This is a genomic window from Eubacterium aggregans (assembly GCF_900107815.1).
Classification (GTDB): domain Bacteria; phylum Bacillota; class Clostridia; order Eubacteriales; family Eubacteriaceae; genus Eubacterium_O; species Eubacterium_O aggregans.
Window position 1 is genome coordinate 57,384 of sequence record NZ_FNRK01000010.1, and the last position, 45,581, is coordinate 102,964.

The 45,581-nt window shown below is 49.7% G+C and carries 39 protein-coding genes and 1 riboswitch (1 of these 40 only partly in view); of the genes, 30 read left to right on the forward strand and 9 right to left on the reverse strand.

Going from position 1 to position 45,581, the window contains the following annotated elements; genetic code table 11:
- From BLW33_RS07255 to hcp, 8 genes are all read left to right on the forward strand, one after another.
- Nucleotides 1-51: the end of a Uma2 family endonuclease gene (locus BLW33_RS07255; RefSeq protein ID WP_090306995.1), read on the forward strand. It extends 483 nt beyond the left edge of the window; the window shows 51 of its 534 coding nt (coding positions 484-534); its start codon lies beyond the left edge, outside the window; the stop codon is at nucleotides 49-51.
- Nucleotides 52-222: 171 nt separating this feature from the next.
- The gene (locus BLW33_RS07260) at nucleotides 223-1,425 is read left to right on the forward strand and encodes a S41 family peptidase (protein ID WP_090306997.1); all 1,203 of its coding nucleotides are present in this window, start codon (nucleotides 223-225) and stop codon (nucleotides 1,423-1,425) included.
- Between the two features lie 29 nt (nucleotides 1,426-1,454).
- Nucleotides 1,455-3,422 (forward strand): excinuclease ABC subunit UvrB, encoded by a 1,968-nt coding sequence (gene uvrB, locus BLW33_RS07265; RefSeq protein WP_090307092.1) that lies wholly within the window; start codon nucleotides 1,455-1,457, stop codon nucleotides 3,420-3,422.
- Between the two features lie 39 nt (nucleotides 3,423-3,461).
- Nucleotides 3,462-6,266, forward strand: a complete 2,805-nt coding sequence (gene uvrA / locus BLW33_RS07270) for an excinuclease ABC subunit UvrA (protein WP_090307000.1) — start codon at nucleotides 3,462-3,464, stop codon at nucleotides 6,264-6,266.
- Between the two features lie 117 nt (nucleotides 6,267-6,383).
- Entirely contained in the window at nucleotides 6,384-6,608 is a 225-nt protein-coding gene (locus BLW33_RS07275; protein ID WP_090242882.1) for a FeoA family protein, read from the forward strand.
- A gap of 9 nt (nucleotides 6,609-6,617) precedes the next feature.
- Nucleotides 6,618-8,642: a ferrous iron transport protein B gene (gene feoB, locus BLW33_RS07280; RefSeq protein WP_090307004.1), complete on the forward strand. Its 2,025-nt coding sequence runs from the start codon at nucleotides 6,618-6,620 to the stop codon at nucleotides 8,640-8,642.
- A gap of 296 nt (nucleotides 8,643-8,938) precedes the next feature.
- The gene (locus tag BLW33_RS07285; protein WP_090307007.1) at nucleotides 8,939-9,130 is read left to right on the forward strand and encodes a ferredoxin; all 192 of its coding nucleotides are present in this window, start codon (nucleotides 8,939-8,941) and stop codon (nucleotides 9,128-9,130) included.
- A gap of 3 nt (nucleotides 9,131-9,133) precedes the next feature.
- A complete protein-coding gene (gene hcp, locus BLW33_RS07290) occupies nucleotides 9,134-10,699 on the forward strand; it encodes a hydroxylamine reductase (protein WP_242911623.1) in 1,566 nt (521 codons plus the stop codon).
- A gap of 13 nt (nucleotides 10,700-10,712) precedes the next feature.
- Here hcp and BLW33_RS14570 read toward each other — a convergent pair whose 3' ends face one another.
- From BLW33_RS14570 to BLW33_RS07300, 3 genes are read right to left on the reverse strand one after another with little or no spacing between them, the layout of a single operon-like run.
- Entirely contained in the window at nucleotides 10,713-11,009 is a 297-nt protein-coding gene (locus BLW33_RS14570; protein ID WP_410173255.1) for a DUF6179 domain-containing protein, read from the reverse strand.
- Nucleotides 11,000-11,563, reverse strand: a complete 564-nt coding sequence (locus tag BLW33_RS07295; protein ID WP_090307009.1) for a GNAT family N-acetyltransferase — start codon at nucleotides 11,561-11,563, stop codon at nucleotides 11,000-11,002. The genes BLW33_RS14570 and BLW33_RS07295 overlap by 10 nt, the downstream gene beginning before the upstream one ends.
- Nucleotides 11,560-12,639 carry an alanine/ornithine racemase family PLP-dependent enzyme gene (locus tag BLW33_RS07300; RefSeq protein ID WP_090307012.1) on the reverse strand — a complete coding sequence of 360 codons (1,080 nt, stop codon included), beginning with the start codon at nucleotides 12,637-12,639 and terminating at the stop codon, nucleotides 11,560-11,562. Before BLW33_RS07300 ends, BLW33_RS07295 begins: the two co-directional genes overlap by 4 nt.
- A 184-nt stretch (nucleotides 12,640-12,823) precedes the next feature.
- Between BLW33_RS07300 and leuS the strand changes: the two genes are divergently transcribed.
- The 3 genes from leuS (at nucleotide 12,824) to gdhA (ending at nucleotide 17,238) form a co-directional block, all read left to right on the forward strand.
- Complete coding sequence (leuS, locus tag BLW33_RS07305; RefSeq protein ID WP_090307014.1) at nucleotides 12,824-15,235, forward strand: leucine--tRNA ligase; 2,412 nt, start codon at nucleotides 12,824-12,826, stop codon at nucleotides 15,233-15,235.
- Nucleotides 15,236-15,258: 23 nt separating this feature from the next.
- A complete protein-coding gene (gene rnhA, locus BLW33_RS07310; RefSeq protein ID WP_090307018.1) occupies nucleotides 15,259-15,741 on the forward strand; it encodes a ribonuclease HI in 483 nt (160 codons plus the stop codon).
- A gap of 162 nt (nucleotides 15,742-15,903) precedes the next feature.
- Nucleotides 15,904-17,238, forward strand: a complete 1,335-nt coding sequence (gene gdhA / locus BLW33_RS07315; RefSeq protein ID WP_090307020.1) for an NADP-specific glutamate dehydrogenase — start codon at nucleotides 15,904-15,906, stop codon at nucleotides 17,236-17,238.
- 69 nt (nucleotides 17,239-17,307) lie between these two features.
- Here gdhA and BLW33_RS07320 read toward each other — a convergent pair whose 3' ends face one another.
- Nucleotides 17,308-18,663 carry a M20/M25/M40 family metallo-hydrolase gene (locus BLW33_RS07320; RefSeq protein ID WP_176966658.1) on the reverse strand — a complete coding sequence of 452 codons (1,356 nt, stop codon included), beginning with the start codon at nucleotides 18,661-18,663 and terminating at the stop codon, nucleotides 17,308-17,310.
- Between the two features lie 116 nt (nucleotides 18,664-18,779).
- Here BLW33_RS07320 and BLW33_RS07325 point away from each other — a divergent pair, with 116 nt between their 5' ends.
- On the forward strand, nucleotides 18,780-21,158 hold the full coding sequence (locus BLW33_RS07325) for an ATP-dependent DNA helicase (protein WP_242911624.1): 2,379 nt from the start codon (nucleotides 18,780-18,782) through the stop codon (nucleotides 21,156-21,158).
- 19 nt (nucleotides 21,159-21,177) lie between these two features.
- Nucleotides 21,178-21,283: riboswitch (TPP riboswitch) on the forward strand.
- A 54-nt stretch (nucleotides 21,284-21,337) separates the two neighbouring features.
- Nucleotides 21,338-22,645, forward strand: coding sequence for a phosphomethylpyrimidine synthase ThiC (gene thiC, locus BLW33_RS07330; protein WP_090307026.1), 1,308 nt, complete (start codon nucleotides 21,338-21,340; stop codon nucleotides 22,643-22,645).
- 132 nt (nucleotides 22,646-22,777) lie between these two features.
- Here thiC and BLW33_RS07335 read toward each other — a convergent pair whose 3' ends face one another.
- Together BLW33_RS07335 and BLW33_RS07340 are read right to left on the reverse strand one after the other, a co-directional pair.
- Entirely contained in the window at nucleotides 22,778-23,536 is a 759-nt protein-coding gene (locus tag BLW33_RS07335) for a peptidylprolyl isomerase (RefSeq protein ID WP_090307029.1), read from the reverse strand.
- Nucleotides 23,537-23,620: 84 nt separating this feature from the next.
- Nucleotides 23,621-24,562, reverse strand: coding sequence for a sugar-binding transcriptional regulator (locus BLW33_RS07340; protein WP_090307031.1), 942 nt, complete (start codon nucleotides 24,560-24,562; stop codon nucleotides 23,621-23,623).
- A gap of 256 nt (nucleotides 24,563-24,818) precedes the next feature.
- Here BLW33_RS07340 and BLW33_RS07345 point away from each other — a divergent pair, with 256 nt between their 5' ends.
- From BLW33_RS07345 to BLW33_RS07375, 7 genes are all read left to right on the forward strand, one after another.
- Nucleotides 24,819-25,862 (forward strand): glycerol-3-phosphate dehydrogenase, encoded by a 1,044-nt coding sequence (locus BLW33_RS07345; protein WP_090307034.1) that lies wholly within the window; start codon nucleotides 24,819-24,821, stop codon nucleotides 25,860-25,862.
- Nucleotides 25,863-25,956: 94 nt separating this feature from the next.
- On the forward strand, nucleotides 25,957-26,604 hold the full coding sequence (locus tag BLW33_RS07350; RefSeq protein WP_090307037.1) for an HAD family hydrolase: 648 nt from the start codon (nucleotides 25,957-25,959) through the stop codon (nucleotides 26,602-26,604).
- Nucleotides 26,605-26,747: 143 nt separating this feature from the next.
- Entirely contained in the window at nucleotides 26,748-29,693 is a 2,946-nt protein-coding gene (locus tag BLW33_RS07355; RefSeq protein ID WP_090307039.1) for a vitamin B12-dependent ribonucleotide reductase, read from the forward strand.
- Between the two features lie 70 nt (nucleotides 29,694-29,763).
- On the forward strand, nucleotides 29,764-30,177 hold the full coding sequence (locus tag BLW33_RS07360; protein WP_090307043.1) for a metallopeptidase family protein: 414 nt from the start codon (nucleotides 29,764-29,766) through the stop codon (nucleotides 30,175-30,177).
- Nucleotides 30,152-31,588 carry a MocR-like pyridoxine biosynthesis transcription factor PdxR gene (pdxR, locus tag BLW33_RS07365; protein ID WP_090307046.1) on the forward strand — a complete coding sequence of 479 codons (1,437 nt, stop codon included), beginning with the start codon at nucleotides 30,152-30,154 and terminating at the stop codon, nucleotides 31,586-31,588. The genes BLW33_RS07360 and pdxR overlap by 26 nt, the downstream gene beginning before the upstream one ends.
- A 65-nt stretch (nucleotides 31,589-31,653) precedes the next feature.
- The gene (locus BLW33_RS07370; RefSeq protein ID WP_090307100.1) at nucleotides 31,654-32,028 is read left to right on the forward strand and encodes a DUF134 domain-containing protein; all 375 of its coding nucleotides are present in this window, start codon (nucleotides 31,654-31,656) and stop codon (nucleotides 32,026-32,028) included.
- A complete protein-coding gene (locus tag BLW33_RS07375) occupies nucleotides 32,028-32,423 on the forward strand; it encodes a NifB/NifX family molybdenum-iron cluster-binding protein (RefSeq protein WP_090307048.1) in 396 nt (131 codons plus the stop codon). The genes BLW33_RS07370 and BLW33_RS07375 overlap by 1 nt, the downstream gene beginning before the upstream one ends.
- A 100-nt stretch (nucleotides 32,424-32,523) precedes the next feature.
- Here BLW33_RS07375 and BLW33_RS07380 read toward each other — a convergent pair whose 3' ends face one another.
- Nucleotides 32,524-33,303, reverse strand: coding sequence for a DeoR/GlpR family DNA-binding transcription regulator (locus tag BLW33_RS07380; protein WP_090307051.1), 780 nt, complete (start codon nucleotides 33,301-33,303; stop codon nucleotides 32,524-32,526).
- A 232-nt stretch (nucleotides 33,304-33,535) separates the two neighbouring features.
- Between BLW33_RS07380 and BLW33_RS07385 the strand changes: the two genes are divergently transcribed.
- Both BLW33_RS07385 and BLW33_RS07390 read left to right on the forward strand, forming a co-directional pair.
- The gene (locus BLW33_RS07385; protein WP_090307054.1) at nucleotides 33,536-35,209 is read left to right on the forward strand and encodes a ribulokinase; all 1,674 of its coding nucleotides are present in this window, start codon (nucleotides 33,536-33,538) and stop codon (nucleotides 35,207-35,209) included.
- A gap of 33 nt (nucleotides 35,210-35,242) precedes the next feature.
- Nucleotides 35,243-36,631 carry a sn-glycerol-1-phosphate dehydrogenase gene (locus BLW33_RS07390; RefSeq protein WP_090307057.1) on the forward strand — a complete coding sequence of 463 codons (1,389 nt, stop codon included), beginning with the start codon at nucleotides 35,243-35,245 and terminating at the stop codon, nucleotides 36,629-36,631.
- A 67-nt stretch (nucleotides 36,632-36,698) separates the two neighbouring features.
- On the opposite strand, the gene BLW33_RS07395 is transcribed toward BLW33_RS07390, so the two are convergent.
- Together BLW33_RS07395 and BLW33_RS07400 are read right to left on the reverse strand one after the other, a co-directional pair.
- Nucleotides 36,699-37,832 carry an aminotransferase class III-fold pyridoxal phosphate-dependent enzyme gene (locus BLW33_RS07395; RefSeq protein ID WP_090307060.1) on the reverse strand — a complete coding sequence of 378 codons (1,134 nt, stop codon included), beginning with the start codon at nucleotides 37,830-37,832 and terminating at the stop codon, nucleotides 36,699-36,701.
- Nucleotides 37,833-37,915: 83 nt separating this feature from the next.
- A complete protein-coding gene (locus tag BLW33_RS07400; protein WP_090307063.1) occupies nucleotides 37,916-38,128 on the reverse strand; it encodes a DUF1858 domain-containing protein in 213 nt (70 codons plus the stop codon).
- Nucleotides 38,129-38,342: 214 nt separating this feature from the next.
- On the opposite strand from BLW33_RS07400, the gene BLW33_RS07405 reads away from it, so the two are divergent.
- The 8 genes from BLW33_RS07405 to BLW33_RS07435 all read left to right on the forward strand — a co-directional run.
- Nucleotides 38,343-38,555 (forward strand): HPr family phosphocarrier protein, encoded by a 213-nt coding sequence (locus BLW33_RS07405; protein WP_242911625.1) that lies wholly within the window; start codon nucleotides 38,343-38,345, stop codon nucleotides 38,553-38,555.
- Between the two features lie 114 nt (nucleotides 38,556-38,669).
- Nucleotides 38,670-39,437: an adenosylcobinamide-GDP ribazoletransferase gene (gene cobS, locus BLW33_RS07410; protein ID WP_090307070.1), complete on the forward strand. Its 768-nt coding sequence runs from the start codon at nucleotides 38,670-38,672 to the stop codon at nucleotides 39,435-39,437.
- Nucleotides 39,434-41,278, forward strand: a complete 1,845-nt coding sequence (locus tag BLW33_RS07415) for a YgiQ family radical SAM protein (protein ID WP_090307073.1) — start codon at nucleotides 39,434-39,436, stop codon at nucleotides 41,276-41,278. Before cobS ends, BLW33_RS07415 begins: the two co-directional genes overlap by 4 nt.
- A gap of 4 nt (nucleotides 41,279-41,282) precedes the next feature.
- A complete protein-coding gene (locus tag BLW33_RS07420) occupies nucleotides 41,283-41,660 on the forward strand; it encodes a metal-dependent transcriptional regulator (RefSeq protein ID WP_090307076.1) in 378 nt (125 codons plus the stop codon).
- Nucleotides 41,650-43,011 carry a 23S rRNA (uracil(1939)-C(5))-methyltransferase RlmD gene (gene rlmD, locus BLW33_RS07425; protein ID WP_090307079.1) on the forward strand — a complete coding sequence of 454 codons (1,362 nt, stop codon included), beginning with the start codon at nucleotides 41,650-41,652 and terminating at the stop codon, nucleotides 43,009-43,011. Before BLW33_RS07420 ends, rlmD begins: the two co-directional genes overlap by 11 nt.
- A gap of 248 nt (nucleotides 43,012-43,259) precedes the next feature.
- Nucleotides 43,260-43,394: a hypothetical protein gene (locus BLW33_RS14470; protein WP_278286194.1), complete on the forward strand. Its 135-nt coding sequence runs from the start codon at nucleotides 43,260-43,262 to the stop codon at nucleotides 43,392-43,394.
- 58 nt (nucleotides 43,395-43,452) lie between these two features.
- Entirely contained in the window at nucleotides 43,453-45,234 is a 1,782-nt protein-coding gene (locus tag BLW33_RS07430) for an AAA family ATPase (protein WP_176966659.1), read from the forward strand.
- A gap of 73 nt (nucleotides 45,235-45,307) precedes the next feature.
- Nucleotides 45,308-45,581 (forward strand): transposase (locus tag BLW33_RS07435; protein ID WP_090307083.1); only part of this gene is annotated, 274 nt, incomplete at its 3' end.

Consider the following 45,581-nt stretch of genomic DNA (forward strand, 5'->3'; position numbering starts at 1 on the left):
TTCTTCTTATCTTATTCGGATTTCTTTAAATACCGGGGAGAACGGAAATAATATGAAAACTTCTGGGAAGCAGGCCGACATCACCAATGGTGGTCGACCTGCTTTTTCAATGAAATGCATCATTTTCACCACATTATGTAAATAGTGCTTTCTTTGGGATGATTTTAAGATATAATAGTTATGCTACTAGGGCAACGAGTGCCTTTGAAAGGATAAGAATCGATGAAGAAACGAAAGATAAACCTGACGGTTGTTTTTGTGTTAGTGCTGATTTTAAGCAATCTGGGGACCTATTTTTTAGCAGTGAATGGGGTTTTTAATGGAAAAAACAGTGTTACGGTTAAAACCGACAGTCAGACGATTTCCAGCGGATTGCAAAAAATTGCCTCTCTGGAGAAAAAAATTCAATCAGATTATTACAAGGACGTCGATGAACAGGCCCTGATGGATGGTGCCGTTAAAGGGATGTTTGATGCCATTGGGGATGAATACAGTGCATACTACACCAAGGATGAGTACACCAAACTCATGGAAAGCACCACCGGGAGCTTTGAAGGAATCGGTGTCGTTGTGACGGAGGATGGAAATAAAAATACCATCGTTGTAACCCCCTATAAAGATACACCGGCGGGTAATGCCGGAATCCAGACTGGAGACACCATCATCAAGGTAGACGATGAAGATGTCACAGGGAAGGGCATGGATTATGCGGTATCTAAAATGCGTGGGACAGCGGGAACACCGGTCAAGGTAACGGTGTCCAGGGATGGCCAGGAAATCGATTTTAATTTAACCCGGGATACCATTGATACCAAAACCGTGGATTCCAAGGTGCTGGGCAATAATATTGGATACATTGAAATATCCCAGTTTACAGAAACCACAGGAGAAGAGTTCAAAGAGCAAATGGATAATTTAATGGCCCAAGGGATTCAGGGGCTGGTTATTGATCTGCGCTACAATGGCGGTGGACTGGTGGATCAGTCTGTGGAAGTGGCTGATCGCCTCTTAGGTCAGACGGAAGTGGTATACACCGTGGATAAGCAAGGGAACCGAAAGGATTATCGTGCGACTAGCGAGGATCAGGTGACCGTACCCGTCACCGTTTTAGTCAATGAAGGGACGGCCAGTGCATCGGAAATCTTAGCGGGTGCCATCCAGGATACCCAGGCGGGGACTTTAATTGGAACAAAAACCTTTGGGAAGGGAATCGTTCAGGAAGTGATCTCACTCATGGATGGAACGGGGTACAAGCTAACCAATGCGGAATACTTTACACCCAATGGCCGAAATATTCACAGCGTCGGCTTGACACCAGATGTTGAAATCAATCAAAATGAAAATTATAAGGATACCCTAGTGGTTCCAGAGGAGCAGGATACCCAGCTGCAAAAAGCCTTGGAAGTGCTGCAATCCAAAATGTAATGGATGAGAAAATCAGAAAGGAGCCGATTATGATACCATTTGAAGTCGTCTCGGAATATGAACCGAAGGGGGACCAGGGGAAGGCCATTGCTGAACTGACCAAAGGCGTCGAGGATGGCCTGAAATACCAGACCCTCCTCGGGGTAACCGGGTCAGGAAAAACCTATACTATGGCCAAGCTCATTGAAGCCGTTCAGAAGCCAACCTTGGTCATTGCCCATAATAAAACCTTGGCTGCCCAACTCGCTGATGAGTTTCGTAGCTTTTTTCCGAATAATGCTGTAGAATACTTCGTTTCGTACTATGATTACTATCAGCCAGAGGCTTATGTCCCCCATTCTGATTTGTTTATTGAGAAGGATTCCTCCATTAATGATGAGATCGATAAGCTGAGACATTCCGCCACAGCGGCCCTGTTTGAGCGTCAGGATGTCATTATCGTCGCCTCGGTTTCCTGTATTTATGGCTTGGGGAGCCCCATCGATTATGAAAATTTGGTGCTTTCCCTGCGGCCAGGGATGGAAAAGGATCGGGATGAAATCATCCGTAAATTAGTGGATATCCAATACACCCGCAATGATATTGCCTTTGAGCGAAATAATTTTCGGGTGCGGGGGGATGTTTTAGAAATCTACCCGGCGGCTTCCACGGATAAGGCGGTTCGCGTGGAGTTCTTCGGAGATGAGATTGATCGTCTTACGGAGATTCACACCATTACCGGAGAAATTACAGGGGAGCTTTCCCATGTGAGTATTTTTCCAGCGTCTCACTATACGACCACTCCAGAGAAGTTGGAGGATGCCATCGTCGGCATTCGAAGGGAGCTTTCGGAGCAGTACCAGTTTTTTACGGACCACAATCAATTGGTGGAGGCCCAGCGTATTCTCCAACGGACGAATTACGACTTAGAAATGCTCCAGGAGATGGGCTATTGCACCGGGATAGAGAACTATACCCGCTATATTAACGGGCTGCCGGCAGGGAGTCCGCCCTATACACTCATTGATTATTTCCCCAAGGATTTCTTAATCATTGCTGATGAGTCCCACGTGTCCATTCCCCAAATCGGGGGCATGAGTGCCGGGGATCGAGCCAGAAAGAAAAACCTGGTGGACTACGGCTTTCGACTGCCCTCTGCCTACGATAACCGCCCCCTGACCTTTGATGAATTTGAGGGGAAGATTAATCAAATTATATTTACCACGGCGACGCCTAGCAAATACGAAAAAGCCCATGCCCAAAAGGTAGTGGAGCAAATTATTCGGCCGACAGGATTAGTGGATCCCGAAATCTTCGTGCGCCCCATTAAGGGGCAGATCGATGATTTAACTGGAGAGATTAACGATACGGTGTCCAAGGGAAACCGCGTATTAGTGACGACGTTGACCAAGAAGATGGCCGAGGATTTAACGGATTATTTTAAAGAAAATGGCGTGAGCGTCCGTTATTTGCATTCGGATATTGACACCATCGAGCGGATGGAAATCCTCCGGGATTTACGACTGGGAGAATTTGATGTGCTGGTGGGGATCAACCTCCTAAGAGAGGGGCTGGACCTCCCAGAGGTCGGTTTGGTTGCCATTTTAGACGCTGATAAGGAGGGTTATCTCCGTTCGGAAACCTCTTTAGTCCAGACCATTGGCCGGGCGGCAAGAAATGTGGACGGCAAGGTTATCATGTACGCGGATAAAATTACGAAATCCATGAATTACGCCATTACGGAAACCTATAGGCGGCGTGAAATCCAACAGGCCTATAATAAAGAGCATGGTATTACACCGCAGTCTGTTAAAAAAGAGATTCGGAATATTATCGAGGTTACGAAGGTGGCAGAGGATGGACTTCCTTATGAAGTGGCTGATCTGGAAATGGAAGAAGAAATCCTTGATATTGGGGAGCTGGAAGCTCAAATGAAGCAGGCTGCATCCGATTTGGATTTCGAACGTGCAGCACAGCTACGGGATAAAATAAAAGCATTAAAAATACAGAGCGAATAATGAATTGAGGGTGGACACCCTTGGATAGAAAGGATAAACATGAAATATATTGACATCAAGGGAGCCCGGGAACATAATCTCAAAGGCGTAAATGTCAAAATTCCCCGGGACCAAATGGTGGTCCTGACAGGTGTTTCCGGATCAGGCAAGACGAGCCTGGCCTTTGACACCATTTATGCAGAGGGCCAGCGCCGGTATGTGGAGTCCCTATCGGCCTATGCAAGGCAATTTTTAGGCCAATCCCAAAAACCCGATGTGGACAGTATTGAGGGATTAAGCCCAGCCATTTCCATCGACCAGAAAACGACGAATCGGAATCCAAGATCGACGGTTGGGACGGTAACGGAGATTTACGATTATTTCCGATTACTTTACGCGCGGATTGGCATTCCCCATTGTCCTAAATGTGGGAAAGTCATTTCCTCCCAAAGTGTGGATCAAATCGTGGATAAGGTCATGAATTTGCCCGAGGGGACGAAGTTTTTAATTGTGGCCCCTATCGTTCGGGGAGAAAAGGGACAGCATAAAAAGCTCCTTGCTCATTTACGAAAAGAAGGTTATGTCCGACTCATGGTGGATGGCGAGGAACGGGAATCCAGCGAAGAAATCGAGCTGGATAAGAATAAAAAGCATACCATCGATGTCGTGATTGACCGACTGAAGCGCAAGGATGGTATGGAGAAGCGGTTGACGGATTCCTTGGAGACGGCATTGCACTTGGCCCATGGCATGGCAGTGTGCGAGGTTGTCGGTGGGGAACGGCATCTCTTTAGTGAGAAGCTGTCCTGTCCGGATTGCGGCATTTCCATGGATGTTTTAGAACCACGGACCTTTTCCTTCAACAATCCCTTTGGGATGTGCCCGGCCTGTAATGGACTGGGATTCCATAAGGAAATCGACCCGGATTTGCTGATACCGGATCGGTCCCTATCCATTGGGGAGGGGGCCATTAAATTCTTCGGCCTGAAAAACGACTCTAAAATCCTAGTGAATATGATTCGCGCACTCCTTTTAAAGCATGGCTTTGATATGGATACCCCCGTGGAGGATCTGTCCGAGGCCTGTCTGGATGAGCTGCTTTATGGCTCGGATGATGCCATGGAAATTGAGTATGAGGGTAAATTTTCCGGCACCTATTCTACGACTTTCGAAGGGCTGATCAATAATATGGAACGGCGATTCAAGGATACTAAATCGGAAACTATGCGTGGCTTTATCGAACGTTATATGTCGGATATCCCGTGTCCGGTGTGCCACGGAAAGCGTTTGAATCCCACCAGCCTGGCGGTAACCGTCGGTGAGAGTAATATTATCGATTTAACGGATCAATCGGTTAAAAGCTTGATTGTTTTTTTTGCAAACCTTCAGCTGACCGAAACGGAGTCCATGATCGCTAAGCTTATTTTAGTGGAGATCAATGCACGTCTTAAATTCCTTCGGGATGTGGGACTGGAATACCTTACCCTTTCCCGAAGTGCAGGAACCCTATCCGGGGGGGAATCCCAGCGGATCAGGCTGGCCACGCAAATTGGATCCGGGTTGACCGGAGTGCTTTATGTTCTGGACGAACCCAGCATTGGCCTGCATCAAAGAGATAACCGGAAGCTTTTAACCGCCCTGCGCAATCTGACAGCCCTGGGGAATACCCTGGTGGTGGTTGAGCATGACGACGATACGATGATGGAAGCTGATTGGATTGTGGATATTGGCCCGGGGGCAGGAGTCCACGGTGGAGAGCTGGTGGCGGAGGGCGATGCCCAGGCTATTATGGATAATCCCCGGTCCATCACTGGGCAGTATCTTAGTGGGGCTAAAAAAATTCCGGTCCCCCAGGATCGCCGTACCCCCCGGGGTGAATTCATCCGGGTGGTTGGGGCCAAGCAAAATAATTTAAAGAACATCACGGTGGACTTTCCCCTTGGGGAGTTCATCTGTGTCACCGGGGTATCGGGTTCTGGGAAAAGTACCCTGGTCAACGAGATTTTATACAAGGGGGCAGCACAAAAGCTTTACAACAGCACCCGAAAACCGGGAAAACACCGAAAAATCGAAGGTCTGGACCAAATTGATAAGGTCATTGCCATCGATCAGAGTCCCATTGGGAGGACGCCACGTTCAAACCCGGCCACCTATACCGGCGTTTTTGATATGATTCGGGACCTTTTTGCAAAGACCAACGAGGCGAAGACCCGGGGATATCAGAAGGGTCGCTTCAGCTTCAATGTGAAGGGAGGGCGCTGCGAAACCTGTTCTGGGGATGGGATATTAAAGATCGAGATGCATTTTTTGCCGGATGTTTATGTTCCCTGTGAGGTCTGCCATGGGAAACGCTATAACCGTGAAACCCTAGAGGTTAAATACAAGGGCAAAAACATTGCCGACGTATTGGATATGACGGTTGAGGAATCCCTTGATTTCTTTGAGCATATTCCGTCCATTAAAAACAAACTGCAAACCCTGCACGATGTGGGTTTGGGGTATGTCAAGCTCGGCCAGCCCTCCACCCAGCTCTCCGGAGGAGAAGCTCAGCGGATCAAGCTGGCCACGGAACTGAGTAAACGGAATACCGGACGCACCTTGTATATTCTGGATGAACCGACCACAGGCCTTCACATGGCCGATGTAGACCGCCTCATTGAGGTGCTCCAGCGGTTGGCGGATACCGGTAGCACCGTGGTGGTCATCGAGCATCAGCTGGATGTCATTAAAGTTGCGGACCACGTCATCGATTTAGGCCCCGAGGGGGGAGATGGCGGTGGCGAAGTAGTGGCTATTGGAACGCCGGAGGCCATTGCCCAAATTGAAGACAGCTATACCGGGAATTTCCTGAAACCTTTGTTGTAAATACCTCTGTTCGCATGGAAAAGGAAGAATACCTTGGAAATCGAGACTTTGTCCCATTGACAAGGATTCTATGCTTAAGTATAATTGAACTAACATAAAAGAGGGAGTGACGGGCACATGGCAAAAAATCTGAGTGAACTCAAACCGGGACAACGGGGCGTAGTATCCTCCATTGACTTAAAGGGATTGATGCGGCGAAAACTGTTGGACATGGGGGTGACCCCCGGGGTAGAGGTTTATGTGGATAAGGTGGCGCCCTTCGGTGACCCCATTGAAATACATTTGAGGGGCTACGCCCTTAGCCTTCGAAAAAAAGATGCAGAAAAAATCCGTATCGTTTAGGGGGGCTTTATGACATATCGAGTAGCTTTAGTGGGGAATCCCAATTGCGGGAAGACGACATTGTTTAATTGCCTGACAGGTAGTAATCTTTACGTGGGGAACTGGCCAGGTGTGACCATTGAAAAAAAAGAAGGGGTAATGAAGGGGACTGGGGATGAGATTATTCTCATCGATCTTCCGGGGATTTACTCCCTGGCACCCTACTCCATGGATGAAATTGTCAGCCGTGATTTTTTGATTAACGAAGCCCCGGATCTCATTATTAATATTATCGACGCTTCTAATATCGAGCGGAATCTCTATTTAACCACTCAGCTCATGGAAATGGGGATCCCCATGGTTGGGGCCCTTAACATGATGGATGTTTTGGAGCGAAAGGGGATTATTATTGATTGCGAGGCCCTTTCGAAGGCCTTTGGATTTCCCTTTATCCAAATTTCTGCCCAGCAGGAATTGGGGATTCAGGAGCTCATTGCCTTGACCGATGCCAATTTAGGGCGGACCCATGGGAAGTGGACTTATCCAAGGGTGTTCCCATCCAAGATTCAGGATGTGTTTGATGCCTTTGGAAAGAAAATCGAAGGACAATATTCAGATATGCTGCCCAATTACCCTGGGATCTTTCGCAGCATCAAGCTCATCGAACAGGATGAGGTCCTTGCCAAACAGGAGCAGCACGATATTGTTCGCTTAGATGCTGAAATTAGTGAAGCTCGGCGGGAAATTCGGGAAATTAGTGGTCAGGATGTGGATGGGGCCATCGCCGATTATCGGTATCGCTTTATTACCGCCGGTGTAGAGGCGGCAAGACGCCAGGATGGTAAGGATACCCTGGCCATTGAAGACCGGATCGATAAGGTGCTGATGAATCGTTTCGCAGCACTGCCCATCTTTTTCGTGTTCATGTTCATTATTTATTTTATCTCCATCAATGTGGTGGGGGATTTGACATCCAGCTGGATCGATGGATTTATTGCCGATGGCTTGATTCCCTGGGTAAGCTCTGGCCTTGGTGCCGTTGGAACGGCACCGTGGCTCATTGCCCTCATTACCAATGGCGCCATTACCGGGGTTGGTGCAGTACTGACTTTTATCCCGCAAATTACAGTGCTTTTCATTTTTATCTCAGTCCTGGAGGATAGTGGTTACATGGCCCGGGTGGCGTTTATGATGGACCGGGCCTTTAGACGCTTTGGGCTTTCCGGAAAAAGCTTTATTCCCATGGTCGTTGGGTTGGGCTGCTCGGTCCCAGCCATCATGGCAACCCGGACGCTGGAAAATGAACGGGACCGCAAGCTGACCATTATTCTAACGCCTTTTATTTCATGCGGGGCAAAGATGCCCTTGTATGTTTTGCTGGCTTCCGCCTTTTTTGCAGAGCAGCAGAGTATAATGGTCTTTAGTCTATATCTGGTGAGCCTCTTGGTGGTGTTTTTATCAGGAATTCTTCTGAGCAAGACAAAATTTAAGGGAGCCAGCTCAGACTATTTGCTGGAGCTTCCCCCTTATCGTGTCCCTAGCCTGAAAAACACCCTATCCCAGGTGTGGCTGCGGGTGAAGGAATTTATTGTCCGGGCAGGAACGATTATCTTTTTAGCCTCGGTGGTGCTCTGGTTTCTTCAGGCCTTTGGAACGAATTTTCAAATGACGGCGGACCCGGATAATAGCATTTTGGCCGCCTTTGGAAAAATCATTGCGCCGGCCTTCATTCCACTGGGCTTTGGAAACTGGGTGGCTAGTGTGTCCTTGCTTTCAGGAATCGCCGCAAAGGAAATGATTATTTCCACCATGAGCGTTCTGCTTTCGGGTGTGGATGGGGGCTTTACCATGGCCTTAAGCCAGATATTCACTCCCCTTTCAGCCTATGCGTATATTTTGTTTGTTTTGCTCTGCTCACCCTGTATTGCAGCCTTAACGACCATGAAACGGGAGCTTGGCAACTGGCGGGATTTCCTCTTTGCCATCCTTTACCAGGTGGGTACCGCCTATTTGGTATCCATGGCCGTTTTCCAAATTGGGTCACTCATCTTCTAATGTTAAATATTAAACATGAAGCCTTCACCCACGTGTTTGTGGACGGAGGCTTTTTTTACGCGGAAGCTAACAAAAGTATAGAAATTGAAACAGCGAGTCCTGTTAAAAACTTGCTTTTAAAAAGGACACGGTGATTCTATTTCTACACGGCGCAGCCTTGAATGAGTGTAGCGAAGCGGAATGAGTTGTCCTTTAAAGTTTTCATAAGCTTTGCTTAAATCCATTTGGAATGTTGTCGATACAACAGACGAATTAAGGAAAACCCTCTACAATGGTTGTAAAAGGAGGTAGTTTCCATGAGAGTAACCATTAATGATGAATGTATCGGGTGTGGCTTATGTGTAGCAGAATGCCCAGAGGTTTTTGATATGGGGGATGAAGGTGTCGCCTGTGTGTTAACCGATGATATTGCTCCGGATTTAGAAGAAAAAGTTCGTGAGGCAGCCGAAGGGTGCCCTGTGGCCGCTATTGAAATAGAGGAGGATTAAAAAATGGCAAATCAAATGTTTTGTTTCCAATGTGAACAGACAGCAAAAAGTATGGGGTGTACCGGTGGAGCAGGTGTCTGTGGTAAGAAAGCGGACACGGCGAACCTACAGGATGAACTGACGGATTCCCTCATCGCCCTGGCGAGGACCATGGACGGAAAAGACCGACCGGAAAAGGCTGACCACCTGATGGTGGATGGCTTATTTACCACAGTGACCAACGTCAGCTTTGATAATGAATCCTTAAAGGGTTTAGAGGAAGAGATTCTCAGGCTGGTGGATGAATTCAATCCAGTTGTTGAATCCTTTGATATCCATGGGATGTGGTTGACCGAGCACGAAGATATCCGCTCCTTAAAATCCCTGATTCTGTTTGGCCTGCGTGGAATGGCGGCCTATGCCCATCATGCCAGGGTTTTGGGTTATGTAGATCCCAAGGTGAATGATTTCTTCTTCGAAGGAATGCGCGCAGTGGGGAGCAACCTCGATGCCGATGCACTGTTGACACTGGTTCTAAAGCTTGGGGAAATCAATCTGGCTTGTATGGCCCTCTTAGATCAGGCCAACACCGAAACCTACGGAACCCCTGTCCCAACAACCGTGGATTTGACCATTGAAAAGGGACCATTTATTGTGATTACAGGCCATGACCTCCACGATCTCAAGCTTCTGTTGGAACAAACCCAGGGGAAGGGCATCAATATTTATACCCATGGGGAAATGTTGCCGGCTCATGCTTATCCCCAGCTTAAGGCGTATCCCCACTTAAAGGGGAACTTTGGGACGGCCTGGCAAAATCAGCAGAAGGAATTTGCAGAGATTCCAGGGCCCGTTTTGTTTACCACCAATTGCCTGATGCCAGTACGGCCTTCTTATGCAGACCGGGTTTTCACAACTTCGGTGGTGGCCTATCCGGAAATGGTCCACATTGGCGAAGCCAAGGATTTCACCCCGGTTATTGAAAAAGCCCTGGAGCTGGGTGGTTATTCCGAGGATCAGTCTTTGACGGGTATTAATGGTGGGACCCAGGTTACCACTGGCTTTGGCCATGGGACGGTTCTCTCCGTTGCCGATACGGTGATTGACGCCGTAAAGGGTGGGGATATCAGCCACTTCTTCCTGGTTGGCGGCTGCGATGGCGCCCGTCCGGGTCGGAATTACTACACGGATTTTGTGAAGCAAACACCTGCGGATTCCATTATCCTGACCCTGGCATGTGGGAAATATCGCTTTAATGACCTGGATCTGGGGACCATCGGTGGTTTGCCCCGGATTATGGATATGGGTCAATGTAACGATGCCTACAGTGCCATTCAGGTAGCGGTGGCCCTGGCGGATGCCTTTGGCTGTGGGGTGAATGAACTCCCCCTTTCCATGGTATTATCCTGGTATGAGCAAAAAGCAGTCTGCATTCTCTTGACCCTGCTTTATTTAGGCATCAAAAACATTTATTTAGGACCAACACTCCCTGCTTTTATTTCTCCAGGGGTTCTGGATCTTTTAGTTAAAAATTACAATATCCATCCGACGACGACTCCAGAAGAGGATTTACAGGTGATCCTGGGTTAATAATCCACAGGTTTTATCCTAAAGCATTAAAACGATAAAACAGGCCTTCCAGGGAATGGGGAACCGCCCCGTGGTGGAGCCGTGCCGCAAAAGAAGGTAGAATCGAAAAGAGATACGGTGGCAAATCCTGTACCCTTGGGAAGACCTGAAGACAAAGAACCTCTGTCAAATGATGGAGGTTCTTTTTAATCGCGCTCTGACTCAAGGGGGAGAGGATTTCCGTTAAACGATGGATCTGCCCTGCGTTCAGGGAAAGGGACGCCCCATTGCCACAAACCTTAGCGGACGAACAACCCTTTCTCAGAGTGATGGTGAATCAAAAACACTGGGCTGGAAATAGGATGGCAGTGGGATTGTGGGGAGCATGGTCAGGACCGCAGAGACCTCCTCCTTGGTGATTTGGCACTCATAGGACAGGAGGTCATAGCAATGGCCCCGTTCCTCGTAGCTGACGCCGGTGGGGGTCAGGTCATTGCGGAGATAAAAAACCAAGCGCTTGTGCCGCTGCTCGGGGTTGTAGGCACCGGACTGCCAGGGGGCTTCAATGCATAAAAACAGCCGTTTATGCTGATGGACCGCCTTTAAATGGTCCAGGATTTTGGACCCATATCCCTGGCCATGGAAGGCCTCATCGGTTGCAAAGTAAGCAATATACAAAAGATCCCCATGGTAAATGAGGAAGGTGAAGCCCACCAATTGGTTATCATCCATGTAAGCCACCCATTTGCCCCTGCCCAGGCGAATTAATTGGTCAAACAAAAAAGCCGGCATCCGTTCAACGGGGGGGAATCCTTGGTAATAAAGGGCTTTGACCTGCGCATAAAGATGGGACCCCTTGGGGACGGGAAGGGCGTGTATGGTCATAAGCCCTCCGATCCATCGACGATTATTTTTTCAATATAAGGTGAGGTGTTGGCGTGGAGGCCGGCACCATAATTGCATCGGAAGGCGATGATGCTGCCCGGCAACACCTTCCGGGGGCAATCGGTAATATCAAGGATGAGATGGTCCGAGCTGGCGGCAATGATTTCGATGTCCGGATCCAGGGGAGTGAGGCCCTCGGGGTCGGTATCCTGTTGTCCCAGGGCACAGATGGCCCGGTGGCGGATGCCCTTGTCCTCAAAGACCGGTTCATTCCCAAAGGCATCCTTTCCCACCTTCCCAATGGGGACGGAGGGCTTGTCCTTCACCTCAATGACCTCGGTCTCTAAAATAAAGGTATGGTGGTGGAGCTCGGGGTACCAAAGGTGGTTGGAAACATCGGTCCCGTAGAGAATCAGCTCGCCCACCCGCAGGTTATTGATACATTGGGGGAGAATGCCATCCTTAATCATATAAAAGGTGCTGCTGGCACCGCCGGAGGTAATGGGACAGCTTACCCCGAAGCGTTCCTTCAGGGCCTCCTGCATTAAAGCGAATTTCTCATAGGTTTCTACTGTAGGGACGATGGCACCGGTGCAGGAGAGATTAACCCCAATCCCCATGAAGGTAATATGCGTAAGGGTGAGGATGGTCTCCATGGATTGACAGAAATCCTCAATATCAAAATAGCCCTCCCGCAAATCTCCAAGATCGACCATCACGATGATTTGATGGTTTTTTTTATGCCTGGCCGCGGCAGCATCCAGCGCCTGGATTACAGAGACCTCAGAATTAACGGAAAGATCGGCATATTTTACCACATTCTCCACCTCGGAGGGCATGGGAATACGAATGAGCCATTTTTCGCAATCTAGGGTTTGAATCTTTTTTAGATTTTCAATGCGGGCATCTCCGATGGCATCGACGCCCCCACGCAGAAGGGCCTGGGCCACATCCGGATTTTGACAGGTATTTTTGTTTATACCAGTTACGGTGAGTCCGAGGGCTCTGGCCTGGCCAACCACCCACTGGGCATTTTCTTCGATTTTTTTTGTATGGATTAAAAGTCTGGGATACATAACTACCTCTTTTTCAATTATCATGAAGCCTAGTATACCAAAGGGCTGGGGAAAGGTAAAGTGTAACCAGGGGAAACAAGGAAAAGACAAGCAAAATGGTGAAAAGATTGACAGTTAATCACCCCTTGTTTATAATAAAAGATATGTCTAAAACACAATCGAGAGATTACTTTGGGAGGAACCAATGGAAAGATATAATCATACCGCAATTGAAAAGAAATGGCAGAAGGAGTGGGAAGAAGACCGCGTTTTCGCCATCGAAGAAAAGAGTGACAAGCCCAAATTTTATGGCCTTGTAGAATATCCCTATCCTTCAGGGGTTGGGCTGCATGTCGGGCACGTCCGGGCATACACCTCCTTAGAGGTTATTTCCAGAAAAAGACGGATGCAGGGCTACAATGTCTTGTTTCCCATCGGATGGGATGCCTTTGGTCTGCCCACAGAAAACTATGCCATTAAGACAGGGCGCCATCCCCGGGATGTAACGGATGAAAATATCAAGGTTTTTACCCAACAGCTCAAGGCCATCGGCTATTCCTTCGACTGGGATTGCGAAATTGATACCACAGACCCCAATTATTACAAATGGACCCAATGGATTTTTCTCCAGTTATTTAAGCATGGCCTGGCCTATCGCAATCGGACCTACGTTAATTTTTGCAGTGGCTGTAAGGTTGTTCTGGCCAACGAAGATTTTAGGGATGGTAAATGTGATCGCTGCGGCAGTGAAGTGGTCCAGCTGGAAAAAGATGTCTGGTTCCTTAAAATTCGGGAATATGCAGAAAAACTATTAAAGGGATTGGACGATGTCGATTATTTACCCCGTATCCGATTAGAACAGGAAAACTGGATTGGTAAGTCGACAGGCGCTGAGGTAGACTTTGATATTGCAGGGTATGATAAAAAGCTGAGGGTCTTTACCACCCGGCCGGACACTCTCTTTGGAGCCACCTTCATGGTGATCGCCCCGGAACATCCCCTTATTGAGGAGCTAGCCGGCGATATTACCAATATGGATGCGGTGACGGATTATCAGGAGGCCGCCAAACGGAAAACCGAATTTGAACGGGTTCAGCTGGCTAAGGATAAAACCGGGGTCCGCATTGAAGGCATTACGGCCATCAATCCAGCCACGGAAAAGGAAATTCCGATCTTCATTGCCGATTATGTCATGATGGGCTACGGCACCGGAGCCATTATGGCGGTTCCAGCCCACGATACCCGGGACTGGGATTTTGCAAAGAAATTCGATCTTCCCATTATCGAAGTCATCCGGGGTGGCAATATTGAGGAAGCGGCCTACACGGATACCAGCAGCGGGGAAATGGTGAATTCCGGCTTTTTAGATGGAATGGAAGTTAAGTCCGCCATTACCGCAATGATTTCCCATCTTGAAAAAGGAGGCCGCGGCAAAAAGACCATCAACTATAAAATGAAGGATTGGGCCTTTAATCGCCAACGCTATTGGGGAGAACCCATTCCCATTATCCACTGCCCCCACTGCGGCATGGTGCCGGTACCGGAAGAGGAACTGCCCTTAGAACTCCCCATGGTAGAAAGCTACGAGCCCACCGATACCGGGGAATCACCCCTGGCCGCCATGACGGACTGGGTGAACACTACCTGTCCGGTTTGTGGCGGGCCTGCCAAGCGCGAAACGGATACCATGCCCCAATGGGCAGGTTCCAGCTGGTATTTCCTGCGCTATTTTGATAACAAGAACGCCGATGCCCTGGCGGATCCTGAAAAGATGAAGTATTGGCTGCCGGTGGATTGGTACAATGGCGGGATGGAACACGTCACTAGACATTTGCTCTATTCTCGGTTCTGGCATCAATTCCTCTACGATATAGGGGTTGTTCCCACCAAGGAGCCCTATAAAAAACGGACGGCCCAGGGCCTCATCCTTGGCAGCGATGGCGAAAAGATGTCGAAGTCCAAGGGGAACGTGGTAAATCCCAATGATATCATCGATGAATTTGGGGCGGATACCCTGAGGACCTATGTCATGTTCATCGGGGATTATGAAAAAGCCGCACCCTGGTCTGAAAATGGTACCAAGGGCTGTCGGCGTTTCCTGGAACGGGTCTGGAAGCTCCAGGAAATCCTGGTGGATGGTGAGGAATACAGCCCCGCATTGGAAACGGCCATGCACAAGACCATCAAAAAGGTGGATGGCGACTATGAAGAAATGAAGTACAACACCGCCATTGCCGCTTTAATGTCCCTTCTCAATGATTTTAACAAGGAAGGCAAGGTCACCAAGGCTGAATTTAGAACCTATCTCCAGCTACTCTATCCGGTAGCGCCCCATATGACGGAAGAGCTTTGGGAAATGGCTGGATTTGAAGGTTATCTTCACGCCTCAGAGTGGCCAGTCTACGACGACGCTAAAACCGTGGATGCGGTCATTGAGATGGCCGTACAGATTAATGGGAAGGTCCGGGGGAAGATTACCCTCCCCGTTGCCGCTGATGCCGAGGAGGCAAAAGCCATTGCCCTGGCCAATGAAAATATCCAGAACTATGTTGAAGGTAAGAACATTGTCAAAGAAATCTATATTCCAGGAAAGATTTTCAATATCGTTGTAAAATAGTGATTGAGAATGAGGGTGCATTCATGAAACAGATTGAACTCTACACCGATGGCGGATGCCGGGGGAATGGAAAATCCGATAAAAATATCGGGGCCATCGGCGGGATACTCCTATATCCGGAAAAAAATGCCAGGAAGGAGTATAACCGGGCCTATCCAAACACTACCAATAATCAGATGGAGCTGTTGGCCGTTATCGAAGGGCTGAAAATGTTAAAGGAACCCTGTGAGGTGGTCATCCATAGCGATTCGGCCTATGTGGTCAACGCCTATTTACAGAATTGGGTAGGGGGCTGGAAAGCCAAGGATTGGAGCCGTGGTAAGGCTGGTCCCCTTAAGAATCGAGAACTTTGGATGGAGCTGGATTCCCTGGTGGAACGCCACAAAACCACTTTCAAAAAGGTCAAAGGTCATGCTGATAACCCCCTGAATAATCGGGCAGATGAATTGGTCAATACGGCCATGGACGCCTATTTAAAAGCAAAAAAAGAGAGCGAATTTCTCTAGGAAGGTGCATTAAAATTCACAGTAGTTGGATTTTAATGCGCCTTTTGTTTTTGAAAAAGTACACAGTTAGATGATTTTTTTCTGGTAATCCAGAGGGTGTAATGATAAAATTACCGATGGATAATGTATACAGATTTGTGGAAAACAGGAGGAAGCAGTTTTATGTCATATGTTAATGAGATTTATGAAAAAGTTGTTGCTAAAAATCCCAGCGAACCAGAGTTTCACCAAGCCATTAAGGAAGTGTTAGACTCCATCGCTGTTGTTATCGAAGCCAATGAAGAAGAATATCGGAAGCTCGGTTTACTCGAACGGTTGGTCGAACCAGAAAGACTGATCGCTTTCCGTGTGCCGTGGGTTGATGATAATGGTCAGGTACAAGTCAACAAGGGGTTCCGGGTACAGTTTAACAGCGCCATTGGACCTTATAAGGGCGGCCTTCGTTTCCACCCTTCGGTCAATCAGGGGATTCTTAAGTTTTTAGGATTTGAACAGATTTTTAAAAACAGTCTCACCGGCTTACCCATTGGTGGGGGCAAGGGTGGTTCCGACTTTGACCCTAAGGGCAAATCTGAAATGGAAGTGATGCGTTTCTGTCAAAGCTTCATGACAGAACTGTACAAATATATCGGTGCTGACCAAGATGTCCCTGCAGGCGACATCGGTGTCGGCGGACGTGAAATCGGGTATTTGTTTGGTCAATACAAGCGAATCACCGGCTTATACGAAGGAGTCCTCACCGGTAAGGGCTTAACCTGGGGTGGCTCTTTAGTCCGTACCCAGGCAACTGGCTATGGCGCCATCTATATCTTGGATGAAATGTTAAAGCAGAACGGCAAGGAGCTTGCTGGAAAGACTGTCTTGATTTCCGGTTCTGGGAATGTGGCCATCTACGCCACCGAAAAATGCCAGCAGCTGGGAGCCAAGGTTGTGGCCATGAACGATTCCAACGGCTATATCTACGATCCCAATGGCATTCAGCTTGATATCATCAAGGACATCAAGGAAGTCCGTCGTGGACGGATTAAGGAATATGTGGAAGCGGTTCCCACAGCCACCTATACTGAAGGTAAAGGCATCTGGACCATTCCTTGCAATATCGCCGTTCCCTGTGCAACCCAGAATGAAATTGATCTGGAAGATGCCAAGACCCTCGTGGCTGGCGGTGTCATGGCGGTGGTGGAAGGCTCCAATATGCCGACAACCTTGGAAGCCACTGAATACTTCCAGGAAAATGGAATTCTCTTTATGCCAGGTAAGGCAGCCAATGCCGGAGGGGTTGCAACCTCTGCCTTGGAAATGTCCCAGAATAGCCAACGTCTGAGCTGGACATTTGAAGAAGTGGATGAAATGCTCCAAAATATCATGGTTGATATCTATCGGAAAACGGCAGATGCAGCAGAACGCTATGATTTGGCGGGCAATTTTGTTGCTGGTGCCAACATCGCCGGCTTTGAAAAAGTGGTGGATGCGATGATGAGTCAGGGTATTGTATAATACGTAGCATAAAATAATTTAAAACCACCTTCCGAGTGTGATTCTTACCCTTGGAAGGTGGTTTTTAGTTTAATCAACGGTTCCAAAATCGATGATGAAGTCGGTTAAAAAATCGATGGCCTGTCCAAGGCCGGTGATAGAAAGACGTTCGTCAATTCCGTGGATGCCCGCCCGCTCAGCCGGGCTGGTGAGGACAGGGACAAAGCGGAATACCGCGTCACTGAGGTCTTGGTAATGCCGGGCATCGGTCCCACCGAGGGTGAGGTAGGGGACAACGACGGTATCGGGGAAGTCCATTTCGATACAGGTGGCCAAATAGTCAAAGGTTTTAGCGGAATAGTCTGAAAGGGGTGTGGCAACTTGCTCCAGAAGGACCTCGAATTCTAAAGTGTATTCCCCGGAAAACTCCTGGAGGTACCCTATGATGTCCTCTGAGGTGTCCCCGGGCAGGGTCCGGCAATTGAAAATCACACTGGCAGCGTTTGGAAGAGCGCCCACTGTTTGTCCGCACTCCAAAATCGTGGGGACTACTGTTGTCCTTACCATAGCGGCAGTAAAGGGGGTTTTACTGAATGCGCGATGAATTAGAGGGGCTGCCAGTTCAGGACGACTGAATATTTGTGCCTTTCCCATTTTGTAAAATGGAGCGATGGTCTGTAACAAATCGCCAATGGGTGGGGCAATCCGTGGGGGCATGGGATGCGCTGCCAAACGGGCGAGGACTTCCACAAGGCCGTTCACCGCCGTTTGGCTCGGGGGGACGGCGGCATGGCCACCGGGACCGCGGACGGTCATCTTCAGATTGATATGCCCCTTTTCTCCAACGCCCACAAAGGCGATGGGATTGTGGCATTCCGGAAAGAAGCCCTCAAGGCACATGCCCCCTTCGTCCAGGATACACTCAAACCTGAGATTCTGATCCTTGAAAAACCGGGCGATGCGGGGGGCCCCCAGATGCCCGCCAAGCTCTTCATCAAAGCCAATGGCCACATAAATATCCCGTTCCGGCTGCTGCCCTTTTTCAAGAATACCCTCCAGGGTTTCATACAGGGCGATGACCATGGATTTATCATCGTAGGCACCACGTCCCCAAATGTATCCATCGGCAACGGTTCCAGAGAAGGGGGGATACCGCCACGCCTCCATGGCCTGGTCTTCCACAGGAACGACATCGTAATGGGCAAGGAAAAGAAGGGGAAGGGCGTCCCGGTTCATACCCTTCATATGGAGGACTAAGCCATAGCCGTTAATCCGGGTGTGCTCTAACTCGGAATGGCATAGCGGATAAGTCCGGGTCAGAAATTCAATAAATCCATCAAAGGGAGCGAAATCCCAGGCGGTGGATTGATGGGTTGATATGGTTTTATAGGTAATGGCTTCAGATAAATGGGCCGTTGCCTGTTCTAATTGCCTTTTTCGAATCATAGATGCTCCTAAAAAGATGTTCTGTTTTCTTAAGAATACTGCATAAGCCATGTAATTGCAAGATTTACAGGATGGTTTATGCTAGAATATTAAGGATTATGAAAGGTGGGTTGGGTGTGGATGATGTTGTATTATCGGTTCGGGATTTAGTGGAATTCATCCTACGTTCGGGAAGCATTGATAACCGATTTTCAGGATTTGACCGTGCACAAATGGGGGCTCGAATCCACAGGCAGCTGCAAAAAAATGCAGGGCCGGATTATTCAGCCGAGGTTACCTTAAAGGATACTACCACCATAGACGAGATTACTTTTTATGTCCAGGGCCGGGCGGATGGCATTATCCGAAATGCCCTGGGGGTCACCATTGATGAAATCAAAACCACGGCTATGGACTTGGCGCTTTTAGAGGAAGAGGACCGGCCCGTTCATTGGGCCCAGGCCAAGTGCTACGCCTGGTTTGTGGCGAAAGAAGAGGGTCTGTCATCCATCTCGGTACGGCTAACTTACTGCCAGATTGAAACCCGGGAGACCCGTTTTTTTATAAAGGTTTTTCGGTATGAGGAGCTTGAAGCCTTTTATTTAGAGCTTTTGGGGGAATACCTGCACTGGGCCCGGATGAAAGAGGCCTGGGGGAAAAAGCGGAACCAAAGCGCTGTGGACCTGGAATTTCCATACCCAAAGTACCGCAGGGGGCAGCGGGAGATGGCGGTGGCCGTCTATAACACCATTCGCCGCCAGGAGCGGTTATTCTGCCAGGCTCCAACGGGGATTGGAAAGACCCTTTCGGTGCTCTTTCCCTCCATGAAAGCCCTGGCCCAGGGCTTCGGCCATCGGGTGTTCTATCTAACGGCGAAAACCATCACCCGTCAGGTTGCCGAGGAGACGGTGGCCCTTTTACGGCAAAAAGGGCTGAGGGCTAAAGGTGTGACCCTGACGGCGAAGGATAAAATTTGTTTTTTAGAGGAACGCAGCTGTAATCCTGAGGATTGTCCCTATGCCCGGGATTATTTTTCAAAGGTCAATGGGGTGGTCTACGCCATGCTGGCCGAAGAAGAAGCCTTCACCCGGCCGGTCATCGAGAAATGGGCCAGGGATGCCATGCTCTGCCCCTTTGAGCTATCCCTTGATCTTGCGGGATGGGTGGATATTATCATTGGGGACTATAATTATCTCTTTGATCCCGTGGTTGCCCTCCAGCGCTTGTTTAACACGGGAGAAAGGGATTCGTTGTTTTTGGTGGACGAGGGACATAATCTGGTGGATCGGGCCCGGGGAATGTACTCCGCCAGCCTGCGAAAGTCAAGCTTTTTAGCCTTAAAGCGCAGCCTGGGCGGGAAGAAGGACAGCTTTTATAAAGCCGTGGATAAGGCAAACCAGGCCTTTATTCTTTTGCGTAAGCAAAATGAGGGGTGTCGGGACCAGACCTATAAGGAGTCTCGGACGCCCTTTAACGAAGCCATCATGACCTTTGGCTTTGCCTATGAAGCCTTTTCCAAAAAGCATCCCGAGCATCCCGCCCTCCAAGACAGCTTAGAGCTTTACTTTGCCGTTCGGAATTATCTTATGGTGTCGGAGTATTACGATGAGGCCTACATCACCAGTGTCACCTGTTTTGGCAGTGAGGTCATCATCACCCAGCATTGTCTTGACCCCTCTAAAATCCTCTCGGCAACCATGGAATTGGGGCGGTCGACCATTCTTTTTTCAGCGACCCTGACCCCCATGGATTATTACATGCAGGTTCTCGGTGGGGGAGAGCAGGCCCGAAAATACGCTTTGCCATCGCCCTTTAGTCCGGAGCACCTGGGCCTCCTTCTGGCGGATGAAATCAGTACCCGCTACACCCTCCGGGAGGCCAGCTACACCCCCATTGCAGAAATGATTGCTGCTTTTATTAGTGGGCGCTGTGGCAACTATATGGTTTTCTTTCCATCCTATGCCTATTTGGAGGCGGTTCGTTTTGTTTTTGAAGAGATGGCAGGGGAAGGGGTTGAGGTTCTGAGCCAGCATTCGGAGATGGATGAGGCTGAGCGGGAGGCCTTTCTGGCCCGGTTTGAGGCGTCCTCAGACATCACCCAGGTGGCCTTCTGCGTTATGGGGGGAATCTTCAGCGAAGGCATTGATTTAAAGGGAGACTGCTTAATTGGCGCGGTCATCGTTGGGGTTGGCCTGCCCCAGGTGGGCATGGAGCGGAATATCCTTAAAACCTATTATGATGAAAAAATGAATTGTGGTTTTGATTATGCCTATAAGAATCCCGGGATGAATAAGGTCCTTCAATCCCTGGGACGGGTAATCCGGGATGAGGGGGACTTGGGGATGGTCCTCTTAATTGATGAGCGCTTTAGCCGTTATGAATACCGGCGGCTGCTGCCTAGCCATTTACAGCACTTCATCACGGTATCCACCCCTGATGAAGTTAAAGCCCAGGCCCAGGCCTTTTGGCAGCGGGAAAAGAATTCCCGGGAAGCAATTGACAAGAAAGCAAAATAATGATAGTATGATACAATAATTTATCATACAGGGGAGCTCGTGTGCGGGCTGAGAGGAAGTAATCAACTTCGACCCTTAAACCTGATGTGGGTAATGCCAACGTAGGAAGGACGAAGGATGCGAAGGATACCCAAGGGTATCCTTTTTTTATGTATTCAAATTGAGAAAGCAGGGTGCAAATGACGTATACAACACAGATGGATGCGGCCCGTCAAGGGATCATTACAGAGGAAATGAAACGGGTAGCAGAGAAGGAGGGCATTCGAACAGAGGATTTGATGGCCTTAATGGCCCAGGGAAAGGCCATTATTCCTTGCAATAAGAATCACGTGGCCCTGGACCCCGCGGGATTGGGGTCCATGTTAAAAACAAAAATCAATGTCAATCTGGGGACCTCCCGGGATCTAACGGATCTCTCCATGGAGCTTGAAAAGGTACAGAGCGCCGTGGATTTAGGGGCGGAGGCCATCATGGATTTAAGCTCCTATGGGGACACCCAAAAATTTAGACGAATGCTGACAAAGGAATGCCCGGCGATGATTGGGACCGTGCCCATTTATGATGCAGTGGTGTACTACCACAAACCCCTCATTGAGATTACCACCGAGGAATGGCTGGATATCGTCCGGATGCACGCCGAGGATGGGGTGGATTTTATGACCATCCATTGTGGCATTAATAAGGAAACCGCGGTTAAATTTAAACGGAATAAACGACTGATGAATATTGTTTCCCGGGGGGGCTCCATTATTTTTGCCTGGATGGAAATGACGGGGAAGGAGAATCCCTTCTTTGAGCATTACGATGAAATTCTGGATATCTGCCGTCAGTACGATGTCACCATGAGCCTGGGGGATGCCTGCCGACCAGGGTGCCTTCAGGACGCCACGGATGCCTCCCAGATTGAAGAACTGATGACCCTGGGTGAGCTGACTAAACGGGCTTGGGAAAAGGATGTCCAGGTGATGATTGAGGGACCGGGGCATATGCCCATCAACCAGATTGCCGCTAATATGGAAATCCAAAAGACCCTCTGCCACGGGGCGCCTTTCTATGTCTTAGGACCCCTGGTGACCGATGTGGCCCCGGGCTACGACCATATTACCTCGGCCATTGGTGGGGCCATTGCAGCCAGCAATGGGGCGGCATTTTTATGCTATGTGACCCCGGCAGAACATTTACGCTTACCGGATGTGGCCGATGTGAAGGAGGGAATTATTGCGGCCCGTATTGCAGCGCACTCGGCGGATATTGCTAAGGGAATCCCCGGAGCCATGGATTGGGATAATGCCATGAGTGCTGCCCGGAAAAAGCTGGATTGGAAGGGGATGTTCGATTTGGCCATGGATCCGGAAAAGGCTCGGGCCTACCGGGAGTCCAGCCAGCCGGAGAAGGAAGATACTTGCAGCATGTGTGGTAATTTCTGCGCCGTTAAGAACATGAACCGCATCCTCGAAGGCGAGATTGTCTCGATTTTTGATGAATGAGTTTAAAAAAGACAGTGAAGGTTTCGTTCGCCGTCGCAGAGTAATTGAAGGGAGGGGCAGCCCTTTACCTTCAACCCAAAAACCACCGCCCTGAATCAGGGCAGTGGTTTTTTATTGGAAAAGATACGGTTTTTATAACCCGAGTTTGACATCCACGGGATATTCTTTTTTGAGCTCGTCCACTTTGTTGAGATACTGACGGTTTTGCTTTTGGCCCAGGAGGAAGCGGTGGAGGCTTTCTTTAACGGCATCGAAGGGAATGGTTTCACCGGTTTTTTCATCGGTTACCTTGATGATGTGCCAGCCGAATTCCGTTTGTACCGGTTCCTCACTCATTTCACCAACCTTTAAGGCAAAGGCGGCAGCTTCGAAGCCAGGGACCATTTTTCCCTTGGAGAAGTAGCTTAAATCGCCACCCACTTCCTTGGAGGGGCAGATGGAGTATTCTTTAGCCGCTTCTTCAAAGACCTTGCCCCCTTTGATTTCCTCGATGATATCAATGGCCTGCTGCTTGGCGGGCAGGAGGATATGGCTGGCACGGATGGAATCCGGAGCGATGAATTCCTGGGGATGTTCGTCGTAATAAGCCCGGACTTCCGGATCATCCACTGTAAACTGGGACATAAACTGTGTGATCATGTGGGATTTCAGCAGCTTTTCCTTGGCTTCTTCCAATTCTTTTAAAAAGGCTTCGGATTCATCCACTTTTTCGTCCTTGCCTTCTAAATAGAAGAGCTCCTGGGCAATCATTTCTTCCAAAAGGCGTCGTCTGCCTTCCTTGGAGTTAAACTGGGCCTGCTGATCCTGGGGGGCCTGGGCGACTAACATGTCTAGCTGAGACTGCCGAATTTCTTTATCGCCGACGGTTGCCAATACTCTATCTTCATTCATTATTATAAAATCTCCTTTTTAAATCGTAATGCAATGCTAAAATAGTATCGTTTAACGGGGTGTTTGTCAAGGAAAACACCGATATCAAAGGGAAAGCAAGGTGCGGACTGTGGGCTCATCAATATAGAGGACATCGACCAGCCCTCCCAGGAGGCAGGCACGGATGGCCGCTGCCTTTTCCTGGCCCACGGCAATAAGGAGTTTATTGGGGATGGCCCGAATATCCTCCAAGGGTGTGGCCAGGACACGCTTGTCGAGTTCCGGATCAGCCAGACGGCCCTGGGCATCGATAAAGTGGGAGCACACATCCCCCGTGGCACCCCGTTCTTCAATCTCGTGGTACTCTTTATCCGAAAAGCAGCCCATTTCGAAAAGCTGGGACTTCCTGGAGATATTGCCAACAGAATAAATGGCGATTTGACAGTCCTTGGCCATTTTGAATATTTTGTCAATCTGGCTATCGGTGCGAATGGCGGCAGCAATCTCCTTATTATCGACGATGGCTGGGGCAGGGAGGAGGTGGCCACTGGAACCAAAGCACCCGACGAATCCCTTGATGATTTCCATGGCCCCACTTTCGTAGATGACCCGGGAAAAACCGCCGTTGAGTTGGATAACTGAAACCCCGCTGCGTTTAATGGGTTTGAGCTGCGGCAGAAGGGCGGAGAGGGTCCGGCCCCAGGCCACCCCCACAATGCTGTCATTTTCGATGTACCGGGGCAGATCCTCAGCCAGGGCGGTGCAGACGTCCCGGAGGAGTATCTCATCATTTTGAACAATATCCGGTACGATGACGGCTTTACCCAGGGGATACCGTGAAATAAGCTCCGCTTCTAAATCTGAGAAGGAGTGGAGTGGCTCGATAACACGGACTTCCACAAAGCCGAGGTCCATGGCGTTTTTTAGAATTCGGCTTACTGTGGATTTAGAGAGATTTTCCGCAGTAGCAATATCGACCTGGCTCATTTTTAATTCAAAATGCATTTTTGCAATCCGTAAAATCTGATTTACCTTATTTTGATCCATGGCCACCTCCGAAAGATATTTCATCCTTTAAATTTTGTTTCAATTTTATCAGGATAAGATAGGGAGTGTCAAGGGAAATCGTAAAAGAAGGGGTGTGGACCAGCGGACTAAAAGCCTTAACCACAGCAGAAATGAGATTAATTTCCGATATTGAAATATATCCCTAAAATCCTTGACAAAGTGGAAGGATGGGTTTAAACTATAGTCAATAAGAAGCATCGGCTGTAAATTTGAGTGAATCAATAAGGAGTTTAAAATGAGTATAATTACCTTTATCGGCGCTGGACAAATGGCATCAGCATTGACCTTCCCTACTTTTGAAAATGGCCATGAGGTCCGTCTGGTGGGGACCCCCCTGGATGTTCAGATTATTGATCGATTGAGGGAGGATGATTTTCATCTGAATTTAAAGCGGACCCTCCATCATGGGATTCAGTACTACCAGATTGATGAAGTGGATGAAGCGTTAAAGGGTGCCGACGCTGTTTTAGGTGGGGTTTCCAGCTTTGGGGTGGATTGGTTTGCCGAAGAAATTTTACCCATCATTCCAGAAAGCGTTCCCCTGCTGTCAGTGACCAAGGGAATGATCGATCAGGAGGACGGCTCCATGATTACCTACCCTGCCTATTGGGAAAGCTGCTTACCGGAAGGCAGCCGTCTGTCCATCAATGCCATCGGAGGCCCCTGCACCAGCTATGAACTGGCGGATAAGGATCACTCAGCCGTTGCCTTTTGTGGCCATGACATGGAAACCCTAAAATTTTTAAAGGGACTTTTTACAACGGAGTATTACCATATTAGCTTATCCACGGACGTGGTTGGGGTGGAATGTGCAGTGGCCTTAAAGAATGCCTATGCCTTGGGAGTATCCCTAGCGGTGGGTTTGGCTGAACGGCGGGAAGGGGTTGGGGTCCAGCATTACAATTCCCAGGCTGCTTTATTCGGACAATCCGTGAAGGAAATGAAGGCACTGCTGAACATTGTGGATGGTTTAGAGGAAAACATCGTTTATGGTGCCGGGGACCTTTACGTGACCATCTTTGGTGGACGAACCCGGAAAATTGGAACGCTGCTGGGTCGGGGGATGACTTTTAAAGCGGCCATGGAAGAGCTGGCCGGCGTGACCTTAGAATCCATTGTCATTGCAACCCGTACCGCCCGGGCAGTGAAGGCTCTGGCGAAGAACGGCCAGGTTTCCCTTGACGCTTTCCCACTGCTGATGCATGTGGATGCGATTATTAATGAGGGGGCTGAAGTGGATATTCCATGGAAAGCCTTTGAGACGGAAACAGTTCAGTAGGACCAGCCATATCTCCAAGCCGTGGTTTGATTACCACGGCTTTTTAATGTATAATAATTCAATTGCGATTGTATGAAAGCAGGAGGAAGATAAAATGATTAAGGCCATTATTTTTGATATGGACGGAGTAATTATTGATTCTGAAGGGATTTATAAGAAAATCGAAGCTAAGATGTACCGGGATTTGGGGATTGAGATGACCCGGGAGGAATCCCTGATGAATATGGGCATGGGGATTCACAATTGGTGGAAAAAGCTCCAGGTCAAATATCAGTTGAAGGAAGACCCAGAGGTCCTGGCAGAGCAGGAAATCCAGGTCTATTTAGATTATCTTTTCGACGATGAACAGGAGAAGCGGTTTATGGATGGGATTGCAGAGACCTTAGAGGTCTTGTCAGAACGGGGATACCGGATAGGGGTGGCATCCGGCTCTGATGCAGCAGCCGTCGATCGGGTTTTGGCAATCTCTGGCTTCCAGGAATATTTTGCAGCCCGGATTACCGCTTCGGATGTGGTGGTCTGTAAACCCGATCCGGAAATCTTTTTAAAGGCGGCTGAAGCCCTGGAGGTTACACCCGGGGAATGTCTGGTCATTGAAGATTCCTATAACGGCATCTTAGCGGCTAAAGCTGCGGGGATGAGGTGTCTGGCTTATACCAGCGCTCCCGAGGGGATAGTGGACTACTCCTTGGCCGATGGACTCCTCCATCATCACCAAGAGTTAATTAAGGATTTTTTATAAAGCGCATAATGACGGGGCGTGGGGCCTTGGAGGAATGCTTCTGCTTTACATATAAAAAAGTCAAGATATGGTGTCTAAAGTGTGGTATAATTGCATCGCACCTATATATAGTAGGTCAGCAATAACAAGAATTGGAGAACGAAGTGAAGAGCATCAAAGATCTTTTTATGCGTCATTTTACGGCAGAAATTGCCGATGGATCTAAAACAGTATACGATCTTTTTGAGTGGCAGGAGGTTGACGTTACCCTGATGAACTATCAAACGGGTGACATTCTTCTGGAAATGACGGGTCTGGAATTTCCCGGCAACTATTCCCAGAATGCCTGCAATATCATTGCCAGCAAATACTTCCGTCGAAATGGGATTCCCAATGGACGGGGTTATGAATACAGCATGCGGGAAGTGGCGGATCGGATGGTTGGCTTTTGGGCGGATGCCCTAAGAGATGAAGGGATTATCACAACCCAGGACGAGTGGCAGATCTTCTACGATGAATTGGTTTTTGCCCTGCTTTCCCAAATGTGGGCCCCCAATTCACCCCAGTGGTTCAACACCGGGATCAAAAGAAGCTACGGCATTGCCGGGGATTCAGACAGCCTGTACTATTTTGATGAAAAACTGGGGAAGGTGGTGGAATCGCCGGATCGCTTTTCCAGAACCCAGTCCTCAGCCTGCTTTATTTTATCCATTGAAGATAAGCTGCTGGGGGAACATTCTATCTCCGATCATTATGTGAGTGAAACCAAGCTCTTTAAGGGCGGGTCTGGTGTGGGAACTAACTTTTCATCTCTCCGGGGTGAAAATGAAGCCCTGACCAGCGGCGGCCATTCCTCTGGGATGATGAGTTTTTTATTGGGCCTGGACCGGAATGCCGGTGCCATTAAGTCTGGGGGAACCACCAGACGTGCGGCTAAAATGGTCATTGTCGATGTGGACCATCCTGAAATTGAGACCTTTATCGATTGGAAGGTCCGGGAGGAAGAGAAGGTGCGTGCCCTGGGGAAGATGGGCTACGATACCACCATGGACGGGGAAGCCTACCGGACCGTGGCTGGTCAGAATTCTAATAATTCTGTCCGTCTGAACCGAACCTTCATGGAGGCGGTGAAGGATCTCCAGAATAATCCACAGCGGACCATGACCCTGAAGGGCCGGGTGGATCACCAGGTGGACCACGAGGTTTCGGTTGCCAAAATCTGGAATAAAATTAACACAGCGGCCTGGAAATGTGCAGACCCCGGCCTGCAATTTGACGATATTTTTAACGCCTGGCACACCTGTCCCGGTGGCGAGGATGGGGATACGACCCAGAAAAAAAATCGGATCAATGCCACCAATCCGTGTTCAGAGTACGCTTTTTTAGATGATACGGCCTGTAATCTGGCCTCCATCAACATTTATCGTTTCTTCAATGCCAAGACGAAGAAAATCGATGTTGAGCTCTTTGCCCACTTGGCAGGGCTTATCCAGTTGGTTTTGGAAGCCTCCATCCATTGGGGACAATTCCCCACGGTGGATGTGGCAAGAAAGAGCGATTTGTTCCGAACGACGGGTTTAGGCCTGGCCAATACGGCTTCCGTCATCTTAGCCCTGGGCTATCCCTATGATTCCGAGGAGGCCAGAAGCCTCACTGCCGCTCTGGCCGGGATTATGACCGGGCATTCCTATTACGTCTCGGCGCTCATGGCCAGTGCCGTGGGTCCCTTTAAAAAGTACGAGGTGAACAAAAAGTATATGCTTCGGGTCATCCGTAACCACAGTCGGGTAGCGGGGACATTGACGGATGCGCTGGAGGAGATTCCCTATAAGCCAGTATTCATTGACCACCCCATCCTGTTAAGCATGGGCTTTGAGAATATCAGCAGCCGGGTGAAGGATGCTTGGCAGGATGCCATGGAGTATGGCGCGGCCTACGGCTACCGAAACGCCCAGGTGAGTGTCATCGCCCCAACGGGGACGATTTCCTTTGCCATGGATTGTGGGGCGACCTCGGTTGAGCCCTTCTACAATCATGTGGTCTTTAAAAAGCTGGTGGGTGGCGGTTCTATGGAAATCGTTAACCCGGTGATCGAAACGGCGCTGAATACCTTGGGCTACAATAAAGAGGAAATTCAGGATATTATAGAATATATGATGGACAAGGATGAATCCGGTTATATGGTCCACGATACCCTGGAGGGGGCACCCCATTTGAAGACAGAGCATCTGCCAGTCTTTGATACGGCCAATACCATCCGCCCCGAGGGCCATGTGCTCATGGTGGCGGCCATTACCCCCATGATCAGTGGGTCGGTGTCTAAGACCGTCAACCTGCCATCGGATGCTACGGTGGATGAGGTGCGAAATATCCATCTCCTGGCCTATGAGACCGGGGCCAAGGCCATTGCCATTTATCGGGATGGCTGTAAGGCATCCCAGCCCTTATCCTCGGGGAAATCTATTTCTTCGGATGAAGAGCTGGAGGATTGCACTTATAAGGATTTGTTGGCCTTTGCCAAGAAGTGTAACAAAGGGGTGCCTACCCGGAAGAAGCCCAAGGGGGTTCGGAATAGCCGGACCCATTCGGCCAAAATGGGGGATATCGAATTGTATATCACCATTGGCTTTTATGAGGATGATCGGATTTCAGAGCTTTTCGTTTCGACGGATCGGGACGGGACCGTGGTGAAGGGGCTGCTGGCCTCCTTGTCTAAAACGATTTCCCACATGCTCCAATACAATATCCCCCCGGTGGACATCTCTTCCATCTTAAGGGGACAGAAGTATGAGCCTTCGGGATTTGTGTCAAGACACCCTTATATTAAGTATGCTTCTTCGATTTCGGATTTAATTTCCAAGGTCATCGACATTGAGTGTGGGGATTATAGCCGCTGCCAGGTGAAGCCGGCCCATCATCATTATCGTTCGGAGCGGGAGCCCAAGCAGATGACCATGGTGGATTCGGAATCCCTGGGGACTGAAATCGACCTGGCTGAGAGTGAGAAGATCTATGGTGAGGTTTGCTCCAATTGTGGGAGTGACCGTTTAGTGCGTAATGGGACGTGTAAGGTGTGTCTGGATTGCGGGACGACGACGGGCTGCTCCTAAGGAGATGGATCGGGCTGCGTATCAATGGTATGCAGCCTTTTTCGTATTTTGAGAGAAATGGGGTGTCGGGATGATTGGGATTGATGGCTTCCAGGGAATACTGGAGGAGCTGGCCGGCGAACTGCCCAGGGACTTTTATCGGGAACTGAACCGTTTGATCATCCTTGAAGAGGGTGCTAAACGAAGTCCCCAGAGCGTGCCGGAGGCCCCCTTGTACATCATGGGGGAATACACTGTCGATGCCCTGGGGCGGGGGATCACGCTTTATTATGGGTCCTTTGTTCAGGTTTATGGCGGTCTGGCTGAAAAGGATCTGAGGGATGCGATGCGTCGGGTGCTGCGCCATGAATTTCGCCACCATCTTGAATCCTTATCCGGAATCCGGGATCTGGAAATCCTGGACCGGATACAAATGGAAGAATACCGCGCATCCCAGGCCACACAGTCAGGAGGAGACCATGCTGACCTTTGTACTAAAAAATGACCATTACGAGCCCTTGTATCGGCAATTATACCAACAGATCCGACGAGAGATTATGGCAGGGAATTTAAAAACAGGTGAAAAACTAACCTCCAAACGGCAGATGGCCGAGCACCTTAAAATCAGTCAGAATACGGTGGCCGCTGCCTATGACCAGTTGGTGGCCGAGGGCTATATTGAAGCCCGGCCACGCAGTGGGTTTTATGTGACCCCCCTGGAGGATGTCCTGCCGGATACCCCGGTATCGGCACCACCTTCTTTGGATGGGGATTACATGCCAGGTAAAAAGGAGCAATGGGAGTATGATTTTGTGACCAACACCGTGGATGCGTCCTGCTTCCCCTTTCCCACCTGGGCAAAAATATCACGCCAGGTGCTCAGTGAAGAGGATGGAGCCTTATTAAAGGCTGTAGACCCCAGGGGGTACTATCCTTTAAGAAAAGCCATCGTTGATTATGTCCACCAGTATCGTGGGGTACGGTGTACCCCGGAGCAGGTTATTGTGGGGGCGGGCTCTGAGTATCTGCTGGGATTGGCTGTCCAGCTTATCGGTCGGGACCAGCTATATGCCATGGAGAATCCCAATTATGAAAAAGTATACCGTGTCTTGCAGTCTGCCGGGGTATCGGTTTCGCCCATTTCTTTAGACCAAGAGGGGCTATCCATTATCCATTTAAAGGAATCCGGAGCATCGGTGGTCCATACAACACCTTCTCATCAATTTCCTCTGGGGATTATCATGCCCCTTCGAAGAAGGATGGCGCTCCTTAAGTGGGCTGCCGGGGAAAGGGGCCGGTATATCCTGGAGGATGACTATGACAGTGAGTTCCGATTCAAGGGACGGCCTATTCCCGCACTCCAAGGCCTGGATTCATCGGACTGTGTTATCTATTTCAATACCTTTACCCGGAGCCTGGCACCATCCATGCGAATCTCCTATATGATCCTGCCGCCACCGCTTTTAAAGCGCTACTGCCAGTTCTTTTCCTTTTACTCCTCCACGGTGTCCCGCTTTGAACAGCACACCCTCCACCGCTTTATGATGGATGGGCATTTTGAGCGGCATCTCCATCGAATGCATAAAATTTATGGCCGCCGTCGGGATGCCATGGTCGCCGCCATTGGAGGCAATGATCTCAACGGAGAAAATCAAATAACCATTTTGGGGGATAGTGCCGGGCTGCATCTTCTCCTCACCGTAGAAAACGGCATGACGGAAGCAGAGCTGGTGGCCAAGGCCAAGGAAAAGGGAATCCGCGTTTATGGGGTATCCGAGTACTACATTCGTTCAGAGGAACAGATGCCCCGGAATATGGTGGTTCTTGGGTATGCTGGATTTACGGAAGCCGCTATTTACAATGCCATCGGGCACCTGAAAGCGGCCTGGAGAGTTCAGGAGAAAAATGATTATTGACATATGCCGAAAATAAGCGTATGATTGTGTTACTGGCATATGTCAGAAAGAAAGGATGTGAGGGCATGCCAAGACCTTGCAAAAAACGGCGTATTTGTGCAAAACCCCAAAATACGGGTTTAATCCCGGTCCCGATGCGTGATGAGGCCCAGCCGGTTATTCTGGCGATGGATGAATTTGAAACCATTCGGCTCATCGATTTGGAGGGACTGAACCAGGAGGAATGTGCAAAGAGTATGGATATTGCCCGGACGACGGCACAGGCGATTTATAATAGTGCCCGGAAAAAGCTGGCAGTCTGCCTGGTGGAGGGGAGGAGCCTAAAGATTGAGGGGGGGAATGTTATTTTATGTGACCACCCTGCCCGAGGCTGTCATGGCCATTGTCCCCACCGCTGCGCCAAAATGAAGGTTCATTGTCCCCACGAAGGAGGAATTTGATGAGAATCGCAGTAACGTATGAAGATGGTTGGATTTTTCAGCATTTTGGTCACACCGAGCGTTTTAAGGTGTATGATATCCAAGATGGACGGGTAGTGACCGCTACTACGGTAAATACCAATGGCTCTGGCCACGGTGCCCTGGCGGATATCCTCCATAAGCTGGATGTGGATACTCTGATTTGTGGCGGGATCGGTGGTGGCGCCCAGCGCGCTTTATCCGAAGTGGGGATTGATCTATTTGCTGGAGTGAAGGGATCCGCAGATGATGCGGTGGAAGCACTGCTGGCGGGGTCCCTTCAGCAAAATACAGAGGCCAATTGCGACCACCATGGCCACGGGGAAGCGCACCAATGTGGCAGCCAGGGCTGTGGCTCCGGGCATTGCGGGCATTAGAGGGGTAAGGTAAAGGGGGGTGTCCCTTCACTGAGGGCTACCCCTACCGCCCCACTACTTTTATCGACACTTCGTGATGGCAGGTAATGCCATCACTTTTTTAGTTTTTGTTGTCCTGGGCGCAGAGAATGCGGATGTCCTGTTTTTCAAAGTGGGCTTTTAAATCCCCTGGGATGTTGGTATCGGTGATGAGGGTATCGCCGGCTTTCAGTTGACCGACTTTGACAAAATCCTGTTGACCCAGTTTGCTGGAATCGGCCAACAGGATGATTTGATCTGTTAAAGTACGCAGGCGGTCGAAGATGTCCTTTTCCACCAGGCTGTGGTGGTAGAAAATACCATCGGTATCCAGAGCCGTCGCACCAACGAAACAGGCATCAAAATGAAATTGCTCCAGCATGGTGCAGGCGAAATTTCCAGTAGTGGTCAGGGTATTGCTGCGCAGGCTGCCTCCCAGTTGGAGAATAGAAATGCTGTTTCGCGTGCTGAGCTCAGTGGCGACATTTAAGCTGTTGGTGACCACCATGAGCCGCCTTGAATTATCGATCATCCGGGCAAAGTGATAGATGGTGGAGCCCGAAGCAATGAGGACTCGTTCGCCGTCGTACAAAAGCTGAGATGCGGCGTGGCCAATGGCTTCTTTGAGGGGGATGTTAGAATGCAGCCTTAAATGGATGGGCTTCTCCAAAAGAAGATCTTCGTTGTTGATGATGGCACCACCATGGGTTCGTATGATCTTCCCCTGCTCTTCCAGGGTATCCAAATCCCGTCGAATGGTCATAGGGGTAACGTTGTAGACCGAGCAGAGTTGGGATACTTCAACAGTTCCTCGTTTTTCAATCATCTTCCATATTTCTTCAAGTCGTTGTTTTTTTGCCACTTCGGAATCTCCTTAGCCACACATTAGAAATTTTGCAAAAGAAAAGCACCAATGCAAAAATTCTGGATAGAATGAATTGACCCTTCTTTTAGAATGTGCTATTATATGAACAAATATAACATATTTCGAACATTTAATCAATTTCTTTCTGGAAATTCTAGATTAGTCCGTCGGGGGGAGTCCGTTGGACCACGAATCTGATTTAAAGTGTTCGGAAAAAAAGGAGAGTAAAATGGCGAAATATTCGATTGGTATTGATTTTGGGACATTATCGGGCCGTGCGGTTTTGGTCAATGTTCAAACCGGCAAGGAAATGGGCTCCAGCGTCTATGAGTACCCCCATGCCGTGATGGAGGAAGCCCTTCCAAACGGTAAAAAGTTGCCAGTGGACTACGCTCTGCAATATCCCCAGGATTATTTGGATGTGCTTACCCACACCATTCCAGATGTTCTTAAAAAAACCGATGTCAGCGCGGAGGATGTCATTGGTGTTGGGGTCGACTTTACGGCCTGTACGGTATTCCCGGTGGATGCCCAGGGCAACCCTCTGTGTTTTACTGAAAAGTACCGGGAAGATCCCATGGCTTATGTCCAGTTATGGAAGCACCACGCCGCCCAGGATTATGCCAACCGATTGACGGAGATTGCCGAACAGCGAGGGGAAACTTTCTTGGCCCGTTATGGGGGAAAGGCCTCGTCGGAATCTCTTTTCCCACGGCTTTGGAAGATTGCCGCAGAAAACCCAGAGCTCTATGATGATATGGACCAATATGTGGAAGCCGGGGACTGGATCATTTGGCAGATGACGGGAGTGAATGTCCGGAATTCCTGTGCAGCAGGGTACAAGGCATTGTGGCATAAGACCGAGGGCTATCCCTCCAAGGCATTCTTTAAGGCCCTGCATCCCAAGTTGGAAAATGTCATTGAAGAGAAGCTCAAGGCACCGGTTCAGGCCATTGGAACCAAGGCTGGGGAGATTAACGAAGCCGGGGCGAAGCTAACGGGACTTAAGGTGGGGACGGCGGTTTCCACAGCCAATATCGATGCCCATTCCGGGGTGCCGGGAGCCCTAAAGGAAGTGGCTGAAAACCAGATGCTCATTATCATGGGAACCTCCAGCTGCCATATGCTCGTCAGCAAGCAGGAACGCATTGTCCCCGGGGCATTTGGGGTAGTGGAAGACGGTATGCTGCCAGGATTTATCGGGTATGAAGCGGGTCAGAGCTGCGTGGGGGACCACTTTGCATGGTTTGTAGATAATTGCGTGCCACAGTCCTACGCCCAGGCCGCTGCGGAAGCAGGGATGAACCTTCACCAGTATCTCACGGAGAAGGCTTCTAAGCTGAATCCTGGGGAAAGTGGCCTGGTGGCCCTGGACTGGTGGAATGGAAACCGCTCCATCCTCTTAGATAACGATCTCGTGGGGCTGATGATGGGAATGCGATTGACCACCAAGCCCGAAGAGATGTATCGTGCCTTAATCGAAGCCACAGCCTTTGGCACCCGCGTCATTGTTGAAAACTTTGCAAAGCACGGTGTGGATACGGATAAGATTTTTGCAACGGGTGGGATTTCCCAGAAAAACCCCATGATGATGCAGATCTACGCCGATGTTACCAGACGCCCCATCCGCATTGCAGGCTCTGAATATGGTCCAGCCCTGGGTGCCGCCGTGTTCGGTGCTTTGGCTGCCGGAACAGACCGGGGCGGGTACGATTCTGTCTTCGATGCCACCAAGGTGATGGCCAATTTAACGGATATCGAGTATATCCCAAATGAGGACAACGCCAAGGTGTATGATCAATTGTACGCTGAGTTTTTAGAACTCCACAATCTTTTCGGCCGGGGCCAAAACGATATGATGAAACGCCTTAAGAAAATCAGGGAAGCCGCCATCGATCGTTAATCACTTAATTCATGTCAGGAGAGCAAAATTAAAATGAGTTTTTTAGATAAAACAATTAACGAATTAATTAATACCGAATTCAAATGCAGCTGTGGGAAGACCCATTTGGCCAATATCCAGAATATTGCCATTGGGAAGGGTGTGATCGGCCAGTTGGGCGCAATGATTGACAAGCAGGTCATAAAGGACGACCGAGTCTTTGATAAGGCCGTGGATAAGATCTTCGTGGTCAGCGATATCAATACCGAGGGGGTGGCGGGGAAGGACGTCAAGGAACGGCTGACGAAGGCGGGCTATTCCACAACGGATTATGTATTCCCCCATGCCTCCATGCATGCCGAAGACCGGTATGTGGAAGAGATGCGTGCTAGGCTTCCCGAGGATATTGCTCTGATCATCGCTGTGGGTTCGGGCTCTCTCAATGATATTACCCGTTATGTGGCTTTTCATGCCGGGGTTCCTTACTACATTGTGGCCACGGCGCCCTCCATGGATGGCTACGCCTCCAATGTTTCGCCCCTGGTCCACAATAATTTGAAAATTACGTACACGGCGGAATGTGCCGCTGCTATCATCGGTGATACGGATTATCTGGCCACGGCGCCCATGCATATGATTGCCGCTGGTTTAGGGGATGTCCTTGGGAAATATCTGGCTATCAGCGATTGGCGAATCTCCCAGGTGATTAATGGGGAATACTACTGCCCTGAGGTTGGGGAGCTTGTGCTGTATTCCGTTAAGAAATGTGTGGATACGGTGCCAGGGCTTGAAAAACGAGACCCCACCGCTCTCCAATATCTCATGGAATCCCTGGTGCTCATCGGCATCGCCATGAGCTACATTGGCTTCTCCCGGCCCGCCTCTTCTTCGGAGCACCATATTGCTCACTTCCTGGAAATGAAGGCAATCTTCGCCGGGGAATACGGTGAGCTCCATGGCACCAATGTGGGGATGGCGACCTGTCTCATTGGGGAAATGTATAAGAGCTTTTTAGCGAAGCCCCTGGATTACGATAAGGCCCGGGCCCATGCGATAGCCTTTGATCACGATGTCTGGGTAACAGAAATCAAACGTTCCTTTGGCTTAGGGGCGGATGAGGTGATTAAGCTGTACGATACGGCCCGACAAAATGATGGGGATGCGGTGCTGAAGCGCATCGATGCCATTGAGGCTCATGAGGATGAGATTTTGGGGATGGTGCGGGACGTGAGTGAGAAGCTGGCGGCCTGTCCGGCGCTTTTAGGCTGTTTGGGGGGCTTGACGGATCCGTCCGGCTATCCGCTGACCCAAGGGGATATGGTGGATATTATCACCTATGCCAAGGAACTGCGGAACCGCTATGGCACCCTACAGCTCTTCTACGATTTGGGGATGTTAAATGACATTGCCCAGGAGATGGCAACGCGTTACATGAAAAAATAATAAAGGGTGGCAAAGTGCCACAGTGCTGTGAAAAGGGGGGGCGCGTTTTGCGACCCCCCTCATTCTTTTATTTCACAAAAAACTGCATCATCCCTTCGATGAAGGTATCCACGTCAGCGTCCTCTAAAACAAAGGGCGGGAAGAGGCAGACCACGGATGGACGCCACTGTGAGCAGTGGACGAGTATCCCCCGGGATGCCATAAAGCTTTGGAAATCCTTGGCTTTTCCCGGTTTTTGAAAATCCAGGAAAAGGCATAGCCCAACCCCACGGAATAAAAAGGTTTCTGTGGTGTTAGCGTCCAGGGCCCGAACCTTCCCAAGAAAGCGGTGCCCCAGGGACTGTATACGAAGCAGCATGTCATCGTGTACCAGGGACTCTAAAAGCACTTTAAACATAAGCAGTCCTCCGGCATCCGATGGACGAAGAGTCGGTGCTTGGTCGGTAATGGCCTTTTTATACTTTCTAGTGGTTGCCAAGAGGTGGATTTGGCGATCTCCCAAGAGGTCACCGCTATAGACCAGTAGATCAGGCTTGGCATTGTAGTAAGCAGTGGTAAACACCTGCCCCGTTCGCCCCAGTCCGATACTGCTTTCAATCCAAATGAGGGGAATGCCGGATTTATTGATAAATTGAAGCAGAGAGGCCATTTCCTCTGGGGTGGCCAGACGGCCCTTCTCCTTGATGTAGGGGTCAATAATGAAGGCTGCGGTATTTTTTTTCTGATCCTTTAAAAAGCGCTCCAAATCTCCAAAATCTTCGATGTTATGGTAATCGTTGATGGCGGTAATCCTTTCTCCGGAAAGATGAAAGGGGAGTCCTGTGGACTCCAGGGTCAGGAAATTTTTGTTCTTTTTCGTTAAAAAAGTTTGGCTTAGGATGTTACCGAAATCGGTTTGGTTGAAATAAAGGGACTTAAGTCCCTTGGGGAGCTGGGAAATGAGAAGCCCCTGGATTTCCGTGATGAGCACATCGATATTAATGGGGGAACCCGAGGCCCGTTGAGTCATTACCGCAGCGTTAATGCGCTGATTAATGGTGGAATTCAGGTATCCAAAGTCCCAGAGCAGGCAGTCAGAATAATACCCGATGTATTCCCTGCAGTTGGAATCCCTAAGGTACTGCATATGGGGGGAGGTGATGGTGAACAGGTCATTAAAGAGATGGCTCAGTTGATGTGAGGTGTGATTTTCTTTTCCCATGGTGTGTCTCCTTATCAATAATTTATAGGTATGATTCCAGGCTGGTTATAAAAAACGACGCCGGGAAGGCGTCGCTTTCATAATTACTTGACTGCACTTAACGCGTTGTTAATGGCCTTAACCATTTCGTCAGCATCGATCCCGTGGGCAGCACACCCTTGTTCGATGTTTTCAAAACGGGCGGCCATGCAGCCGAAACAATGCATTCCAAAAGCCTGGAATACCGGAACAGAGTCCGGATATTGTTCGACGGCTTCTAAAATGCCCATATCTTTTGTCACTTTTGCTTCTGACATAATATCCTCCTATAATGATTTTTTTAACATGTCTATTATATAATTAATAAAAGATAAAGGCAAGTCATGAATTTCCAAGTAAAGCTCTTGCTAATTTATGAAATCCATTGTATAATGTAATCGATAGAAAATTCCGATAGAAGGGGTGTGTGACGTGATAACGAAAAATGTGGTGATTAAAAACCGCGCGGGTTTACACTCGAAACCAGCATCTGTGTTTGTACAAAATACAAATCGGTTTGCCAGTGAAATCTATATCAGCAAAGGGTCTACCCGTGTCAATGCCAAAAGCATCATGGGAGTCATGATTCTATCCGTGCAGCAGGGGGACGAAATTACCCTTGAGATTGCCGGAGATGATGAAGCCGCCGCAATGACAAAACTCGAGAACCTGATCGACAGCAAATTTGGAATGAAGGACGAATAAATCTTTGGGAAAGCTTGGTAAACGCCCCAAGGTCATGATATGATAAAGAAGGTGGATTTCCATTAGGATGTTCATCTTCTTTGTTTTTTAGTCCATTGAAATTAAGGAGTATGTATGCGTAAATTATTAATTGCCATTTCGTTTTTTACCCGCATTAAAATTAATGTGGCGGATGTGACGGAGGATGAGTTTTATCAGTCCATGACCGCCATGCCCATTGTAGGGCTGCTCATTGGGCTGTGGCTGTATCTGGTAGCCTGGCTTACGGGCTTTCTTCGCGTTCCAGCCATTGGTGGGGTCATCCTCATCTTGGCCTATCTCTTTATTTCCGGAGGCCTCCATTTAGATGGGGTGGCCGACACCACCGATGGTCTGATGAGCGCTAGAGACCGGGCTCGGGTGATGGAAATCATGAAGGACAGCCGACTGGGCTCTTTTGGGGCCATCGCCTTAATCATCCTCTTTCTGGGGAGCTTTGCCGCTTACCAGACCATCCTACCCCTGTACCCCGTGGCCATTGTTCTGGCCCCGGTGGTGGGCCGCTTCTGTGGTATCCAGAATTGTTACTTCTCCATCTATGCCGAGGGGGGCGGCGGACTGGGAAAACGCATTGTGGAGATCACCCGGTTTTGGCATGTGGCCCTGTATTTTATCCTGATCATGGGCCTAGGGTACGTATTCATTGGTTGGGTCGCCGGTGTGGCTACCCTGGGGGCCATGGTCATGGCCGCTTACCTCTGCCACCTCTTTAAAAAAAGCATTGGGGGGATGACTGGAGATACCATCGGCATGACCATAGAGCTTTGCCAACTCACTTACCTGCTGGTGGCCGCCGTGGTGGCGGTGAACTGGCCGGCCTTATGCGTGGGGGTGGTGGGATGAAACAACAACCCTTGCCCTTTCCGAAAAACCAGGATGAGATGGCGGCCCTGGGATGGGCAGAACCGGATTTTATTCTGGTGACTGGGGATGCCTTTGTGGATCATTCCAGCTGTGGGGCGGCCATCATCGCCCGGGTCTTAAATGCTCATGGCTACCGGGTGGGGGTCATCAGCCAGCCCCGGTGGCAGGGACCGGAGGAGATAAAGGCCCTGGGCCCGCCGCGCCTTGGATTTCTGGTGACCGCTGGCAATCTGGATTCCATGGTGAACCATTACACGGTGAATAAAAAGAAGCGCCACGATGATGCCTATTCTGCAGGGGGGGTCCCTGGGAAACGCCCGAATCGTGCCATCATCACTTACTGCAGCCTCATCCGCTACGCCTTTCCCGGGTGCCCCATTATCATCGGAGGGATAGAGGCCAGCCTGCGGCGGTTTGCCCATTACGATTATTGGCAGGACGGGGTGCGGCGGCCCATCCTGTACGACTGTCAGGGGGACTTAGTGGTTTATGGCATGGGGGAGAAGGCCATCCTGGAGGTAGCCGAGGCTCTGAAGGCCGGACTGCCGGTGGACGCCCTGACCTATATTCGGGGAACGGGCTGCCTGGTGACGGAAAAGCCCCAGGAGGGCATCTTCCTCCCCAGCTTTGCCCAGGTGGCCGGGGATAAACAGGCCTTTGCCCAGGGCGCTGCCCTCATCCAGGGGTCGAACGATCCCTTTTGTGAAGAGCCCTATATCCAGGAGGTGGACGGCGTCTATTTTATGCAGAATCCCCCTCAGATGCCCCTGACGGAGATGGAGATGGACGATATTTATGATTTGCCCTATACCGGCAGGCTGCTGGGGGGCGGGTCGCCGGTCCCCAGCTTTGAAGAGGTGAAATTCAGCGTCACCGCCAATCGAGGGTGCTTTGGCAGCTGTGCCTTCTGTGCCCTGGCCATCCACCAGGGTCGGTATATGCAGAGACGGAGCAAGGCCTCTATTTTAGGGGAAATTAAGAAAATGACACAGATGTCAGATTTTAAGGGGTACATCCACGATATCGGGGGACCCACGGCGAACTTCAGAAATCCGGCCTGTGAAAAACAAACAACCTCCGGAGTCTGCCGCCATCGGGAATGTTTATTTCCAACCCCCTGTAAAAATCTGGATTGCGATGAGCGAGCTTATTGTGATATTCTAAAGGAAGCCCGGCAGATCCCCGGGGTTAAAAAGGTCTTTGTGCGCTCCGGTATCCGTTACGATTATCTCCTTAAGGATAAGGAAAGCGGTCTCCTTAAGGAGCTGGTGAAATACCATATCAGCGGCCAGCTCCGGGTGGCTCCGGAGCATCTGGGGAATACGGTACTATCGGCCATGGGCAAGCCGGCTTTTGAGGTTTACGAGGCCTTTGTGGCCCGTTTTGAGGCCATGAATCGGAAACTGGGCATGGAACAGTACATCGTCCCTTATTTCATCAGCAGCCATCCGGGGAGCACCTTACAGGATGCGGTGGCGCTGAGTGTCTATTTCAAGGCTCATCGCATGATCCCCGAGCAGGTCCAGGATTTTTATCCCACCCCGGGAAGTCTGGCTACGGCCATGTATTACACCGGGATCGATCCCCGGACCATGGCCCCCATTTATGTGCCCAAGGGGCGTGAAAAAACCCTCCAGCGGGCACTGCTGCAGTTTAATAACCCGAAGAATAAAGCCCTGGTCCGGGAAGCCTTAATCAAGGCCGGACGCCAGGATTTAATGGGACCGGGAAAAGATGCCCTTATCTGGGCACCCCCATCCAAGGGCCCAAAGAACCCACAAAAAGGAAGGAAGACGCCCCCCCGGGGCAAGAGAAGGTGACGAAATGAATGAAAAATTAACCCAATCCATCGAAGATTATATTGAAACCATCTACCTGGATTATTCAAAGGAAGGGAAGGGCGTCCGGGTGACGGACTTGGCCACGGCCATGAAGGTGACCAAGGCCAGCGCCAACGATGCTGTCCGGAAACTGAAGGAGATGGGCTATGTGGAGCACGAGCGCTATGGCCAGATCTACCTCACCGAGGCCGGAAAGGCCAAGGGCATGGCCATTTATGAAAAGCACTGCCTGATTATGCGCTTTTTAACGGATGTCCTAAAGGTGAGTGCCCCGGTGGCCGAGGAAGATGCCTGTAATATCGAGCATATTATCAGTGACGAAACCTTTGAGAAATTGAAAGGATTTTTAAATGCAGACTAACCCCCTAGCGGTGGGTGAGCACCTCACCCTCACCATTATGGATTTTACCCAGAAGGGCCAGGGTATCGGCCGGGTCCATGGCTTGACGATTTTTGTGGATGATGGGGTGCCGGGAGATACGGTGCGGGTGGCCATTACAGCGGTGAAGCCCCGGTACGGCGTAGGGCGGATCATCGCCATTGAGACGCCTTCTCCTGATCGGATCACCCCGGATTGCCCGTATTTTGGGGAGTGTGGGGGATGTCAGACCCAGCAGATGACCTACGGGGCGGAGCTTCGGCTCAAGCGCAAATTTGTGGTGGATGCTCTGTCCCGGATCGGCGGGGTGGCCGACGCGGAGGACCGGGTGGCCGAAACCCTGGGGATGGAAAATCCCTGTCGTTACCGGAATAAAGCCCAGTTCAAGGTGGATGCCTCGGGCGTTGGCTTTTATAAGCGCCAGAGCCATGGCCTCATTCCCATTGCGGATTGCCTAAACCAGCAGGTGAGCTGTCGGGCGGTCATTGCCGCCGGGGAGGCGCTGGTGTCTGAGGGCATCCTGACCCCTTACAATGAGGCCCGGCACCGGGGGGAACTCCGGGGAATCGTCCAGCGGACGAGTACTCAGGGGGATGAAATGCTGACCCTGGTGGTGTCCACCTGGGACGAGGCCAAGGCTCAGGGGATCATCGACTTCCTGGTCCCCCGCATCCCGGGCCTTAAGAGCCTGAATGTGAATATCAATGCCCGGCCGGGCAATACCATTTTGGGGAAGGAGACCCGGTGCCTTTGGGGGGAACCCCGGATTGAGGAGACCCTTGGGCATTTGGCTTTTTCCATTTCTCCCCGGTCCTTTTTCCAGGTCAATACCCAGCAAACCCTGGTGCTGTACCAAGAGGTCTTAAAGGCTGCGGCCCTGAGTGGGCATGAGGTGGTCTACGATCTGTTTTGCGGGACGGGGACCATCGGTATTTTTTTAGCTGCCCAGGCCAGGTTGGTGGTGGGCATTGAGGTGATTGCCGATGCGGTGGTGGATGCCCGGGAGAATGCGGCCCGTAATGGGGTGGATAATGCGGTTTTCTACTGTGGCAAGGCGGAAGCCCTGGTGGCCCAGTGCATTGCCAGTGAGGGTCCCCCGGACCTGGTGGTGCTGGACCCTCCCCGGAAGGGAGTGGATGCCCATATCATCGAGCTAATCCACCATCACCGGGTTCCCCGGGTGGTGTATGTCTCCTGTAATCCGGCGACCCTGGCCCGGGACGTGAAGGCCTTCGGGGCCTTGGGATACGCCCTGAAAGGGGCCCGGCCGGTGGATGTTTTTTGTCGGACCGGGCATGTTGAGACGGTAGTTCTGATGTCTAAGGTCAGGTAAATAAGTGTGAAAAAGGCCTGATTTCAGGTCTTTTTTGCTATTGAGAGTACGAAAACATCCAATCCGAGGTCTAAACCTAACGCTCTGCGGAAACAGGGCAAAAGGCAGGAAACAGAAAAAGAGTGTATAGTTTAGACGCCGATTTAGATGTCGGGCATTGAAGCAGTGATTTAGATGACAGAGGAAGCTTAGGCAGCGGATTGGATATTCTGGAACAGTTGGATTTGTAGATATTATTTGGAGGTCATATGAAAGTTGAATTTTTAGTTAATACAGATATAAATGATGGTAGACAAATCTTTATTCAAGAAGCAGAATTCAAAAAAGCAAAGGATAACGAAGAAGAATTCAATAGTTTTGGGCTATCAAGCACATCAACTTGAAAGAAGAACTGACCGATGCGCATATTTCCCTATTTGGCTTCTGACGGGAGGTGAAAGCATGAGGGATAAACTTACAGCAGAAATAACGAAATTGAATCTGAATGATGCCTCCTACAAAGGCTGTGGGGTATCGATTGTACCGACCTATGTGAACTTCTTCTTTGGCAACAATGGCACGGGCAAGTCCACCATCGGCAAAGCGTTAAAGGTAGATAACGGCGTAGAGTGGCAGCCGGGACGCTCCGTTTCCGATTACAAAGTACATGTTTATAATCTGGATTACATCAATGCCAATCTGCACAGCTTTCATAACCTTCATGGTGTGTTTACCGTGAATGAAGTGAATGTCGCTATTCAGGCAAAGGTCGATGAGAAGCTGGCACAAAAGGAAAAAGCCTCTACGGCCTTTACCGAAGCTGGAGATGCGAAAACGAAGAAAACTTCCGCTTTGCAAGAGGCGCTGGAGCAGTTCCAACAGGAATGCTGGGAGAAAACCTCTGACTTACGTGCGGAGTTCAAGAAAACGCAGGCAAACAGGATGCAAAAGAAATCCTTTGCTGAAGGCGTGCTTGAAGTCAAAACTCCTAAAGAACACGATGTCGATGCGTTGCGTCGCCTCTATGCTGTAGCCTATTCTGACGATGCTAAAAAATATGAGCTATTTCCTTCAATTGCAAATCCAGCAGCTTTGGACGAACTTGAAGGCAGGGATATTCTTGGCAAGAGAATCGTGAGTAGTGCCGACACACCATTTGCGCAGTTCCTAAAGAAGATAAATGCAGCCAGTTGGGTGCAGCAGGGCCACGAGCAATTTCATAAAGCGGCAGGAACTACCTGCCCATATTGCCAGCAGCCTATGCCGGTTAGTTTTGAGGAGGATTTGCAAGCCTGCTTCGATTCCAGTTATCAGGAAGCGAAGCAAGCCTTATCTGATTACTACGAGGCTTACCGTAATGCAGCAAACGTGATGGTAGCCCCGTTGCTTAAACCACCTGCGGAGCTGATGCCCGGAACGGATATTACACCTTTCACAGATAAGGTGGCAGCCATTAAGGGTGTTATTGCAACAAACCTGCAGAAGATAAAAGAAAAGATAGACGAGCCAGCCAGCGTTGTCGAAATTGAGGACGTAGCAACGATGCTGAGTGAATTGGAGACCATCATTGATGGCTTTAACACACTCATCAGAGAGAACAATAGTGTCCTCGATGCCAAGCCCAAGAAGCAGGCAGAATACAGAACAGCCGTCTGGGAACATATTGCTTTCTTGCTGGCTGACCAGATTAGTCGTTACAAGACCAGCAAGTCCTCCTTGGAGGATGAAATTTCAAAGCTGATAACGGAGATTTCAACACGGCGAACAGCAATCAGTACGCTCACTCGTGAAATCACTGAACTTAATAAGGACTGTGTGAATACCACAGCCACAATTGAGAGCGTGAACATTCTGCTTCGTGATTCTGGCTTCCAAGGCTTTAGCATTCGGGAAAAAGAAGGAACACCAAATGTCTATGAGGTCGTAAGGCCAGATGAAGCTATCGCTGAAAACCTGAGTGAAGGTGAGAGAAACTTTATAGCGTTTCTGTATTTCTACCATCAGGTCAAAGGTAGTGATAATCCTGATGGCAGCCAGCTCAACAAAATAGTTGTGATTGACGACCCAGTGTCCAGTATGGACAGCAGTGCACTATTTATCATCAGCGCATTGGTGCGTGAGATGATCCAAATTTGTGAGAATAATGCTGTGGGCGGTGACCCGGCAACGAAGGCAGATTATATCAAACAGATTTTCATTCTGACACATAACGCATATTTCCACAGGGAAATCACCTATAACTGATATTGTATAGTTTTAGTTGACAACTGATTCACAAGGATTTAAGCTAATCAAAGAGTCAGGAGGAGACGAAAAAATGGCAAAGAATAGACAATATGATCCAGAATATAAGATACAGGCCGTGAAGCTGGGAAAAGAAATTGGTCAGTCTAAGGCAGCTAAGGAACTCGGCATTCCCAAGAATACATTGTATTCTTGGATGAGATCCTGCCGACTCGGTAAGTTAGACCTGGGGCCAGGTTCACAGACGCCAACAAGCGCCATGTCACTGACCGAGGAGCTTATCACCTTACGCCAGCACGTTAAGGCACAGAACAAAGAGATTCGACGTCTTAAGGAAGAGAATGAGT

Bases quoted from the DNA above. Each gene is read 5' to 3' on its own strand.
- BLW33_RS07260 (WP_090306997.1), top strand. From the start codon at position 223: ATGAAGAAACGAAAGATAAACCTGACGGTTGTTTTTGTGTTAGTGCTG.
- uvrB (WP_090307092.1), top strand. From the start codon at position 1,455: ATGATACCATTTGAAGTCGTCTCGGAATATGAACCGAAGGGGGACCAG.
- uvrA (WP_090307000.1), top strand. From the start codon at position 3,462: ATGAAATATATTGACATCAAGGGAGCCCGGGAACATAATCTCAAAGGC.
- BLW33_RS07275 (WP_090242882.1), top strand. From the start codon at position 6,384: ATGGCAAAAAATCTGAGTGAACTCAAACCGGGACAACGGGGCGTAGTA.
- feoB (WP_090307004.1), top strand. From the start codon at position 6,618: ATGACATATCGAGTAGCTTTAGTGGGGAATCCCAATTGCGGGAAGACG.
- BLW33_RS07285 (WP_090307007.1), top strand. From the start codon at position 8,939: ATGAGAGTAACCATTAATGATGAATGTATCGGGTGTGGCTTATGTGTA.
- hcp (WP_242911623.1), top strand. From the start codon at position 9,134: ATGGCAAATCAAATGTTTTGTTTCCAATGTGAACAGACAGCAAAAAGT.
- BLW33_RS07295 (WP_090307009.1), bottom strand. From the start codon at position 11,563: ATGACCATACACGCCCTTCCCGTCCCCAAGGGGTCCCATCTTTATGCG.
- BLW33_RS07300 (WP_090307012.1), bottom strand. From the start codon at position 12,639: ATGTATCCCAGACTTTTAATCCATACAAAAAAAATCGAAGAAAATGCC.
- leuS (WP_090307014.1), top strand. From the start codon at position 12,824: ATGGAAAGATATAATCATACCGCAATTGAAAAGAAATGGCAGAAGGAG.
- rnhA (WP_090307018.1), top strand. From the start codon at position 15,259: ATGAAACAGATTGAACTCTACACCGATGGCGGATGCCGGGGGAATGGA.
- gdhA (WP_090307020.1), top strand. From the start codon at position 15,904: ATGTCATATGTTAATGAGATTTATGAAAAAGTTGTTGCTAAAAATCCC.
- BLW33_RS07320 (WP_176966658.1), bottom strand. From the start codon at position 18,663: ATGATTCGAAAAAGGCAATTAGAACAGGCAACGGCCCATTTATCTGAA.
- thiC (WP_090307026.1), top strand. From the start codon at position 21,338: ATGACGTATACAACACAGATGGATGCGGCCCGTCAAGGGATCATTACA.
- BLW33_RS07335 (WP_090307029.1), bottom strand. From the start codon at position 23,536: ATGAATGAAGATAGAGTATTGGCAACCGTCGGCGATAAAGAAATTCGG.
- BLW33_RS07340 (WP_090307031.1), bottom strand. From the start codon at position 24,562: ATGGATCAAAATAAGGTAAATCAGATTTTACGGATTGCAAAAATGCAT.
- BLW33_RS07345 (WP_090307034.1), top strand. From the start codon at position 24,819: ATGAGTATAATTACCTTTATCGGCGCTGGACAAATGGCATCAGCATTG.
- BLW33_RS07350 (WP_090307037.1), top strand. From the start codon at position 25,957: ATGATTAAGGCCATTATTTTTGATATGGACGGAGTAATTATTGATTCT.
- BLW33_RS07360 (WP_090307043.1), top strand. From the start codon at position 29,764: ATGATTGGGATTGATGGCTTCCAGGGAATACTGGAGGAGCTGGCCGGC.
- pdxR (WP_090307046.1), top strand. From the start codon at position 30,152: ATGCTGACCTTTGTACTAAAAAATGACCATTACGAGCCCTTGTATCGG.
- BLW33_RS07370 (WP_090307100.1), top strand. From the start codon at position 31,654: ATGCCAAGACCTTGCAAAAAACGGCGTATTTGTGCAAAACCCCAAAAT.
- BLW33_RS07375 (WP_090307048.1), top strand. From the start codon at position 32,028: ATGAGAATCGCAGTAACGTATGAAGATGGTTGGATTTTTCAGCATTTT.
- BLW33_RS07385 (WP_090307054.1), top strand. From the start codon at position 33,536: ATGGCGAAATATTCGATTGGTATTGATTTTGGGACATTATCGGGCCGT.
- BLW33_RS07390 (WP_090307057.1), top strand. From the start codon at position 35,243: ATGAGTTTTTTAGATAAAACAATTAACGAATTAATTAATACCGAATTC.
- BLW33_RS07395 (WP_090307060.1), bottom strand. From the start codon at position 37,832: ATGGGAAAAGAAAATCACACCTCACATCAACTGAGCCATCTCTTTAAT.
- BLW33_RS07400 (WP_090307063.1), bottom strand. From the start codon at position 38,128: ATGTCAGAAGCAAAAGTGACAAAAGATATGGGCATTTTAGAAGCCGTC.
- cobS (WP_090307070.1), top strand. From the start codon at position 38,670: ATGCGTAAATTATTAATTGCCATTTCGTTTTTTACCCGCATTAAAATT.
- BLW33_RS07415 (WP_090307073.1), top strand. From the start codon at position 39,434: ATGAAACAACAACCCTTGCCCTTTCCGAAAAACCAGGATGAGATGGCG.
- BLW33_RS07420 (WP_090307076.1), top strand. From the start codon at position 41,283: ATGAATGAAAAATTAACCCAATCCATCGAAGATTATATTGAAACCATC.
- rlmD (WP_090307079.1), top strand. From the start codon at position 41,650: ATGCAGACTAACCCCCTAGCGGTGGGTGAGCACCTCACCCTCACCATT.
- BLW33_RS14470 (WP_278286194.1), top strand. From the start codon at position 43,260: ATGAAAGTTGAATTTTTAGTTAATACAGATATAAATGATGGTAGACAA.
- BLW33_RS07430 (WP_176966659.1), top strand. From the start codon at position 43,453: ATGAGGGATAAACTTACAGCAGAAATAACGAAATTGAATCTGAATGAT.